The organism is Rossellomorea marisflavi, from assembly GCF_001274775.1.
In the GTDB taxonomy this organism is placed as follows: domain Bacteria; phylum Bacillota; class Bacilli; order Bacillales; family Bacillaceae_B; genus Rossellomorea; species Rossellomorea marisflavi.
The window spans coordinates 1,452,018-1,509,688 of record NZ_LGUE01000001.1 but is presented as its reverse complement, the minus strand read 5'-3'; the positions used below and the strand labels follow the sequence as shown (position 1 = coordinate 1,509,688).

Here is a 57,671-nt window from a genome sequence, read left to right as displayed (position 1 = left end):
CTCTTCATTTGGAATGAAGGTGAAGCCCAGCCTGCCGGCAAGTGCAAAAGACCCGAGAAGGGTGACAAGGGATAGGGCGATGATGACGGTTTTATGGTTCAACGACCACTCAATTGCCCGTGCATACCATCGTTGTAGTCTCCCTTCCTTTTCCTCTGGCGGAACTTTCTTGAATGAGAATTTGGACAGAATCGGAACGATGGTGATGGCAACAAGCAGGGATGTGAGCAGAGAGAATACAATGGTCAGTGCGAACGGAAGGAAGAACTCTCCCGTCACTCCGCCGACGAATCCAAGCGGAAGGAATACTACCACTGTCGTCAACGTAGAAGACGTGATGGCTTTCAGGATTTCTTTTGTCGAGTCCTCAATGATTTGATCATTGATCTCTTCACCTGACTTCCTGACGCGCCTGAATATATTCTCAATGACGACGATACTGTCATCCACTACGCGTCCCACTGCCACGGCCATGCCCCCGAGGGTCATGATATTGAGTGAGATATCGAGCTGAGCCAGGAAAATCGAAGACACGAGCAGCGACAAGGGAATCGAGATGATGGCGATGATCGTCGCACGGATATTCCGTAAGAACAGAAGAACGGCCAGAGAGGCGAATACGGCGCCGAGAAGACCTTCTTTCACCAAGGTCTCAACGGATTTTTTGATTCCGTCTGCCGAATCGAATCCGATGGCATAACTGAAGTCATCCTTGTAATCTTTCATTACCTCAAGAACCTGATCAGCTACTTCCACGGTGTTGGCGTCCTGCTTTTTGGTGATGGCCATGGAGAATGAATCTTCCATATTATAACGGGTGATTTCAGGACGGTCGGTCACCTCTTCAATTTTGGCAATATCACCAAGGGATGTTGGAGTGGCCTGTGGATTGACCTTCGATGTTAGGACAATCTCTTTCAACTGGTTGATGGTATCGACTTTCTCTTGCACCCTTACAGGGACCTGAATATTATCCCCATCGAGATTCCCAGCGGGGAAAGAAAGGTCCTTTTCATTGATCTGGTCTTTGATATCCGTCAAGCTGAGTCCATTTTCAGCTGCTTTATCTTTATCGATGGTAATTTGAAGAAGTTCTTCCTTCAGTCCACCGACAGAAACGGAATTGACTCCCTCGATTTTCTTCAATTCAGGGATGACGTCATCTTCCAACAGGGACTGCAAATCAGCATTATCCTTTGCAAATAGCGAGATATTGAAGATCGGAAGCGCTCCGAATGAGGTCCGGCTGATATCGGTGGTCACTTCATCCGGAAGGTCGCTGTCAGAGATGAGGGAGTCCACCTTCCTTTCCACTTCATCCATGTCTGTATTGAAGGGGAATTCAAGGTTGATGACTGAAATCGTTTCGTAGGTGGAGCTTGATACTTGTTTGACTCCTTCGACACCTTTGAATTTCTCCTCGAGATCCGATGTCACTTTATCGTCGAGATCGCCGGGGGATGCCCCAGGGTAAACGATTTCAACTGAAAGCTGAGGAAACTCGATATTCGGGAGCAGATCCAGTTTGAGTTTCTGGAACGAATATAGCCCCCCGAGGATGAGAAGGAATGAAATGATAAAGACCGCTACTGCATTCCTCAGGCTAAAACGGGTAAAAAAATTCACGTGGATTCCTCTTTTCTGTATGGTTTCATTTATGTGATCCCTCATATGTTGGTAAGGGACACAAGACTTATTTTCATTATAATGACAAAGACATGAAAAAGCCCGTGGGAATATGTTCGTTTTACACTATTTCTAAATAGACATAACAAATGGGTGCAATCTGTACTTCTGATTCGGGGGGCCTGTACATACAGTTATAAGAGTAGAAGTACGAGGTGATGGAATGAAACGACTATCGGGCGCTTTTCAAATCGCCGCCGTATACGTGGGGACGGTCATCGGTGCCGGGTTTGCAACTGGAAGGGAAATTGTTGAATTTTTTACGAGATTCGGGATTTATGGATTGGTGGGTATCGTGGTAAGCGGGTGGCTGTTCATTATGCTAGGGACGAAGATCCTCGTGATCAGCCATGATATCAAAGCGAGATCTTATGAGCAGTTCAATGAATATGTGTTCGGCAAGTGGTTCTCAAAAGGGATGAATCTGTTGATGATGCTCATGCTGATCGGGGTTTCAGCGGTGATGGTGGCAGGGGCGGGAGCAGTCTTCGAAGAACAACTGGGCCAATCGAGGCAATTCGGTATCGTTCTTACGCTTGGTCTAGGGTTCCTGACGATGCTTGTGGGGACCAGGGGATTATTTGCAGTCAATACCATCGTGGTGCCCCTGATGATCTTTTTCAATCTGTATCTGCTTTATGTCTCCTTCACACACCAGCCTGATCTCGGCATGGTGCTCTCAAAGGGAGATGACAGTCTGGGGTGGAAGACGGTGCTTTCACCCTTTGCCTATGTGGCTTTCAATCTTGCCATGGCCCAAGCGGTCCTCGTTCCGATCGCCGGTGAATTGAAGGACCGGAAGATGATCAAATATGGGGGATACCTTGGAGGTGTCCTGTTGACGGTCATCCTCATCTCCAGTCATTTGACGCTTAGCCTGATCCCCGATGTCACCCACTATGAGATTCCCATGGCGGTCATGATGAAGACGTTTGCTTCAGGCATGTATCTTCTCTATATCATTATTATTTATGGAGAAATCTTCACGTCGGTCATCGGCGGGATCTTCGGTCTGGAAAAACAGCTTTCGGGCTATCTATCCATCCCGGGAGTTTTTGTATTCACTATGATCATTGTCGTGATTTACAGCCTGAGCTTTTTTGAATACAGCCGTTTGCTATCCTATTTATATCCGCTATTCGGGTATATGAGCATCCTGTTTATGCTCCTGGTTGCCTGGAAGAAGGGACATAAGGCAGTACCTTGATCATATGGATAAGAACAGGCCGTCAGTTCACTGACGGCCTGTTCTGTGCGACTCATGCTTCCACGACGGTATAATTTTTATGATTCACAACGGTTTTTTCCTCTAACTCAAGATCCCGGTAGTTCTTCATATACGTTAAATCTACGATCACTGAGTTTTCGTTCACCTTCTCGACGACTCCTTTTAACCCATTCCTGAATTCAATGACATTCCCAATCTCCGCTTTTTTCATTAGAGGCATCTCCTTTTTACCAGAAATCTACAAACGATTATTAATATTTTGACGTAAAGTGAGGAAAGAGTAAAGAGTTTTTGGAAAATTTCATCAAGAAAAAATTCTTGAGGTTTCAATATGACCCGATAAAATAGGAAAGAGAATCAAAAGGAGGATCTACCATGGATGTCAAAGAGATTGAAGGATTAGTGGAAGGATTGCGAACTGGGGAACTAAATGAAGTGTATGTAAGAAAAGAAGACTTTTTGTCCTTTCGATCGGTCCTTGTGAAACAAAAGGATTTCAAGCACTTCAGAGGTATAGCTGCACAAGGGGGACACGCCGTTTATCATTATCTGGAGACAGCCAGAAGTTAAAGACCACCTGTACGTCCGCAGGCGACGTTTCTTTCACAGAATAACGGGTAAGCTTGTAGAGAATGTACTGTCAGAAGGGAGCAAGGGATATGGAACGAATCATCTGCATCACAGGAGGGACAAATGGGATCGGCCGTGGTCTCGTGAAGGCATTCGCTGAAAAAGGCTGGATCGTGGAATTCATGGATATAGACGAAAGTGGTCTTGGGTTTGCCGAGGAACTGAACGGACAAGGTCATAAGACCCGCTTTCATAAAGTCGATGTAGGAGATCACGCTGCCGTTGCAGGTGCATTTTCAAAGATCGGTGCCGATCACGGAAAAGTGGACGTCATGATCAATAATGCGGGAGTCTCGAAATTCAAGTCGTTCTGGGAGCTCGAACCGGAGGAGTGGGACCGCATCCTCTCTGTTAATCTAGGAAGCGTCTTCCACTGCAGCAGGGAAGCGGCGAAACTGATGAAGGAGGGAGGCGGTAGCATCATCAACCTGTCCTCGACTCGCGCTTTCATGTCAGAGAGGGATACAGAAGCTTACTCAGCCACCAAAGGAGGGATTTACAGTCTCTCCCACTCCTTGGCCATCACGCTTAGTGAGTACGGAATCCGCGTCAACTCCATCAGTCCAGGATGGATTGCGACAGAGGACTATGAGTCCCTGAGGGACATCGACCATGCCCAGCACCCTGCCGGGAGGGTCGGGAAGCCGGAGGATATCGCCAGAGCCTGCCTATTCCTCTCAGACCCGGAAAATGACTTTATAACGGGTGAAAATCTCATCATCGACGGCGGGATGTCACGAAAGATGATCTACGAACATTGAACAAATGGAGTCTGAGACAAATATGTTTTAGTCATAGTAAAACCCGAATCATTTGCCTACGATAAAGCAAATGATTCGGGTTTTAAATTTGTTTAATGAACATTCAAATTTCATCGTTTCCAGCGGTTGATCGGAGTGCAAGACGAAGACTCCAGCGGGAAGAGTAGCTGATGTGAGACCCCGCAGGCGTGCCGAGGAGGCTCACGGGCTACCCGCGGAAAGCGAAGTCTTGCACGGAGATCATGAGCGGTATTAAGATCCTATACTGATCGTGTTCGGCATTAAAGGGGCTTTATTTAGTTTTGTCCCATCCTCATTTTATTTGTGTTTATGGATAGAATTATTTGATTATTGCTAATATTTGTATACTGTTTTACACTTAAGGGGGTATAATCAATAAGCTAAAGACATTCTCATAGAAGAGAAAAGGGGGAAGACGGATGTCTTCATTACAAGAATTGAAAAAAGAAATGGAAAAAGTACTGGTAGGAAGGGAAAAAGAAATCGATCTTTTGATGATCGCCCTTCTCCAGGATGGACATGTGCTCCTGGAAAGTGTTCCGGGGACCGGGAAGACCCTCATGGCCAAAACCTTTGCACAATCGATCAGTGGGTCTTTCAAACGAATTCAGTTCACGCCGGATGTACTGCCGAGTGATGTGACGGGAATCCAATTTTTCAACCCGAAAACTCAAGAATTTGAACTAAGGACCGGACCCGTCCTCACAAATGTCCTCCTTGCAGATGAGGTGAACCGTGCCACACCAAGGACACAGGCAAGCCTGCTTGAGGTGATGGAAGAAAAGCAGTTCACCATCGATGGCGAAACCATTGAACTTGAACCGCCCTTCATTGTCATCGCCACTCAAAATCCGATTGAATCTCAGCAGGGAACATTTCCGCTTCCTGCCGCTCAGCTCGATCGATTTTTGTTGAAGATTCCTTTCGGATATCCGGATTTCGAGGAAGAGCGGAGCATCCTCGGACGATTCAAGCGTCCGCTGGCGAAGGATCCCACAACGGCAGTAATGGACCTGGAGACGATCCGCCGTTTGTCCAAAGAAGTAAAGGAGACCCATGTGTCCGCTGATATCGAAACCTACATACTCAAAATCACAAGGGCGACACGTGAGCATGAGTCGATCGAAGTGGGAGCGAGTCCAAGGGCCAGTCTTGCCTTATTGAAAGCCTCTCAAGGATATGCCTTCATCAACGGCCGAGACTATGTGACCCCTCATGATGTCGAGGTGACGGCGCCTTATGTACTTGAACACAGGATTTCCCTCACTTTGGAAGCTTCCATGACAAAGACGACCGGGGAAGTGATGCGGCAGGTTCTTGAGCGTGTCATGGTACCGGTAGAAGCGAGGTAGGGGGTATGAGGTGGAAACGGGATATCGGGGAAGATCCGTATCTGAATATGAGCACGATGCTTCTTGTCATCATGCTGGCCGGAAGCTTATTTGTACAATCGTACATCGCTTCCGGGGTACTTCTCTTATGCATCGTCTACGTGCGTGTCCACCGCTGGTTCCTTTTAAGGGCGGGGGAGGGTGTGAAGCTTGACTCGACACCTAAAAAGGTACGGATGCATGAAGGAGAGGCAGGTGAGTGGACGCTCGGCTTCCGTAATGAAGGGCTCCCGGTTTGGGGTGCCTCATTGAAGCTGAAATTCAAGGATATCGTAGAACCCGCGTCCAAGCAGCTGCGATATGACATTTCGTCTGGGATGGTGGAAGTCGCGATTCCGTTCTCTGCAGATAAAGGGGAGCGGGTGGAGGTCACCATCCCTGTAATTGGGAAAAGGAGGGGACTTTGCCGGATCACCTCCATGGAGCTCCATATCCCCCATCTGTTCGGGAGTGGGAGGACTGTGCTCCAGCTGATGGATCCGATTCCTTCGACATTGATGGTGTTTCCACATGCTACTCCTGTCGTGGTGGAGAATCACCCCATGTCGATGCGTTTTGGAGATGTGTTCACCCCTCATTCCCTGTACAGCGATCCGTTTCAAATCGTTGGTACGAGGGGGTATGTGGCAGGAGACAGGTTTCAGGACATCCACTGGAAAGCTTCAGCGAGGACCGGGGATCTGCAGACAAAACAGTTTGCACCGTCCACGCAAAAAGAGTGGCTGATCGCCATCAACTTGTCCGACCGTTATGCGATCACGGGCCGACTGGAATCGATCGTCAGCCAAGCTGCCTACATGATGCAGCTGGCAGTAAAAGGGGACATCCCATTCTCCATGGTGATCAATACGAGGGGACCGGGTGCCACGCCGTACTTCCACCTGCCATCCGGATCTGGAAAACCCCATATGCAGAGGGGACTGGAACTGCTATCAGCCCTGTCGACGGATGACTTCACCATGCCATTCGAGCTCGTCCTTCAGCATATGCGGAGCAGGCAATGGATACCGCCCGTCATCCTTCTTGCCGGAGAGCTGGATCAGGAGATCGACCGCGTGCTGATGCAAATCGCTTCTGGGGGGACACAAATCCTCGAGCTTACTACATTGAATGAACAGGGGGTGGCATCGCGATGGAATATGAAATCCGTTCCGGGTCAACCGATTACCAGAAGCTCCTGACCATGAAGCTTTGCTTCCTTGCGGGAGTAGAAACGCTTTTTGCATTCGTCCTTTTGACATTCCTTGCACCGAGTGATCCTCTTCTCAAGGACTATCTGCCTCTGCTGCTGCTATCCTTCATTGCGTTATCTGTGTGGTCTGCCATGATTGTGCGCACTGGTAAAGTAAACCCGCTTCCGCTTTACGGTATGTTTGCACTGATCCTATTGGTGGGCGTATTCTTTTTCACGATCAATCCGATCTTCATGGCCGGTGCCTTCGTGTTCCTTTACTGGAGGATGAATGCCCACCTACAGGACATGGAATCCAACATCGAAATAAGCAGCGGTGCATGGGCAATCTTCCTAGCCATTGCCGCAGCGTCAATGATGACGAGTCCCATGAGGGGGATGGAGAACGGAACACCGGTCATTGTCTCGATCTTCCTGTACCTGTTGTTGACTGTCAGTGTGACGCCCATTCAGCGGATGATGACCCACGGGTCAGGGAAACGTCCTTATTATGTCCCCCTGACGCTCATGGGTGCCATAGCAGGAGTGGCAACAGTCCTTGGATTGGTGAGCTTCGTCCTCATGCAAGGGATATACTGGGTGTTTTCAAAAATCTTCTGGGTATTCTCCTTCGCCGTGGATCCCATCTATAATGCGATCGTGCATTTACGGGACCTGGTGTCTTCTCTATTCAATCAAGTATATGGAGAGGGTGAGGAAGGGTCGTTCGAAAAAGGGGAGGTCGAGACTGGAGAGCCCCTTCCGATTTCGCAGGGGATGTCACTTGATTGGCTCGTGCTGGTGTCTGGTATCATCGCCATCCTCCTCATCATTTTGTACTTCTACATGAAAAGGAGGGGAACGGCCGCCTCCCTTCGGGAAAGGAAGGGGTTCTCTGTCCAAGCCTATTCCGATAAACCAGTGGATGGCCCGCGGAGTTCCGATTACGACTATAGTCAAGCGGATGACCGGATCCGTGAATCGGTGACAGAATTCGAACGCTTTGCCCACTCAAAGAATGCAGGAAGAAAAACCGATGAGGACTTGCGTGGGTGGTTCAGGAGGCTTGGCCTGGAGGATGAAGAACGATTCTTCACTATTTATGAACAGGTCCGGTACGGACGGGGCGGAGTATCTTCTAAAGACGGAGATTTCTTTGTCCTCAGAATGGAGGTCCATACATCCGCCATGAGCCCCGTAAGCGAAAAAGAAGCGTAAGAACACGGGATCCCGTATGAAGATGCAGGATCCCGAATAAGCTGGATCAGGTTCAAAATTCTTAAAAGGGGATGTTGAGCATGAAAAGGGAAGCCGAACTTGCGTTGAGGGTGAAAAGCCTGGTGCTAGAGGGAATGGAAGAGCTTGTGAAGGATGGTGGCGCTACGGATAATAAAGATTGGAAGAAAGTCGCAGAAGTCTATTCAAGATGCATCTGTGATCTGGTGACAGTCATTGCGGATGAACAGAGCGACCGTGAACGGATCTTAAAAGGGACGGTTGCCAAAGCGAAGATTGGATACAATATGATAGGTAGGAAACAAACGGAATACACAAAGTAAAATTATTGAAGTTTCTAACATAATAAGGAACATATTGAGCCTGAATGTAAGAAATACTAAAAAAACAGGATTTTATAATTGTGTATCTCCCCATTGCGTGCTATTATTTTTTTTTGAACAGGTTTATAGGAAGAAAGGATTAATGAAGAAAATGCTAACCGTTTTCATCATCATTCCGGCTCTTTTTATAGATCAAACCTAAAACAGATATGATTAAGGAGTCGATTCACATGGCACAAAAAACATTCACAGTAACAGCTGAGACAGGAATTCACGCTCGCCCGGCAACTCTATTGGTTCAAACGGCAAGCAAATTCGATAGCGATGTACATCTTGAATACAAAGATAAGAAAGTAAACTTGAAATCAATCATGGGTGTTATGTCTCTAGGTGTCGGTAAAGATGCAGAAATCACAATCATCACTGAAGGTAGCGATGAAGCAGAAGCGTTGAACAGCCTTGAAGAAACACTTACTAAAGAAGGTCTTGCTGAGTAATGTCCAGCCTTCTTAACGGAATTGCAGCATCCAACGGGATTGCCATTGCAAAAGCATACCGCCTGGTCGAACCTGATCTCAGCTTCGAAAAGAAAGCGGTTGATAATGTTGAGGCAGAGGTATCCCGTTTTCAGGATGCTATTTCCACATCAAAAACCGAACTAGAAGCTATCCGTGATAAAGCACGGGAGGATCTTGGAGAAGACAAAGCCCAGATCTTTGAAGCGCACCTGCTTGTTCTTAGCGACCCAGAACTACTGACACCGATTGAAGACAAAGTGAAATCTGAAAATGTAAACGCTGAATTCGCCCTTAAGGAAACAGCGGATATGTTCGTGACCATGTTTGAGTCCATGGACAATGAATACATGAAAGAACGTGCGGCCGATATCCGTGACGTGACCAAACGTGTCCTGTCACATCTACTTGGCGTGCAAATTTCAAACCCAAGCATGGTGACAGAAGAGGTAATTGTCATCGCTGAAGATTTGACCCCTTCTGATACTGCCCAGCTGAACCGTCAATACGTCAAAGGGTTCACCACTGATATCGGTGGTCGTACTTCCCACTCGGCCATCATGGCTCGTTCCATGGAAATCCCTGCAGTGGTTGGTACGAAAACGGTTACCTCATCAGTGGAAAACGGTGATCTCATCATCGTGGATGGATTGAATGGAGAAGTACATATCAATCCGACTCCTGAAGTAGTGGCTCAGTACAAAGAAGAGCATGCCCGCTATGAGGAGCAAAAAGCCGAATGGGCTAAACTCGTCAATGAACCGACTGTTTCAAAAGACGGTGAACATGTCGAGCTGGCGGCAAATATCGGTACTCCGAATGACCTTGAAGGTGTGAAAAATAATGGCGGTGAAGGTGTGGGTCTGTACAGGACCGAATTCCTTTACATGGGCCGCGATGAGCTTCCAACAGAGGAAGAGCAATTCAAAGCTTATAAAGCCGTCCTTGAAGGCATGGAAGGAAAACCTGTTGTTGTGCGTACGTTGGACATCGGCGGAGATAAAGAGCTTCCATACTTGAATCTGCCTAAGGAAATGAATCCATTCCTCGGCTATCGGGCCATCCGCCTGTGCCTTGATGAACAGGACATCTTCCGTACACAATTGCGTGCACTGCTTAAAGCAAGCACCTTCGGTAATCTGAAAATCATGTTCCCTATGATTTCAAACCTTGATGAGTTCCGTGCTGCCAAAGCCGTTCTTGAAGAGGAGAAAAAGGCCCTTCTTGAAAACGGAGTAGAAGTATCGGATCATATCGAAGTAGGAATCATGGTTGAAATTCCTTCTACAGCGGTCATGGCTGATGTGTTCGCTAAAGAAGTGGACTTCTTCTCGATTGGAACAAATGATTTGATCCAATACACAATGGCGGCCGACCGCATGAATGAACGCGTTTCCTATCTGTACCAGCCGTATAATCCGGCGATCCTTCGCCTTGTGAAGATGGTCATCGATGCGGCTCACAAAGAAGGGAAATGGGCTGGAATGTGTGGAGAAATGGCCGGAGACGAAATCGCCGTGCCGATCCTTCTTGGACTTGGTCTGGATGAGTTCTCCATGAGTGCCACGTCAATCCTTCGTGCCCGCTCTCAGATCTCGAACCTGAGCAAAGCCGAAATGAAGGAAATGGCTGAACATGTATTGACACTCGATACGAATGATGCTGTTCAAGAGGTCGTTAAAAAAGCAACATCAATGGAATAAGGTTTCAAAACAGGGGGAAAGGGTAAAGAGAAGTATCGAACAGGTTCCCCAAGAGCCTTTTCATTCTCATTTCCCCCTTTTTATTGGATTGAAGGACGCGACTCCTTCAATCCTTTTTTATGTTTGAAAAGGGATTTTTCCACTCCATCAGAATGCCGTAATGGCAGGATTCTTCATCTTCGAGATAATCTTTTATGACTCGCACAGGCATCCGTCCACACTGGAGGAGAAAGGTGATGACCGGATCTTTGTGTTCTCCCCTGGTTAGTTTCTCCACATACTCTTCCACCGTGTAGCGGTCGCGATATGAATGAAAGGTCGGTATGCGTCCACCGCCGAGAAGGCGTTCAAGGCGCAGATGGACGACAATTTCATAGAGTGCATCCATCATCCATTTCCCGAGCTTCAAGCCTCTGTAGGCCGGGTCGATGCACAAATCAACCACATACAACGTATTGCCGTCATCTGAATGATTGGTGATATATCCTTCATCTGTGATGCCATCCCATGTATGATCCGGATCTTCAGGGGAGTAGGAGGTGATCAGGCTTGTCATGCTGCCTACCACGAGGCCATCCATCTCTACACAGATGGCTCCCAAAGGGAAACGGTTAACATGCTGGTGCAGCTGATCTTTATTCCACCATAATTCCTCAGGGAATGGAGGTGGGAACGCCCGCTGTTGGATCGAGATCAAAGAGTCAAAGTCTTCTTCTCTATAGTTTCGTATCGTCACAAGTACCGGATTGCCATCGCGGAAGACAAATTGCTTTTTTACATACATCCGACAGTCCCCCTCGCTTCGTTATCATTATAGTATTATACTTTATGAAAGCGCTTTTTCATAGGCCTTTTAAAGGTTTTTCCTACGAGGGTCAATTCAATCCGGGAGAATCAGAAAAAAATTAATTTTTCTTGGAATGCGGGTTTATATTGATGATATCTGGGTAGAATAAGAGTAAGCATGAAATTGGAGATTAATTTCTCACTAACACCCCCTTTTCCTTTTTTTGAACCAGTCGAGAACTGGTTCCTTTTTTTTGCATAAAAAAAAGAAAGGCCTTCGCTTCTGATAGCGTGGGCCTTTCTTTATTTCTTAAAAGGATGCAAGGAAGTTTTCCATGCGATCCAACCCTTCTTCGAGTTCTTCCATTGAACACGCGTATGACAGTCTGAAATAGCCTTCTCCCATGACCGAGAATGCCTCTCCGGGCACGACGGCGACTTTCTCCTTCTGTACAAGCTCCAAGCAGAATTCAAAGGAATCGCCGTTGAATCTTTCGGGGATCTCCACGAAATAATAGAAAGCTCCGTCAGGCTTGATTACATTCCGGAAGCCCATCCCCACGAGGCGCTTATATACATATTCACGCCTTTTGCGGTAGGCATCCTTCATGGGGATGGCGTCATCTTTCCCCTTGGTCAGGGCTGCGAGGGCCGCTTTCTGGGACACGGAGGTGGCGCAGGATACGTTATATTGATGCACCTTCAATAGATGCTGACTGACTGCTTTCGGGGCCATGACCATACCGATACGCCAGCCTGTCATGCTATGTGACTTCGAAAGACCGTTGATGACAATGGTCTGATCCCGGAGGAATTCGGCGATGGAACGATGGCTGCGATCAAAGGTAAGCTCACTGTAGATCTCGTCTGCTACCACGAAAATCCCTCGCCCTCGGATCAAATCGGCGATCTCTTTCAGCTCCTCTGCTGTCAGGCTGACGCCGGTGGGATTGGAAGGGTAGGGGAGGATGATGCATTTCGTTTTTGATGTGATGGCGGTCTTCAAAAGGGAAGCATCCAGTTTGAAGCCGTTTGACGTTGTATCGATATGGACCGGTTTGGCTCCGGACAGTTTAATGATGGGCTCATACCCGGGGTAAACGGGCCCAGGCAGGATGCATTCATCTCCTTCAACGAGGATTGATCTGAGCGTGACATCGATCCCCTGAGAAGCCCCTGAAGTAATGATGACCTCATCTTCATCGTAGTCCAGACGATATTTTTCTTTCATGAAGTCAGAAGCGGCCTTTCTCAGCTCGAGCATACCTGCATTATGGGTGTATGAAGTGAAGTTTTCGTCGATTGCCCGCTTCCCGGCTTCTTTCACGTGGAGCGGGGTGGGGAAATCGGGTTGTCCGATCGTCAGGGAAATCATGCCTTCGGTGCCCGCCACCATGTTGAAGAAACGGCGGATGCCTGATAGTTGCAATTCCAATACTCTAGGATTCATTTTCTCTTCCAAACTGCACACCTGCTTTGTTCATTTTTATTTACTAGTGTATCACTAAGGATCCCCCTATTTAAAGATGAGAATGGATTTGATACAGTATATCAGTATCGTCCGCAAGTTTCGGATGCACGTTCCGAGGGAAAGATGAATCTATAAAGAAGGCTCAGCATGGTTTCGGTTGGCGGCCCATGTGGAGGGTAAGGAGAACGAGATGATTCGAACCAGTGTGATATTGAAAAACGGGGAAATCGTAAAAGATGCCTCCCTGTCCATGATAAAAGATCCGTATGTAAAATGGTATTGGGTGGACTTTTCGGCTCCCACTGAAAAGGAAATCCGTATACTCAAGCTTTATTTCCGGTTTCACCCGCTCGCCATCGAAGACTGCCTCGACGATTTCAGTCAGCGGCCGAAGCTGGATTTCTATGAACGGTACATATTCGTATTACTGCATACCATCGATCATGAAACCCATGCAGCAAGTGAAGTGAATATGTTTGTCAATTCAAGCTTTATCGTCACATTTCATAAAGGCCGGACAAAGGAACTGGACCGCATCTGGAGCCAGGTGGAAGAAGAAAGGGATGATTGGAGTCCGTTCAAGGTGATGCATGGAATTGCAGACCAGCTTGTGGATGACTATTTTCCACTTGTTTATGCCATCGAGGACCGTTTGAATATCATTGAAGACAATACCAATCAGGACTCGGACAGCGATCTGATGGACCAGCTTTTTGACATCCGCCATGAGATGTCGAAACTGAGAAGGACGTTAATTCCGATGAGGGATCTACTATACCGGATCATCAATTCCGGACGGCTGAACGCCCTGAAAGAGGAAAAGCTCTACTTCAATGATGTGTATGATCATTTGATGAAGCTTGTGGAAATGCTTGAATCGTATCGTGAATTTTCATCGGATATCCGTGATAATTATCTTTCCATCAATTCCGATAAGATGAATAACATCATGATGACCCTGACCGTGATCACCACAATCTTCATGCCGCTTACGTTCATTGCCGGTTTATATGGGATGAATTTCGTCAACATGCCGGAACTTCAAAGTCCGTATGGATACTTCATCGTTCTTGGGGTGATGGGTATGATTGCCATCATCATGTTCGGTCTATTCCTTAAAGTCGGTTGGCTTCGTGTCTCCTCAAAAAAACGCAATAGGAAACGGCGCTTTCTCCGATTGAAGTGAATTTCGGGGAAATCACTGGATTTTTTCCTCGAAAAGCGTTATATTGTTTTAGGATAAAAGAAGAAAAATTGGGACGTACCCGAGAGGTTCTAGCACAACCCTCTATAAAAAACTAAGGAAAACGGCATCCTTAGGTGTCGTTGTTTTTTTGTTTTGGCGAAGGAAGCCGGTATTATAGAGCATGAACAGGAATCTTTTTTCTTCTTTTCGTGGCATCTGCCGTTAGAAAAGAGAGGAGAATCTAGTATGAAAAATGATAAAGCAGTCGTCGTGTTCAGCGGCGGTCAAGATAGCACAACCTGCCTGTTCTGGGCGAAAAAGAATTTTAAAGAGGTGGAGGCCGTTACATTCAACTACGGCCAGCGCCATGTGGCTGAACTTGATTGTGCAAGGGAGATTGCGGAGGAGCTTAATATCCCTCACCATGTTCTCGACATGAGCCTCTTGAATCAATTGGCACCTAGTGCCCTGACGCGGGATGAGGACATCGTGCAGAAGGATGGCGAGCTGCCGTCCACATTTGTTCCGGGGCGTAATCTGATGTTTCTTTCATTTGCAGGGGTCCTTGCCAAGCAAATCGGTGCCAAGCATATCGTGACGGGCGTATGTGAAACAGACTTCAGTGGATACCCGGATTGCCGGGATGTTTTTGTGAAATCCCTTAACGTGACGTTGAACCTGTCCATGGATGACGAATTTGTCATCCACACGCCGCTCATGTGGATCGACAAGGCCGAAACGTGGGAGCTTGCCGATCAGCTTGGTGCCTTCGAGTATGTACAGGAAAAGACCCTTACTTGCTATAACGGCATCAAGGGAGCAGGCTGCGGGGAGTGCCCGGCATGCGAACTCCGACAAAGGGGTCTTGATCAATATCTTGAGAGAAGAGTAGGGGGGGATACCGAATGATCCAGCAAATCTACCCTGTCCCGAATCATCCGTATGAATACGAATTGAACAAAGATATGCACTTTGCTGCAGCTCACTATATTCCGGCAGAATCTGCAGGAAGCTGCAGTGAAATGCATGGTCACACGTATTTCGCCAATATTACGATTGCTGGTGACGCCCTTGATGAAACAGGTTTCCTTGTCAATTTCCAGCAGATCAAAAAGCTGATCCATAAGCGCTTCGATCACACGGTCATCAATGATGATGAGAAGTTCCAAGGAGATCTGAAATTCCCGACGACGGAAGTCATGGCCAAAGTAATGTATGACATCATCCAGGAGCACTTGGATACACTTCCCCACTCACCGAAATGCCTTCAAGTATTTCTACGTGAAACCCCGACGAGCTATTGCATCTATCGTCCTAAGGGGGCACGGTCATGAGGAAGATTCCAGTCCTTGAAGTATTCGGTCCCACTATCCAGGGGGAAGGAATGGTGATCGGGCAGAAGACGATGTTCGTCCGTACCGCCGGCTGTGATTACAGCTGTGCATGGTGTGACTCCGCCTTCACGTGGGACGGGTCAGCAAAGGATGATATCAGATTGATGGCGGCAACAGAAGTGTGGGACAAGCTGAAGGAAATCGGTGGGGATCGCTTCTCCCATGTCACCATTTCCGGCGGAAATCCAGCCCTATTGCCTCAAATCGGTGATCTTCTGGAGATACTGAAAGCCAATGGGATCGGCTCTGCCCTCGAAACCCAGGGCAGCCGCTGGCAGGATTGGTTCTATGATATCAATGATCTGACGATCTCACCCAAACCGCCGAGCTCCACAATGGAAACCGATTATGATCGATTGGATCTCATCGTATCCCGCCTAAAAGAGAATGGATCCAACTTCAGCCTGAAAGTCGTGGTATTCGATGAGAAAGACCTTGAATATGCAAAGGGGATCCATATGAGGTATGAGGGTGTGCCGTTTTATATCCAGACCGGAAATCCCGAGGTTTCGATGGAAGATACCCCTAGGCTTGTTTCCAATCTTCTCCTTGACTATGAACGATTGATTGATGTTGTATGTGAGCAAAAGGAATTGAATGATGTACGGGTACTTCCTCAGCTGCACACGCTTGTGTGGGGTAATAAAAGGGGAGTTTAATGCTAAAGGCTGTCTGCTTCCATGCAGACAGCCTTTTTATTTGGACGCATCCCTGTCTTCGGTTTTCCCGGTTTCAACAAAGGAGAAGTGATCAGGATCATCGATGCCTTCTGCGTTTTTTCCTAAGGACACAAGTGGAGCGGGACCTTGAAACGGCTGGATATGTGCACTGATATCATCATGCTTATCATCACGATTCATTCGATCACCTCCTTGATACATAGTGTGCACAGAGAACTTTAATGTATGAGGTGTGAGATGGAACTAAAGTTTTTCCTGATCTGTTCGATATAAGGAAGGAGATTATCTTATTCTGAAAACAGATTGGACTGACGAACATGATCAACGATCAACATTCGATTCTTCTCGAAAGCGGAACGAATGAACTTGAAATCATAGAATTCGAAATTGAAAAAAGAAAATTTGGTATCAATGTCATCAAGGTGAAGGAGATCATCCTCCCGACGGCCGTCATCCCGGTCCCGCATTCCCATCCCCATGTGGAGGGTCTCATCCAGCTTAGGGGAGAGGTACTGCCCCTTATCAACCTTGGAAAGGTGTTGGGGAGAACCGGGAATCCACCGCCCGAGGCAAAATATATTGTGGCTGAATTCAATCAGCAGAAGGTGGTCTTTCATGTGCATAACGTGACACAGATTCACCGGATCTCCTGGAATGATATCGAAAAGCCGACGTCCATGTACCAAGGCGGGGACCAGTCGACAATCATAGGTGTCATCAAAAGGACGGAGGATATGATCCTTCTTCTCGACTTTGAGAGCATCCTTCTTGAAATCAATCCTCAGACGGGAATCAGGGTGGAGGAAGTGAAGAAGCTCGGTCACCGTGAACGCAGCGACAAACAGATTGTTGCTGCAGAAGACTCTCCGCTATTGAGGAAGCTCCTTCATGATACATTGAGTGAAGGCGGATACGGCCAGGTGGAGTTTTTCGAAAATGGAGCGGATGCACTAGCCTATCTCGAATCCCTTGCCGACCAGGGCGGGAATGTCACGGATCAGGTTCAATTGATCATAACGGATATCGAAATGCCCCAGATGGACGGACATCACCTTACGAGGAGGATCAAAAGCGATCAAAGGCTGAAAGATTTGCCGGTCATCATCTTCTCTTCCCTGATCACGAACGACCTTAAGCATAAGGGGCATATGGTGGGGGCGGAGGATCAAATCAGCAAGCCCGAAATTTCAGAACTTATCAAAACCATTGATAAATATATTTTGTAGAAGGATACATAAAGGGGATCAGCTGCTGCTGATCCCCTTTACAAAGTATTTGCGTCAGTGCACTAAAATCTACAGGGATTAAAAGAAGCTGTCCCCCAGCTTTTTGAATACGGGCTTCTGATAACAGGTACGCCGATCTCCACCTGAAGACTGATCTGTCATGCCCGTGTAGTGTTCAAGAGTGCTCTTGGCCTGTTGAAGTCCCATCTTGCATCGCGGGTTCCTGAGAGTGGAATCCAGGGAACCGAGATGGGGAAGTTCCTTGAAGTCTTCCTTGGTTGGCGGGATGTGGAAGGTATACTCCCCGCAGGTGACCAGGACATCGGACTGCTGCTGACTGAATCGGGGATTGTTGGAAAAATGCAACCCGACCTTTTTGGCTTTTCCTTCTTTGATCATTTTCAGCAGTGCTCGTTTTTTCAGAGAGTAAAGGTACTTTGGATTGCCGGCTGTCTTTGCATGACGATTCACGGTAAAGATGGCCTGGGAGAGGGTTAATGTTGATGTGGGAGAAGGGGCTTGTCTACTTGAATGGTTCAAATGATGATCTCCTTTCAGAATTGATTTCTCACCTATTATAGCTCATTTTCCTTAGATTGGAAAGGGGGTGGTGCATATAGCCCGTCCCCTTCCAAAAAGCTCCCCGGGGTCATAAACTCCCAGGGCAAGCATTATCTTTGAGGGTAAATATTGATGTTTTCCGTGAAATTATAAGGGGAGGACTGGATATTGTTCCCATAAGGAACGGGTCCCTGCGGATAAGGGTAAGGTCCGTAACCTGGTCCAGGATATGGTGGGGGATAGCAAGGACCTGGACCATAACATGGCCGATTGAATAACAATGGACTGATGGCGAGTCCTGCGAGCCCACCTGCTAAAAATGGAAGGCCGAAAAAAGGAAAGAAGCGCTGATCTCCTTGATATTCTCGATAATAAGGATAGCTTCTGTAAGGGGCATAGGTTTGATACATAGGGAAAACCTCCTCTCTACTCCTTTCAGTGTATGTACCCGGGATGCCTCGGGAGCATGTCTGATATAGAATGGGCTCCGGATCAATGCGTTTGACAGAAGTCTTCTGATGTCTTATGTTAGTGGAAGGGAACATTCCCCAATCAGATAAAGGCTGCTTGTTGAAAAGGAGAGGGACGATGAAAAAGACAAAAGAAATGGAAGTTCTCTTTCTCCCTACCGAAAAAGGAACGATAAAGCTATACGTGTTCGGCTTTAAAGCTCCTCGATCTCTAGGCCGGGTGATTGCAACTTATCATGACGTCACGTTCGAAGTGAAGGGTTACAAGAGGAATAAAACCATAATCAAGGCATTGGCACAGGTTCATGAAGCCATCGTCAATAATCAGGATATATGATCAAGGCTGACGCGTCAGCCTTTTTTATTTTGCCTTATAGTGATTGAAAAATCTGAAAGTAAATGCAAAGGGTGACGAGAGTATGGTACTATAATGAGTGAGTATTCATTCATATATGGAGGGGGAGATCATGTTGGAGGAGAAACAGGTCGTAATCGTGACAGGTGGATCTAACGGTATGGGGAAATACATGGCGAAGAAGTTTCTTGAAGAGGGAGCAGATGTCCTGGTGACCGGGAGGAACAAAGAGCGCTTGGAAGCTGTCCAAGAAGAATTCTCACAACTGAAAGGGAACGTAGAGATCTTCCAGATGGACGTGAGGGAAGAAGAACATGTAAAAGCCATGCTTGCTCATTGTCTGGGCTCTTTTGGTCAGGTGGATGTCTTGATCAATAATGCTGCAGGGAATTTCATCTGTCCGGTTGAAAAACTGTCAGCCAATGGGTGGAAGTCAGTAATCGATATCGTTCTGAATGGTACCTTCCTATGCTCCCATGCGATCGGGAACCATTGGATTGGAGAGGGGAAGAAAGGATCCATCATCAATATCGTCGCTACCTACGCATGGGGAGCGGGGGCAGGGGTTGCCCATTCTGCTGCTGCAAAAGCTGGAGTCCTGTCATTAACGAGAACCCTGGCCGTCGAGTGGGGACATAAGTATGGCATCAGAACAAATGCCATCGCACCGGGTCCAATCGAACGAACAGGCGGAGCAGACAAGCTCTGGGAATCGGAAGAAGCAGCCAAACGGACGCTGAACAGCGTTCCCCTCAAAAGGCTGGGAACTCCTGAAGAAATTGCGGGGCTTGCCTATTTCCTTTCTTCGGAGCAGGCAGCCTATATTAATGGAGAATGCGTGACAATGGATGGGGGTCAATGGCTTAATCCCTTCCCGTTTTAAAAAATAGTAAAAAAATGCAGTATGTACCCGGGGTATGGAAGCCCCGGGATATTTGGCGTTGTGACTGTTAAGGTCCCGCTCATGCCTGATGGACCGTTCCATGAAGGATGATGTCACAGTTGACGAGGGGAATGAATACAAATCATAATGAATACTGTGTTATAATTATGCATACATACACTGATTGTTTTGGGGGAGATAGAGATGGACTCAATGGACGTATTATCCAACAAAGAACAAATCATCCCATACTTTAAGCCGGTCTTCAACGCTGACGGCCATCGTATCGCGGGGTATGAAGTCTGGGGGAGGCTCGTTGAGGCAGACGGGACTGCAGTATGTCTCAAAGGTTTCTTTGAGGATCATGAAATCCCGGATGAATATAAAGTGGAGGTCGCCGATCATATTGCTTCCTCTGCACTTGAACGGTACCTGGATGAAAAAGAGGAGGGACTCGTGTTCCTTCACCGCGATGCCCGCCTCCTGATGCTTGATCACGGCGAAACATTCCTGCAGCTCCTTCAGCAATTTGAAGAGCGGGGCTTCTCCCTGGACAGGATTGTCCTTGGACTATCCGAGTATGCCTATACGGGTGATTTTGAACAATTGGTTCATTTGCTCGTCTACTACAAAACCTATGGGATCAAAATTTCCATGAACAATATTGCTGAAAACGGCGGACAGCTCGAAAAACTTTCCTTCTTCTCACCTGATATCCTCAGGGTCAACCTTTATCAGCTAAGAAATGATGCAGGGAATAAAGTGTACAAGGACATTTTATACAGCCTATCAGTCCTTGCAAGGAAAATTGGGGCATCCTTGCTATATGAAGGAATCGAGATCAATTACCAGCTTCAATTCGCCTGGCTCAGCGGTGGGCGATTCTATCAAGGGGACTACCTTCATAAGGAGTCGAGCACCTTCCTTGATCCGGATATCCTGAAGCTGAAACTGAAACAAAAATACGGGGATTTTATCAGATACGAAACCAAGCACCTCAATGCAGGGTACGACCTCGCCGATCTTCTACATAAAGACACGGGCAGTGAGCTCCTAAAGATGAAGAAAGAAAACGGTGATTTCGACGGCATCCTCATGGAACTGGCTAACCATTTTTCCGACAAAGCCTTCCGTCTTTATATTTGCAACGAAGTAGGATTCCAGGTGAGCAGCAACGTTTTGAAGGTGTCAGGCACCTGGGCGAAGGACCCTTCTTATATCGGGAAAAACTGGAGCTGGCGTCCTTACTTTCTCGAGAATATCATACGGATGAGAATGGATAAAAAAGGACTTCTGTCCGATATGTATTCTGATATCGATTCCGGCGAATCCATCAGGACGTTTTCCTTTCCTCTCGGTAATGAACATTATTTATTCATGGACTTATCCTACGAGTTCCTTTTTGAAGAAGACAGCCTTCTATATTGATCCATAGCGCGAATCATCCGCTCCCGGTCGTTGACCGGGAGCTTTTTCCTTTTTGAGCCTCTTGCGCTTTTCTTCATGTCCAGCTCCAGGGGCTTAAGGCTCGAGGTCATAAGCCGTGCTGATCAAAAAGGCGAAGAACGCCTTTCTGCTCATCCCGTCTTATGCTTGTCGCCTCAGGGCGAGCCCCTTGCACTTTTCTTCATGTCCAGCTCCAGGGGCTTGAGGCTCGAGGTCATAAGCCAAGAAACCCAAAAAGGCACAGGACGCCTTTCCGGTTTTCTTGTCTTATGCTTGTCGCCTCAGGGCGAGCCCCTTGCGCTTTTCTTGTATACCCGTTCTTTTTTCTGGGGAAGTTATGGGGAGATGATGAAAGGGGGGCTTTCGGTGAGTGTTTATGTTTGGGTTTTGTCTTTTTTATGTGTGGGGCTTGCTGGTTACGCTCTTTATTATACGTTCAGGGTGACGGGGCAGACGAAATCCGGGAAGGACAACGGATTTGATTCCGATGTCCAAGAATCAGTGAAGGCACATCCAATCCTGCTGAACCCGGTATTTGTGACGATTGCGATCGCCACGGTTCTGATCACGGCTTTTATTGTGTACCAGATCATTCTGTATTACGGTTGATCATGGTTTTGATGATCCTGAGTTAAAACCCATCAAGGAGGCCTGGGACGCCTTTAGGTGGGTTTTATTTTTGGTGGAGTGTGAAAGGTTGGAACTCTTGTATTTAAAGATAAAAGCTTTGTTGGTGGGTTGGGGATCGAGGTCATAAGCCGTGCTGATCAAAAAGGCCAGAAACGCCTTTCCACTCAGCCCGTCTTATGCTTGTCGCCTCAGAACGACCCGGCTCCGCTTTTCTATGTTTAAATGGTGAGTGAGCGGGAAAACAAGAAATAAGCAATTGTCAGACAATAGAGAAAAGGTTTGTACCATACATACAAGGAGGAATGGCATATGGTGAAAAAATACTGGTTGATCCTGACGCTTGTCCTTGGGTTGAGTTTGACCGTCGGCACACAGGCCACGGCAATTGGAACGACTGTAAATCAATTGGACGGAAAACAGGCAGTCACCCTGGTGGAAGATGCGTTTGAGGTTCAACGTTCTTTAAGTGAAAAGCCGAGGGAAAAGGCTGACATAGAAGCGATGCTTTCAGATTATTTCACGGATGAACAGGTGAAGGGGTTCATGGAAGAAAACCTCTATCAAGAAGGCGATGGGTATAGTGCATTCGGATCGGATTTTGCCTCTTACTACATCCCTTTCTTTACATTTGATAAAGAAACAAAGGCTGCATTTGATGATGGGCACTGGTACATATGGGAAGTACGATCAGGAGATGAGGAAGGACCTGTTTCCACCGTTAAAGGGGAAGAGGTCGTCAAGCTATCCTTTACTGATGGAAAGTGGAAGGTCTCTGCTATCTCATATGAACTTCCGTCAGGAATCAAAGGAAGTTAAAGAAAAGGACCTATGATATCATAGGTCCTTTTCAGTGTTTTAAGGAAAGGGCGGGGGGAGCAAAGGGATGGTCGTGTTGACATCGAATACTGTTTAGGAGAGATCCAGGGCTTGAGCCAACTCCTCCATCTGAAATCCTTTGATCACCTGATAGTCCACAGTAACGGTTGGTGTAGAATAGCTTTTCAACACGTTCAGCATATAGGATCGGGCGTTTGGTTCTTCTTTGATGTTTACCTCTATGTAGGGGATTTGCTGTTCTTTTAAGTATAATTTCACGATTTCGCAAGGGGGGCACTCGGGTTGAGTATATAAAGTGACAGTCTTCACTCTGATCATCCTCTCTCTCGGGTAGTGTGAACCCATTTTACAAGAAGCCCGGTACCCGTGTAAATCGTGAGGTCTTATATGGTGGATAAAATTATTTATTGAATATGGACCGGATTAGTGGTTAACTTAGAGAGACCTTTTGGACATGCGTGATAAAAACCCATTGTCGAACAGGGCATATCATTAGATTTTGCAGGATAGAATCTGTTACAATGCAAAAGCTATGACAAAGAATTAGAACAGGAAAGGAGAGACCTGATATGTCTCAGCTTCTTGGAATTATACAAAGACTAAAGTCTCTGCAAGAACAAGGGGAACAAGGAGAAACACAACAACGATACTTTGAATACAATGGAAAAAAAATCTGTGAGGTACGATACCTTCCAAAGCAGGATACCTTTGAAATCGAAGTAATGAAAGAGAATGGGAGTACATACCCTTTCGATAATATAGACATTACGGCTATCGAGATTTTTGAGCTACTGCAAGAAGCAGTTCAAGAATAAATATGTTGGAAAGGTAACCTGACGGGTTATCTTTTTTCATATCCACACTCCTCTCTTCTTCCTTCAGCTATGATGAACGGTTTCCTTTTCCTCCGATTCCCACAATCACCGGTGTTCTTCCAATTTGCATGGTTCGTTCATAAAAATAATATGTAGAAAAGGCTTACAATTTGATTCATACATTTTTCTTCCAGTATGTTAAAATGGTAAGGAATGCATTTTTAAAAAATTGAGGGGTTGTACATGATTTCTTTAAGCAGTAAAGAGTTACTTGAAACAAGTATAAAAGAGTACATCATTCCGTCAGAGAAAGTGGCACACGTCCAAGTAGGTAATTCACTTGAGCACGCACTTTTATTGTTGACTAGGAGCGGCTATTCATCTATTCCTGTCCTGGATCCCTCCTTCCGCCTCCACGGCCTCATCAGCTCCAGGTTGATTACCGATAATATCCTTGGATTGGAGCGCTTCGAATTTGAGAACCTTGAAGAAAGGAAAGTCGAGAATGTCATGTCGACGGATTTTTCCACTATCTCCATCGATTCAACGTTCAAGGAAGCCTTCAATCTGCTGATCGATCAGCCGTTTTTATGTGTTGTATCCAGTGAAGGGCACTTTGAGGGCATCATGACCCGCCGTGTCGTGCTGAAGGAGCTAAAAAAACATATATATCAAATGATTCATTCAGGGTGATGATTCGAAGATCGGGGTTCCCCCGGTCTTTTCTTTTACCCAAATCCATGAGTGTATTATGTAAATGAATCAAAAATGCGTTATAATATAAGAAAAACTTATGAATGTGGTGAAGAAATGGCTTTTTCTGAATTTCAGCTGCTACAGGTTTTGGCACATGAGATGAATATGCGGAAAGCGGCAGAAAGGCTCTTTGTATCTCAGCCTGCTCTTTCTCAGAGGCTTCAGAATATGGAGAAGGATTGGGGCACCAAAATCTTTCTTCGCTCACAGAAGGGCCTCTCCCTGACACCAGCAGGCGAGTTGATTGTGAAGCTTGCAGAAGAGGTTCTCCAAAAAGAAGAATCCGTCAGGGAAAAGATTCATGCCCTCGAATCGGAGGTTCATGGGACCCTTAAAATCGCATGCGCTTCGATTGTGGGACAAAACTGGCTTCCGAAAGTGCTTAAACGATTTGTGGAAACCTATCCTCATGCGAAGATTTCACTGATCACCGGATGGAGCAGTGAAATCCTGAAGGCCATCTATGACAATGAGGTCCATATCGGTATCATCAGGGGGACGCCTGATTGGAAAGGGAAAAAGCACCATCTTTTTGAAGATCCGCTTTTCCTTGTCGACCGGGAAATACAATCCATCGAAGATGTCATGAAGACGGATCGCCCCTTCATTCAGTTCAAAAGCGATTCCAATTACTTTCAAGAGATCCAGGAATGGTGGCTGAAGCATTTTCAGACCACGCCGAAACGGACCATCGTCGTCGACCAGATCGAAACATGCAAACAGATGACACTGAACGGGATCGGCTATGCCATTCTCCCGGCCATAACCTTGACGGGAATGGAACAGGACATCTTCAAAATTCCTTTAAAGGATGAGATGGGTGGTTTTATTCATCGCGACACGTGGCTGCTGGGCTATGAGTCGGCCTTCCAGCTCCGTCAGGTTGGGGCGTTTCTGAAAGTAGTGGACGATTTTCTCATTGAAAACCGATAGGTACGGGTTGTGTTACGTTCTTTATCATGATAAAGTAATTCAAGAACTCTGAATTTACTGCTTATAATGGAGGGATTAAGATGAAAATGATGGATGCCAATGAGATTATTTCGTTCATTCAAAATAGTACAAAGTCAACACCTGTAAAGGTATATGTGAAAGGGAAACTCGAAGGGATCAACTTCGGGGAATCGTCACAAACATTCCTGAATGGTGACAGCGGGGTTGTATTCGGCGAATGGAGTGAGCTTGCCGGGGTACTTGAAGAGCACAAAGAATACATAGAGGATTATGTAGTGGAAAATGACCGCCGGAATTCAGCGATCCCACTTCTTGATATGAAAGGGATCAAAGCCCGTATCGAACCGGGAGCGTTCATCCGTGATCAAGTAGAGATCGGAGACAATGCCGTCATCATGATGGGAGCCGTGATCAATATCGGATCTGTCATCGGTGAGGGTACGATGATCGACATGAATGTTGTCCTCGGAGGACGTGCAACGGTAGGAAAGAACTGTCATATAGGGGCAGGGGCCGTTCTTGCAGGAGTGATCGAGCCGCCATCCGCGAAGCCTGTTGTCATTGAAGATGATGTCGTGATTGGGGCGAATGCCGTTGTACTTGAAGGAGTGACCGTAGGAAAAGGTGCCGTCGTTGCTGCTGGAGCAATCGTGGTGAAAGATGTTGAACCATATACGGTGGTGGCAGGTTCACCTGCGAAGAAGCTGAAAGATATCGACGCCAAAACAAAATCAAAAACAGAAATTAAACAAGAGCTCAGACAGCTCTGATTCAAAAGAACGGACGATTTTTCGTCTGTTCTTTCTTGTAAGGAGGGAATATAATGTCAACTGTCGATTTCAAAATGATCAGGCGTGATCTTCATCAGATCCCGGAGCTTGGATTCCAGGAATTCAAGACTCAGAAATACCTTATGGACTATATTTCGTCCCTTCCGGGGGATCGGTATGAACGTAAGCAATGGAAGACAGGATTGTTTGTCAAAGTCCGCGGGACCGAGCCGTCTAAGACGATCGGGTTCCGTGCGGATATCGATGGATTGCCCATCACGGAACAAACGGGACTGTCGTTCCCGTCCCGTCATGAAGGTCGTATGCACGCATGCGGACATGATTTCCACATGGCCATCGGACTCGGCATCCTGACTCATTTTGTTCATCATCCCATAAAGGACGATCTTCTCTTCATCTTCCAACCGGCTGAAGAAGGTCCGGGTGGAGCGGAACCGATGCTTCGCAGTGATGAGATGAAGGAGTGGAAACCCGATGTGATTTTTGCCCTTCATATCGCACCGGAGTATGAGGTGGGGGCCATTGCACTCAAGCCCGGTCTTCTTTTCGCCAATACCTCCGAGCTGTTCCTGACCTTCAAAGGGAAGGGTGGGCATGCCGCCTACCCCCACCAAACGAAAGACATGATCGTGGCAGCTTCGGCTTTTGTGACGCAGATGCAAGGGATCGTCTCTCGGAATGTCGATCCGCTGGACAGTGCCGTCATCACGATCGGCAAGATGGAGGCGGGGACTGTTCAGAACATCATTGCAGAGAAAGCCCGACTTGAAGGAACGATCAGGACACTCTCTGAAGCCTCCATGGTGAAGGTCAAGGCGAAGCTTGAGGCACTCATCAAGGGAATTGAGACGACCTACGATTGTTCCATTGATGTCGATTATGGAAGCATGTATCACCAGGTGTATAATGACCCGGCATGCACACAGGATTTCCTGGATTATATTGAGGAGAGCGGTAAAACCGAAGCCATCATTTGCAAAGAGGCCATGACAGGCGAAGATTTCGGTTACATGCTGAAAGAAATCCCTGGGTTCATGTTCTGGCTTGGTGTTGGATCTCCATATGGACTTCACCATGCAAAGCTTGATCCCGATGAAAAAGCAATTGATCATGCCATTAATCTCATGACGGGCTATATAGGACAGCTATGAAAACAGGTCTACATGATGAAATCCTTGCGATGAAAAGTCTGGATGGCCCCGCGCTCGTTCCAGAACTTTCTGTCAGGGATGCATCCGTATCTACAACTTTCTATACGGAGCTGCTCGGCTTTCACATCGTTTATGAACGACAGGATGAAGGCTTTGTTTACTTGTCGATGGGAAAGGCATCCCTCATGCTCGAGGAAGTGAACGGTCATTGGGAGACAGGTGAGTTGGTCCCGCCATTCGGAAGGGGGATGAACCTTCAAATCATGGTGGATTCAATTGAACCGATCTTCAGAAGATTGAAAAAGGAAGGAGTTCCGTTATTCAGGGAACCGTTCGTCTCCGAATATGCTGCCGGGGCTGAATGTTTCCGGCAGCGGGAGTTCCTCGTGCAAGATCCCGATGGGTATCTCCTGCGATTTGCACAATCCCTCTGATAGGAACGTAAAAAAGCTAAAATAAACGTGTTCTAATCATAGTGAAACCCGACTTCATTTGCCGACAATGAAGTCGGGTTTTTTTTGTTTCATGACCATTTATCGTTACTTGTTTCGATCGGTTGATTCAAGTGCAAGACGAAGGCTCTTGCGAGAAGAGTAGCAACCTGCAGGCTTGCCGATGTGGTTCACGGGCTACCCGAGGAATGCGAAGTCTTGTACGGACATCATCAACGGGATTAACCCAACCTCTTTGTGTTTGACCAGATCCTTCACGTAGGAATCGGCGCGATGGAAAATATTTCAGATGATAATAGAAAGAAGAGAAACTTTTTATCGAGCGTTACGTCTAAACCATATAGAGAGAAAGAGAGGGGGAATGGGTCATGAAGAATGTGACCAAATCGATTGCACTGATTCTATTATGTTTTTGTTTACTTCCGTTATTTCCAACCGCATCATCCGCAGCTGAAGGCATTAAGATCACCGTGGACGAAGGAATTGATGGAAAGGTCAAAGAAGAGCGGGGATTCCCGATCACCGTTACCGTGCAGAATGGAGCCGATCACTTCAAGGGGGATATCGTCTTTGATTACGCTCAATCCTATGAAACCGGAGGGGGGAGAGTGTTGTCCATCGACCTCCCACCCGGTGAAACCCGCACGTTTTCCTTAACCATTCCGGGGTTTGGAGATCCTTTGAGGGGTAACACGTCAAAGGAGACCATTCACTTATTCCAAGGAGATTGGAGTTCCGGGAAGGAAGTGAAGTTCACCGGTGATAAGCGGTTGAATCCAAGTTTTATTTATATGGACTATGCTTCGATCGGTGTATTGAGCAAAGACGCCGATCGCTTGAAATCATTGAAAGCAAGTCAGGTAAACGGCAACAAAGTGGAAGTGTTGAATCTTTCAGAGAAAAATTTCCCGGGAGATGCCACGGGTCTTCAGATGTTCGACTTCATCGTGATCGATGGGTTTGATCTATCGGTATTTTCTAAGAAACAGCTGGACGCCTTCCATCGCTGGGTGGATAAAGGAGGCACACTGCTTATTGGAAGTGACGTGAATGTGCAGAAGACCCTGGGTCCACTGGCTGATATCGCTCCCCTCAAGGTGGGAGGAGAACAGACTCTTTCAGACCTGTCTTTCCTGGAAACCCAGGAGAATCTCAAAGTGAATTTCAAAACGCTACCCGCCGCCGAAGGTGAACTGACCCAAGAGGCTGAGACAGTGATCGGAGAGAAGGAAACACCTCTCCTTGCAAAGAAATCCGTGGGACGAGGTGAAGTCTGGCAGACATCCTTCTCAGTGAGTGATTCCCGGTTGAATGACTGGGCGGGCTTCACTCCTTGGATCAATGAGTTTTATTCGAAAACCAAATATAGCATGAACTTCTATAACATGGGGGGAAGAGCGCAAGGCTTCTATTATGAAATGGGCATGGTCAATGAACTGTTCCCTTCTAATCAATTCAAGGTCAGCACCCTCATCCTGGTGGTTGCTGTCTATCTGATCCTGGTGATCCCTGTCCTATACTTCCTGCTCCGGAAGTTCGATAAACGGGAGCAGTCGTGGTGGATCATCCCTACAGTGTCTATCCTTCTGTCTCTCGGTATTTTCTTTACGGGTGCTAAAGACCGCGTGACGAAGCCGCACATGAATCAGATGAGTATCCTTGAAGCGGATGGTAAAGGTGCCGTTCAAGGGATATCAGCGTTCACATTCTTCTCCAACTCGAGTGGGGACTATACCCTCAGTGCAGGGCATAATCTCGAGCTGTACGCCAATAACAGCATGAACGCACCTGAATTCGATCAATACAAGTACGCCCTGGACGAAGTGACAAGGAATACGACGGATACGACGCTGAGAGATGTAGAGTACTGGTCCACGAGGACGGTTATGGGAGATGCCTACAAGGGTGATGCAGGTTCATTCGCCCCAGGACTCACACTGGAAGATAAGACCCTGAAAGGAAGCATAGGCAATGACTTCCCGTATGACTTCGAAGAAGTGTATCTGTGGTCCGGAACACGCACATACTCCCTTGGAAGCGTGAAAGCGGGGCAGTCCCTCGAAGTGGATCAAAAGGTCTCTGTTGACTATCTCTCGAGCCCGGTCAGCAATAATGCCATTCCACCTTCATTTACAGGTCAGCAAGGTCTGGATGATCAGAGAAAACAATCCCTTGAACAAGTTGCCTCCTTGCTGATGGAAGATGGAACGTCGGGAAATCGGCCTGTCATCCTTGGCTACACAAAAGACGGGGTCGTGGATGTAACCATGAAGGATCGAAAGCCCAAGAAAGATAATCTTTCCCTTGTCTATCAATCCATTCCTTCCTTGGGGGATTTCAACGGACCGTTTTCACTTAAGAATGAGCAGCTTGATATAGAGGTCAAACCGATTGACGGAAAGGTCATCGATAACTACTCATGGGGTGGATCAGGAGAAATGGAACTTGAGGATGGCACGTATGAAATGATCCTGAAATTGCCTGAACAAATGAAGGACTCCGACATTTCACTGAATTCATTGAGCATCAGGCAATATCCAGAAACGCCGCTTGAGTTCGCCATGATTGCACCCTCTAACGGGAAGGAAAAGAAACTGGAAGAACAATCAGCCAATACGTTCGAAGTGAAGGATGGTCTGACGGATTATTTGAATGAAGATGGGGAGATTGTCATTAAATTGGTGAAAACCACCCAAGGTGACACCTTTACCCAACTTCCGAAAATCGCACTGAAAGGAGAAGCAAAACAATGATTGAACTTATGAACCTATCAAAATCATATGGCTCCTTTCAAGCGCTGGACGGACTTACCCTGAGTATTGGAAAAGGGACGGTATTTGGTTTTGTCGGTCAGAACGGGGCAGGGAAGTCTACGACATTTTCCATTCTGGCAACCCTTCTTGCACCGACGTCGGGAAGGGCGACAGTGAATGGCTTTGATGTATGTGAAGAACCGAAGTTGGTCAGGCGTCAAATCGGATATATGCCGGATTTCTTCGGGGTTTATGATCAGTTGAAGGCAGAAGAATACCTCGACTTTTACGGTGCGAGCTACAAGATTCCGGCCGAGGAGAGGGAGGCCCTCATTCCTCAGCTTCTGGAACTTGTGAATCTTACTCATAAGAAGGATTCCTATGTGGATGAACTCTCCAGGGGGATGAAGCAGAGGCTGTGCCTTGCCAGGTGCCTCATCCATGATCCTGAAGTGCTGATTCTCGATGAACCGGCTTCCGGGCTGGACCCGAGGGCAAGGGTCGAGATGCGTGAGATTTTAAGAGAGTTGAAGAAAATGGGCAAAACCATCCTTATCTCTTCACATATCCTTCCTGAACTTGCCGAGATGTGTGATGAAATCGGCGTCATCGATAATGGGAAGCTAGTGGCGCATGGCTCCGTCGCAGACATCCAGCAGCAATTGGAGGCGGAAAAAATCATCGAGGTGAAGGTAAGGGGGATGCTTGAATCAGCTGCCTCTTTTTTTGAAGATGATCCGAATCTATCGAGCCTTGAAATGGATGAAGAGAAGAAGACGATCAAATTCCTCTATAAAGGTTCCGAAGTGCAGCAGGCCGAGCTGCTCCGATTGGCGATATTGAATGGGGTTGCGGTCGTCAGCTTCAAGGAGACGGAAACGGATCTTGAAGATGTCTTCATGGAAATCACGAAAGGGGTGAAGCCGTCATGAAGCAACTGTTCATCAATCCGATGCTGAATAAGGAGTTCAAGCTTCGGTTCCGGTCATTCAAATCATTCATAGGGATCTTTTGCTACCTCATGGCCATCAGTATTGTTGTGATCGGTTTCATCTACTTCCAAAGCCGGATGTCAATGAACGGATACTTCCGTCCGAACGAAAGCAGGACGATGTTCATGATTCTATCGTTCCTGCAGATCATTCTGGTCCTATTCATCACGCCCGGCCTTACCGGGGGATTAATATCGGGAGAAAGGGAGAAACAGACGCTGAGCATGCTGCTCACCACTGAACAAAGTTCCACAAGCATCATCCTGAGTAAGTTGGTGTCATCGGTTTCCTATCTGCTACTGCTCATCTTGTCGAGCCTTCCGATATACAGTTTCGTGTTCTTATTCGGAGGGGTTGCACCGACGGATGTACTCATGATCTTCGGCTACAGCCTTTTCCTTGTATTCGTTTTCGGGTCATTCGGGATCTTTTTCTCCACGATCATCCGGAAAACGATTGTCTCCATGGTAACGGCGTACGGAAGCGTCTTGTTCCTCGTAGGGGGATCACTTTTCCTGTTTGCCCTCACTATGGCGCTTACAGGCGTTTCGAGTAACGGTACACCAGCGACAAACCCGATCGCTTACTTCATGGCCATGTTCAACCCGGGCATTGTTCTCTATAGTCATTTCGAACCGAATATGATGGATGAAATCCTTTCCATGACGGGCATCTCATTCCCATTGTGGATATCCTTTATCATCACATACAGCATCCTGGCCATACTTGCTTTGTTCGGAAGCATCAGGAAATTACGTCCTCGGATGAAGACCCGGGCAAGGGGGTAAGCCGATGGAAGGGAAAGTGCAATTCCTTCGAAACCTGAGCCGATTAAGAAAGAAACTGCGGTATGCACAGTTCATCGAACAGTTGCAATGGATCGTGTTCGGTTCAAGTATCCCTGCACTGCTTATAACAGCGGCTGTATGGGTCCGTCCCTTCCCATTCTGGAAGAGTTACTTGGCGGGTTTGTGGATCCTGCTGGTTTTCTGTATGGTGATTCACCTCTACAGAAGGTGGGCAACCATTGATCAAAGCGTAAAGATATATGATGAGGCAGAAGGTGAGAACACCATCAGCACGGCCTATGCGGAGCTCGAAGGCAATCATCCGTTGCTTCCTCTTGTCCTGCGGGATGCCCTTGATGCCATGAACAGACATGCAGAGAAGGTACAAGGCCGCCGATACTGGTCGTTCCATATCCGATTGGCGATTGCTGCCCTCCTCCTCTATGGGGGATCTGCCCTGATCCTGACCCAGGGACACGCATCATTCGAAACGGCAGCCGAATTGAAAAAAAAGAGTGAAATCACAAAAGAATCGGATAAGCGCCTGGAACAAGAAGCAATAAAAGATTCTGTTAAGAAAAAAGAGTTGGCGAAGGAGCTTCAGGAAATCAAGAAAGAAAAGGACCCGGTGGAGCGGCAAAAAGCCATTATGAAAAAGGTAAAAGAAAATAACCTTAAAAAACAAAAGGCTGAGCTTTCCTTGCGTGAGGTGGAACGGTTCAAGAAGATCGCCGAACAATCGAAGGCGGACGGAGTGGCGAAAGCTCTGAAAACCTTCGATCAAAAAGCACTGAGTAAAGAATTGAAAGCATTGAGCGATGAGCAGCTAGAACAGCTCAAGAAACAACTTGGAAGTGATCCGGAAAAGACACTTTCAGATGCATTGAAGACGGCTGAGGGGGCTGACAAGAATTCACAAGCACTCGCAAAATGGAGTGAAAATCTATCAAAGGAAGCAGCGGAACTGGCCGCGGCCCTTGAAGACAAAGATCTTGAAAGCATGAAGCTTGCAGATTCAGGTGATTCCCAGCCACCGCAGGAACAGAGTGGTACCCAATCCGATCCGGGATCGGATCAGGAGCCCAAAGATCCGTCATCCGGAAGCGGCTCTAATGCTACTGGTAAGGGCAGTGGGGCAGGAAACGGGAGCGGCAAAGGCAGTGGAGGAGCGAATGGAAGTGGAAGTGGAAATGGTAACGGAACCGGTAATGGCACAGGGAGCGGCAGTGGCTCCGGCTCTGGAAAGGGCGCAGGGTTGGGTCAGGGATCAAGAGATCTCTTGACGATACCAGAACGAGTGGAAGGGAATACCAACACAGAGACTGATTCAGGCATACTTAACAAGGGAAAGAAGGGGGAACAATTCTCTTCTGACGGACCTGTCAAAAGGGGTTCTGTACGGTCATATGAGGAAGTGTACCAGGACTACTATTCCTCCTACCGCAAAGGTGAGGACCGGCAGACGATCCCTAAAGACTTGGAATCTGTGGTGGAATCCTATTTTAGTGAAATTGATCCGGGAGAGTGAAAAGGGTGGACGCAGCAGATAAAGAACTGGCCTATAAAGAAGCCATTGAAAAGATTGAACAGGTAAAAAGAGAGGTCGGACGTTATATCGTCGGCCAGAAGGATATTATCGACACACTTGTATTGTCGATCCTGGCCGGGGGCCATGCCCTACTGGAAGGGCTCCCGGGTCTCGGGAAGACCATGCTTGTGCGCTCCTTATCCGACGTCATGGAACTCAGTTTTTCAAGGGTCCAGTTCACACCGGATTTGATGCCGACTGATATTACAGGAACCATGGTGATGAGCCATGACAAGGATGAACCATTCACCTTTCATAAGGGTCCGCTCTTTCATCATTTGGTCCTTGCGGATGAAATCAACCGCTCCACACCGAAGACACAAAGTGCCCTCCTTGAAGCGATGGCCGAACAAACGGTGACGGTAGTGGGGGAGACGATGAAGCTTGAGAAGCCATTCTTCGTTCTCGCTACGCAAAATCCCATTGATCTCGAAGGTACATACCCACTACCTGAGGCTCAAATGGACCGCTTTATGTGCAAATTACTTGTTCCCCATCCTCAAAAAGAGGAGTTGAAGGAAATCGTCCGACGAACCACTGGGACAGAAGAAATCCACTTGCAATCCGTCATGGACCGTGCCGAGTTGCTGGTTATACAAAAAATGGTAAAAGAAATCATGGTAGGCGATGAAGTGTTGGACTTTGCCATTTTCCTTGTGGAGTCGACACACCCCGATCGGGAATCTTCATCAGAGCTCGTCAAGCAGTATATCGAATATGGAAGCGGGCCGCGTGGGCTTCAAAACCTCATCCTGATGGCGAAGGCACGAGCATTGGTCAGCGGCAGGTATCACGTTTCCATCGGGGACATCAAGCAGACGGCCCTCCCGGTGCTCAGGCATCGGATTTCATTGAACTTCGAGGCGGAGGCAATGAATGTGAAGGAAGATGAGATCCTGATGGACCTCATCAAAAGGGGAGCAGGCTCTTGAAGCCCATGTTAAGCCCGCAATTCCTATCACAACTCAAAAGGCATCGGTTAAACCCTTCACGGATCAGCACCGGTCAGCATAAAGGCGCCAGGACATCGACCCGGCACGGGAGTTCACTTGAATTCTCGGACTATCAGATGTATGAACTCGGTGACGATGTGAGACAGATTGATTGGAACGTCTATGCAAGGACAGAAAAAGTATATGTGAAGCGATATCTGGATGAGCGGGAAGTATCGATCAGCTTATACCTGGATTGTACTGAATCAATGAGAACCGAGTCCGTAAAGTGGGAGCGGGCGACGGAGCTCACGGCTTCCCTTGCTTATATGATCCTCTCCTCCGATGACCGTCTGAGCCTCCATTTGGTGGGACAACAGGCAGCTCCGTTGAAGAAGAAGGGCATGAGGGATGCGAAGGGTATCCTGCACTCCATGGGAAATGTGAAGAACGATCCAGGTGAAAGGGATAGTCGAAACCCGTTCATGCGTTCCCTGAAAGGAAGGCAGCGGTCAAAGAGCTCTGTCACCGTATTGATCACGGATGCGCTTGAACCTCTGTCAGACATAATCGAAGCATTGAAGTGGCTATCTTCCAAGAAGGAAAGGGTATATTTCATCCAACTCCTCCATGAAGACGAGATTTCCCCACCTTATACAGGTGACTGGAAGCTGAAGGACAGTGAGCGGGGTGAAGAGATTGATGTATCCTTTCAGCATTCTGTCATCGATCGCTACCTTGAAACCCTTCATACGCACAACGAGGCAATCCAACGGGAGTGCAAGCGCTATGGCTTTACATATAGGACCCTCATTTCTTCGCAGCCGGTCAATGAAATGGTGCTGAAGGATCTGAAGATGTCCGGAATGGTGAGGTGAGGGCATGGGCATTCAATATCCGTTCTATGCCCTGATGGGGCTGTTTCTGATCGCTGTTGTCCTCATGTACTTCTTCAGGAAGCGTTACGACATGAAAGTCGTATCATCGAATCTATTGTGGAATCAAGCGATGAACGAGTGGCAATCATCACCCTGGTTCCATAAACTTCAGCGGAATCTCTTGCTGTTCCTGCAGCTTCTTATTCTAACCTTGCTTATCTTTTCACTGATGAAACCCTATCTGACCAGCTTTTCAGGGACCACGGGTCCCACAGTCATCCTCATGGATACATCCACTTCCATGAAAGCGATGGAGGGTGGAGTCACCCAGTTTGATCTTGCCAAGAAGGGAGCAGAGGGTGTAATTAAGGAAGCTGGAGGCCCCGTGACGATCCTTGGCGTTGGGAAGAACATTACGACAGTCATATCCGAAGAGGAGAATAAACGGACGTCCTTGAAAGCATTGAACGAGCTGGACATGAGCAATGATCACGAGAACATGCAAAAGGCCATTCAGATGGCACTTGCCCTTGCAGGAGCCGGGGACGTCCATCTCTTCAGTGATGCTGTTACAAAAAGCATGTTTAAAGACCTTCGAACGGATGCCACGATCACGGCACATAAGATGATCGAGAATCCCGTCAATATTAGTATCAGAAGCTTTGGTATCAAGGAGAACGGGGGAAAGATGGATGGTGTTGTAACCATTTCAAATCAAGGTGGGGAAGACCGGAAGGGGACGCTGATCATCCATGGGGGATCGAACGTCGTCCATCAGGAGCCCGTGACCATTCCCTCTGGGGAAGACGTCACTATCCCGCTTTCAGGTTTTCCTCTGGAAGAAACGTATTCCGCTGAAATCCGTGTTGACGATGATTTTCATGATGATAATATCATGACGGCACTTAATATGAGTTCGTCTCCTGTAATTTATGCGATGGGAGACATCAATCCGTTCATCATCAAAGGATTCCAGGCATTGGGAATGGATGTGAATACAGTGGAAGAAGCATCCATCCTTGATGATAATGGAATCTTAATCGCCTCATCACAGGATGCAGAACAAACTGGGTTGCCGGTCCTGGTCGTCCCGGATGAAGCAGAAAAGGGAAGGAAGATAGGGGGGACGGTCTCTTCGAAGTCGGATCATCCCTTGCTTCGCTATGCCGATGTTGAAAAAATCTTTGTGGAAAAAGCGATGGACCACGACATCTCCGGACTTTCGACGATTGCGGAGCAAGATGGTGTTCCCCTCCTGCAAGCCGGTGAAATAAAAGGCAAAAAGATGGTCCTGATGAATTTTCAGGTGAAGGATTCAGACTTTCCGCTATACCCAGGCTTTCCGATTTTTTTATACAATGTCTATCATTACTTGGGTGATAATCAGCAGGTGATCGGAAACTTCCTGCCGGGTGAAAGACGGACCCTCCAGACAGAGGGTACATGGGATCTCTACAGCATGAACCAGGATTACATCGGTGAGTGGGAAATGGGCACCACCTTCACTGCACCAATCGAACCTGGAATCTACCAGGCTGTTCGTGGCCAGGATGTGAAATATTTTTCTGTAAGCATTGATGATAGAGAAAAAATAATTGGAAAAGGGGAATCGTTCACCATGAGTGGAAAGGGAGTGGAAGAAAAAAGTGCTCCTTCTTCCATCACTTCCTGGTTTCTGGCGCTGGCCGTCCTTTTCTTATTCATAGAGTGGGAGGTGTATAGACGTGGGAATCTCCATTCATGAGCCATTATGGTTTTTACTGGTTCTCCCTGTTATCGCTGTCCTGTATCTGTTTGTTAAGCAAGGAAGGTTCAACAAAGAGAAGCGGCTGATCATGATCATCAGGTGCCTGACGTTTCTGCTGTTGATCACAGCCTTGACGGATCCCTATCTGACGCTGCCCCAAAAAGGGAAGAATGTAATATTCCTTGCTGATCGTTCTGCATCAATTAACGATAGCGCTGATGACATGATGGCTGCCATCGAAGATCAGGTTACGAAGAAAAATGAAACTGATGCTTATGGTATCGTCTCATTTGCCAAGGGGGCAGCACTTGAACAAAGTCTTTCTTCCAAGGAAAGTGAAGTACCCGGGTTCTCGGGGGAAGTCGGAGAAGACGAAACGAATATTCAGAACGGCCTCGAGTATGCCTCGAATCTATTGGGCTCATCCAATGGGGGAAGGATCGTCCTCTACAGCGATGGAATCGAAACCCTTGGAGCCGGCGAGGATATCATCCCTAAACTGAAGGACAATGGAATCGAGGTGGATTGGGTAAAGCGTTCTTCCAATAAGCAAGAGGACGTAGCCGTGACATCCGTCAACTCCCCTTCCTTACAATATAAAGGGGAGGAGGCGACTGTGAGTGTCACGCTCCACAGTACCACCCAGACAAGCGTAGACCTGCAGCTAGACCTTAACGGGAATAAGATTGCTAGAAAGCAGGTCAAAGTACAAGAGGGCAACAATGAATTCGAGTTCCAACATACGGTTGACCAGACAGGAATGCTCGTCTATCGAGCAGAAATCTACTCGGATACCGATGTAAGACCGGAGAATAACCTGCTGAGTTCCATAGCGAGGGCCGAAGGGGATCCCCTCGTTCTCCTCGTCCATGAAGACGGGAAGAAGAGTAAGTTGGAGGAACAGTTGAAGTCTGCGGGATTCAGGGTCGAGGCACTTCAATCCTCACAGCTTCCCGACAAACTCAGCTCCTATCTTGATTATCAAACGATTTTATTTGACAATGTCGCTGCCACGGATATACCCGAAGAGAAAATGAACCTGATGGAGCAAGCCGTGAAAGAATTCGGCCGGGGATTCATCATGTTTGGAGGGGACAAAAGCTTTGCGCTGGGTGGTTACTTCAAGACACCGATTGAAAAGCTCTTGCCCGTTGACATGGAGGTCAAGGGAAAAAAAGAACTTCCTTCACTGGGGCTGGTCCTCGTCATCGACCGCTCAGGAAGCATGGATGGACAGAAGCTCTCCCTTGCGAAGGAAGCTGCCGCAAGGACTGTTTCCCTCTTGAGGGAAAAAGACACCCTGGGTGTCCTCGCATTCGATGATAGGCCGTGGGAGATCGTCCCGACCGAACCGATCAAGGACCGGAAGAAAGCGGAAGAGAAAATACGTACCATTTCACCAGGTGGGGGGACGAATATCTATCCATCCCTTGAAGAGGCGTATGTGAGCCTGCAAGACAAGCCGCTGAAGAGGAAGCATATCATCCTCCTGACAGATGGGCAGTCGGCGGCAGGGGGCGATTATGATTCCCTGATCGAAGGTGGGTTTTCTAAGGGTGTCACCCTTTCCAGTGTGGCCATCGGTTCAGATGCAGACAGGTATCTGTTGGAGGATCTCTCACAGATGGGGAACGGCCGGTTCTACGATGTGGTCGATGCATCGGTCATTCCAAGCATCCTCACCAGGGAGACGGTGATCACGACTAGGACTTATATTGAGGATCAGCCATTTTTCCCTTCCATCCAGTCAAGCAAATGGCAAAAGCTTTTCGAGGGTGGTATGCCCCGGATGAATGCCTACATCGCCACCAGCCCCAAGGATTCTGCGCAGGTGGAATTGGCGAGCGACAAGAAAGACCCTATCCTCGCCACGTGGAGGTACGGGCTGGGAAACACCTTTGCCTTCACCTCTGACACAAAGGGGCAGTGGGCGGGCGATTTTGCATCGTGGAAAGGATGGCCGGAGTTCATCAACCAATTGGTTACACGTTCGTTCCCGAGTATCCAATCTAGTCCCTATTCTATCGAGTTGGACGGGAGTGGTGAGAAGACAAATCTCCTTCTCACTTCGCCTGATAGCGGGACCATGCCTTTGACCGTCTCTGTGTTGACTGAGGATGGGAAGCAGGTAGAAGCCACCTCAAGGATCCTTTCACCGGGCGTTCACGAAGTGGAATTCGATGATAGGCTATCGCCAGGGGTATACAGCATGAGCATCGGAGATCAAGCCCGGAATCAGGCGTATGAAACCGGCTTTGCCGTCCCTTATTCAGAGGAGTATTCCTATCAGGGGGGATCGGTCAGGTCAGTGGAAGCCATAGTAAAGGAGACCGGAGGAAAGACGTACGATTCGGGAATAGACGCGTTCAGATCTATGAACGATCGACCATACAATGAACAGTCCATTCGGACGTTCCTCATTCTCGTAGCATTCCTGTTCTTCTTTGCGGAGGTAGCACTTCGACGATTTGGTTTGCCTGTTGCCTTAGCCGCACTCGGAGAAAGACGCGGGAGGAAGGTTCCGAAGAATGATAAACCGGAAACACCGGGAGGAAGGTCCGCCAAAGTCCTGAATGAGACGCATTCAAGAAGAGAGGCACGCGTGCCTGTCATGCAGAATGAACCGGAGCCTCCAACCAAATCCAAACCGAAACCGCAAGTCCATCATGATCCTGACAGGATGAAAAGGCTGCTCGAGGCCAAAAACCGCAGGAATAAATGAAGATCAAAAAAGCGAAGGGAACTAATCCCTTCGCTTTTTGCTTACTGTTCTTTTTTCTCGATGAAGACCTGATGGGGGAATGGGATGTCGATGCCGTGGCGATCAAAGGCTTCTTTGATCCCTTTGCGTATTTTCCTTTCGACTCCCCATTGCTCCATATTCTTCGTTTTGCAGAGGACCCTCAGGACGACATCCGAGTCACCAAGGTTCTGGACGCCGACTACATTCGGGCCTTCCACGATATTTTCGTCTTCTGCCGCCAGTCTGTCGCACACTTCCTGCATGATCACGATGGCTTCATCAATGTTGTCATCGTAGGAGATGCCAATGTCTACAAGGGCTCGCATATTTCCTCGGGAGTGATTGCTGACGCTTGAGATCTCCCGGTTTGGCACGTAATGAAGCGTACCATCGAAACCGCGGATATGGGTTGTCCTCAACCCGACTTCTTCCACGATCCCATCGAATCCGCCAGTTGTCACATAGTCACCGACATCGACCTGTTTCTCCAATAGAATGAAGAATCCCGTCACGATATCGCTCACGAGGCCCTGTGCACCGAATCCGACGGCTAAACCGACGATTCCAGCCCCGGCAAGGATCGCGGTCACTTGAATGCCGAAGATCTGAAGGATGGTAACAAAGAAGATAAAGATAAGAACATAACCGATGATATTCTTCGTGAGGCTCTGGAGGGTCTGGGCCCGTCCGGTGGACACATCATTCCGTTTACTATAGCGATCAAAGGCGCGAGTGATGATTTTATTGGCAGCCCCTTTGATTACAAGGAAAGCGATCCAGATGGCGATGATCTGGATGGCTCCTATGCCGATCTTCACAAGAAGTGCATTCCAATCGAAGTCCATGAGTTTTCCTACTGCACTATTTCCTAGTATGTAATTCAAGCAAAAACATCCTTTCTGTGTAAATGGTGAACTTTTATAGTATACACAATGGGGTCCGGGTTATGTCAAAGGGTGATTTGCCCTAAACCCCTCTCTATATTCCCTTTTCCGTTTCTGGGTAAACGGTTCGAGGGTAGGAATTCCTTTTGTGAAGACAAAAGGGAATAGGAACAGACCAAAACGCAAGGTCGTGAGAAGGGGAGGACCGCATATCATTCCCTCGGTCATCCGACCGATTCCTTTCCAGACAGAAAAGATTATAATGAGGTTGCTCCATTAAAGAAGGACAATTTCAAAAAAACAAAAAAATGTGAAAAAAGGGTAGATAAATATTTCGAAACTCGATATATTTAGTAATGCACTGTTTTTACTGAAGGGAGAGAATACATGGATACGTTTAAGAAATTAAAAGATTTTTACTGGCCGTACAAGTCGCAATTCCTCATCTCGATGATTTTCCTCATCTTTGTCACGGGTATCACGGTCGTGTACCCGATCATCCTCCAAATCACCATCGATGATGTTATTCTAAAAGGCGACTATCAGTGGATTCCTTACCTTGCCTTCGGTTTTATCGGAATCATGGCACTGAAGGGGATCGGCACGTTCATTCAGCAGTACTTCGGAGATCTGTTCGGGATTACGTCGGTATATCGCCTTCGCAATGAGCTGTACCAAAAGCTGCAATTCCTTCCTTTCAGCTACTATGATAATGCGAAGACCGGTGACCTCATGTCCAGGTTGACTGCCGATGTAGAAGCGTTCAGGTTTTTCCTTTCATTCGGCTTTTCGGAACTCCTCCGTTTTTTCCTATTGGTGTCCGTCAGTTTTTGTGTGATGTTCTACTATTCTCCTTCACTGACATTCATCACGTTGGCGACCCTCCCATTCTTGGCCATATCGGTGTTTAAATTCGATAAGGCTGTTCATCCCGCTTTCCGGGGGATCAGGAAATCATTCGGGAAATTAAACACAAATGTCCAGGAAAATATCAGCGGGATCAATACGGTCAAATCCCTTTCACGGGAAGAGTTCCAGAACGGTAAGTTCAATCGTTCAAATGGTGACTACAAGGACAAATATCTCTTCACCTCTGATATCTGGGCGAAATATTTCCCACTGATGGAGTTTCTGGGCAATGTGAGTGTCATCCTGCTTCTCGGTTATGGAGGATACCTCGTGATGAATGGGAACCTTGCTCCTGGTGAACTGGTTGCCTTCTACAGCCTGGTCTGGTATATCATCTGGCCGATCATGAATCTGGGATTCACCATCAATCAGTTTTCTCAATCGAAAGCTTCTGGAGAGAGGCTGCTTGAAATCCTTGAGGTCGATGAGAAAATCAAGGACGGTGTACATGCGGTTGAAGCAACACGCATGAAAGGGGAAGTAAGATTCGAAGATGTTTCCTTCCATTATAATGACCTCGATGAAGATGCCGCCCTGGAGTCCATTACATTCAACGCACCACCCGGTAGGATCGTAGGACTGATCGGCGGGACCGGTTCAGGTAAATCAAGCGTCATTCAACTTTTGACACGATTTTACGAGCCTCAGGAAGGGAGTATCACCATAGATGGGATGGATATCCGTGACTATTCCATCAAATCCCTTCGTCAGAACATCGGCGTCGTGCTCCAGGAATCGTTCCTGTTTTCTTCCACCATCAGGTCGAATATCGCGTATGGGCGTCCTGAAGCGTCTCAGGAAGACGTAGAGAAGGCCGCAAAGCTTGCTCAGGCCCATGACTTCATCATGACCCTTCCCGATGGCTATGAGACAAAGCTTGGGGAGAGGGGGCTTGGTCTGTCTGGCGGTCAGAAACAGCGGATTGCCATTGCGAGGGCCATCTGCCTCGACCCTTCTATCCTTGTTCTTGATGATGCCACATCGGCGGTGGACATGGAAACGGAATTCCGCATCCAAAAAGCGCTGAAGAACGTCATGTCCGACCGGACGACATTCATCATTGCCCATAGGATTTCTTCATTGAAGCACGCTGATGAAATCCTGGTTCTTGAAAATGGGAGAGTGGCGGAGCGGGGTAGACATGAGGACCTCCTTGCCAACAACGGTCCTTATCAGCGCATCTATGATATTCAATACAAAGACCAAAAGAAAATTCTGCAGGCTGGGAGGTGATGAGTGAATGACAAAGATGAAAAATGACAAAAAAGTGATGGACCGATTCCACTACTCAACCGATCAAGTGATCGACAAACCATTCAACTGGGGACAGCTTTCGCGGCTACTGACGTATTTGAAACCGTATTCCAAGAAGCTGTTGCCTCTGTCCATCCTGACGGTACTGATCACAACGGCCGTCAGATTGATCATTCCGATTCTGATCGGGGTGTATACGCTGGATAAAGCCATCCGTCAGAAGGATGGAAGTCTGCTGATGACCTTGATTGGTGTGATTGCAGGACTCTATGTAATCAGTTACTGTGCCAACATCCTCAGGATACGTTGGATGAATCAGCTGGGCCAAGGCGTGATCTATGACCTGCGCAAGCATCTGTTCAGTCATGTGCAAAGCCTGTCCCACCGATTCTTCGACCAGCGCTCAGCCGGCTCGATACTTGTCAGGATCATGAACGACATCAATTCACTTCAAGAATTGTTTACAAACGGGGTCATCAACCTATTGATGGATATCATCCTGCTCGCAGGGATCATCGTCCTCCTGTTCACTCTAAGTCCCGAGCTCACCCTCGCCGTCATGGTCATCCTTCCGATCATGTTCTTCATCTCCACCACGTTGAGGAAGAACATCCGGAAATCATGGCAGCTTGTGCGGCTCAAACAAGCAAAGCTCAATTCCCACTTGAATGAGAGCATCCAAGGGGTCAGGGTGACACAGGCCTTCACCCAGGAGCGTGAAAACATGGCGTTCTTCGATGGAATCAATACGGAAAACTTCGAGAGCTGGAGAACGGCCACCAAGAAGAATGCCATCTTCAGACCACTGGTCGAAATGACCAATGCCGTTGGTACGGCCGTTTTGATCTGGTATGGTGCCCATCTGATACAGAACGGTTCTTTGCAGCTGGGAGAATTCGTTTCCTTCGCCTTTTACCTAGGCATGTTCTGGGAGCCGATTTCGCGTCTCGGGCAGGTGTATAATCAACTGTTGATCGGGATGGCTTCATCAGAGAGGATCTTTGAATTCCTTGATGAAAAGCCGATCGTTCATGAGAAGGACGAGGCCATTTCCATGAAAGAAATCGCCGGTCATATCCAGTTCAACGAAGTGGAGTTTTCTTATGATGATAAGCGAAAGGCCCTACAAGGCATCAATCTCGAGATGAAGGCCGGTCAGACCGTAGCCCTTGTGGGACATACGGGATCAGGAAAAACGACCATCGCCAATTTGATCAGTCGTTTCTATGATCCGACGGCAGGAGCGGTCACAATCGATGGGAATGACTTAAGGGATGTATCGGTGGCGAGCCTGCGTAACCAGATTTCCATCGTCCTACAAGATACGTTCATTTTCTCTGGAACGATCATGGATAATATCCGGTTCGGACGTCCCGATGCGACAGATGAAGAAGTTCGACTCGCTGCGGAAGCGATCGGAGCGGACAATTTCATCGGGAAACTCGCAAATGGCTATGAGACCGAAGTAGAAGAACGCGGGAACGTTCTATCTGTAGGGGAAAGGCAGCTTCTTTCTTTCGCGAGGGCCCTGCTTGCCAATCCCCGCATCATCATTTTGGATGAGGCAACGGCGTCCATCGATACGGAGACTGAGGTGAAGATCCAATCGGCCTTGAAAAAATTATTGAAAGGCCGTACAGCCATCATCATCGCCCACAGGCTTTCTACCATCAGGGACTCTGATACTATCTTCGTCCTTGAAAACGGAAGAATAAAGGAAAGTGGAAACCATGATCAGCTGATGGAACAGAGAGGGGATTATTACGACCTAGTAGAATCACAGTTCCGAATGATCGAAGCAATATAAAAGAAACATCCCTGGCCGGTCTGGCAGGGATGTTTTTTTTACCCGTGAGAGGGAAATGGTACCATAACATCGAATGAGGTTAGTTTGTGAAGTTTGTCACAAAATAGTCATGTTCACTAATTCACATACTCTTGGTTTGTTTTATAATAAGGGTATAACGTACGAGGGGGAATCAGTTTTGGATAGCGTCATGATCAGTAGATTGCTTACATCGAGTACATTGATCTTCCACATCATTTTTGCAACGATCGGGGTAGGGATGCCCATAATGATCGCCATCGCAGAGTTTATAGGGATAAAGAAGAATGATAACCACTATCTCCTTCTGGCCAGAAGATGGGCAAGGGGGTTCACCATTACTGTTGCTGTAGGGGTCGTTACAGGAACAGCGATCGGTCTGCAGCTTTCATTGCTGTGGCCATCATTTATGAAAGTGGCAGGTCAAATCATCGCCCTACCGCTTTTCATGGAAACGTTCGCCTTCTTCTTTGAAGCTATATTTCTTGGGATTTTCCTTTATACGTGGGACCGGTTTAAAGGCAAGTGGACCCATTGGCTTCTCAATCTGCCCATTATGATCGGTTCTTCGGCTTCGGCATTATTCATTACGACCGTCAATGCATTCATGAATACACCTCAAGGGTTCGAGCTTAAGGACGGCAAAGCCATCGAAATCGACCCGATTGCAGCCATGCTGAATCCTGCCACCCCTACGAAGGTTTTTCATGTGCTTACCACTTCTTATATGACAATGGCCTTCATCCTTGCAGCCATCGCCGCCTTCTCCATCCTTTTGAAAAAAGGAGGGGACTATCATAAAAAGGCACTTCGGATGACTATGACAGCGGCATTGGTCTTTTCACTTGGAGCAGCTCTTGCAGGGGATCTTTCGGCAAAATTCCTTGCAGAGTATCAGCCGGAGAAGCTTGCAGCCGGTGAATGGCATTTTGAAACAGAGAAAAATGCAGATCTCATCGTCTTTGGCACAATCGATGAGAATAATGAAATCTCCAATGAAATCCGACTGCCAGGATTCTTGAGCTTTCTTGCAGGCAGTTCATTCGATACGGAAGTGATCGGCCTGAACGATTTTCCGGAAGATGAACGACCACCCCTTTGGATCCACTATATGTTCGATGGGATGGTGTCGATCGGGATGTTCAGTATTTTCATCAGCTTCTTATTCATCCTCCTGTGGAAATGGAAGAAGGGGAATGAATTCAATAAACCGCTCCTATGGGGCATCGTTGCAAGTGGGCCACTCGCCATGCTTGCCATTGAATTCGGATGGATCTACGCAGAAGTCGGAAGACAGCCTTGGATCCTCAGGGGATATATGAAGATTGCCGAGGCAGCCACCCATGCAGATGGCGTCGCCTGGATTTTCGCCATGTTCCTGGCCCTTTACTTGATGCTCGGCATCTTGTGTGTGGTCGTCCTCATCAGGATGTTCAAAAACAAACCTGCAGAAGCGGAACTTGAGAAAAGGTTCCCAGCCAACCGGAAGGAGGAATAGGATATGAGTTTGGAAGTGATCGGGATCTCCGTCCTGTGGATCTTTTTGTATGGGTATCTCATTGTAGCATCGATCGATTTCGGTGCCGGTTTCTTTGCCTTCTATGCCCGGATGAAAGGGAAGGAACACACGATGAATGCGCTCATCAGCAGATATCTGTCACCGGTATGGGAGGTGACCAACGTATTTTTCGTATTTTTCTTCGTCGGTCTGGTAGGATTCTTTCCGGATACCGCCTATTATTACGGGACGGCCCTCCTCATCCCGGGAAGCGTGGCCATCATCCTCCTCGCAATACGGGGAAGCTTTTATGCATTCAGTAACTACGGATCGAAGGAAAACATAGGTTACTTGTTCATTTACGGGGCCACGGGGTTGTTGATACCGGCGTCTTTATCCACGGCGCTCACCATATCCGAAGGAGGCTTCCTAAAGGAAACCGATGACGGCGTGACATTCCTGGCCGGAAAGCTTCTGACCAGTCCCTACTCATGGAGTGTCGTATTTTTGTCAATCGTTTCAGTCCTATTCATTTCAGCGGCATTTTTGACTTACTATGCCAATAGGGCAGGGGATATGGCCTCCAGGGAGATTTTGAGGAAATTTGCCCTTTTCTGGAGCCCACCTACGATTATTGCGAGCCTATGGGTTTTCTGGTCCTTGAAGAATCACAACGAAGAGCATTTTATGAATGCGATGGATATTTGGTGGATGTTCGGCCTATCCCTATTATTCTTTGCTCTCGCCACATGGCTTATCTATCGCCGCAAACAATTCGGCCTAGCCTTCATTTCGGTCATGCTTCAATTCTTTTTCGCTTTCTTCGGGTACGGTGCCTCCCATTTGCCGTATATCCTGAAGCCTTTTATCACCATTGGTTCAAGTGTAACGAACGAAGTGATGGGGACGGCCCTTATCATCGTATTCATTGCCGGCTTGCTGCTGCTGATTCCATCCCTGTATCTGTTGATGCGCCTGTTTTTATTCGACGCAGATTATGTGAAAGGGAAAAAATAATCCCCTAGCAGCTGACCAATTATACTCACCGGGATTTTATGCTAAAATAAGGATAGCAAAATAGGGGGTATGGGAGATGAAAAAAGAGTTTGTTGTCATCGGTTTGGGTCGTTTCGGAGGGAGCATCGTACGCTCCCTCGCCGATCAGGGGATGGAGGTGATGGCCATCGATATGGATGAGGATAAAGTGAATGAATTTTCCTCCACCGCTTCACATGCTGTCGTGGCGGATTCGACCGACGAGTCGGTCCTCAAGAGCCTCGGGATCCGCAACTTCGATCACGTGATTGTTGCCATCGGGGATAATATACAGTCAAGCATCCTCACCACCATCATGCTGAAGGAGATCGGTGTGAAGAAGATCACCGTCAAGGCCCAGAATGACTACCATGAAAAGGTCCTGAGGAAGATCGGTGCCAATCAGGTGGTTCACCCTGAGAGGGATATGGGTAGAAGGATCGCCCATAATATCGTTTCGAATAATGTGCTGGATTACCTGGAGCTGTCGGACGAACATTCCATCGTCGAGCTTGTTGCCAATGAGAAGCTCAGCGGGAACAGCTTGATCGACCTTGATATCCGGGCAAAATACGGGATCAATATCGTGGCAATCAAAAGGGACCGGGATATCATCGTGTCTCCCCAGGCAGAAGAAGAGATACAGGAAGGGGATATCCTCATCGTGATCGGTGCGGACACCGATATCAACCGCTTTGAAAAAAAAATCCTGTGGACATAAAGCTTATAGTAAAAGGATGGCCGACTGCTTACGCGGGCCATCCTTTTTTTTGATAGGGGATTCTAGCATACAAAAAGTGACCATGTAATGACAAACACAATCAGTGTAGGTTCTTAATACCACTCATGATTTACGTGCAAGACTACGCTTTCCGCGGGCAGCCAGTGAGCCTCCTCGTCAGGCCTTCTCCCATCAGCTGCTCTTTCCTGCAGGGGTCTTTTCGTCTTGCACTTCAATCAAACGCAAGAATCTTAAAAGCTCATGAAACAAATGAAAAATCCGGACTACTTTGCCCTATCTGTGGGAAAGTAGTCCGGATTTTATTATGACTAAAGCACGTGTGTCTCAGCCCTTTTATAATGGATCAGACTTCCATGATGATCGGAAGGATCATTGGACGACGTTTGGTTTTTTCGTATAAGAAAGGAGCCAGTGTGTCGGTGATTTCATTCTTGATTTCAGACCATTGAGTAGTCCTTCTTTCTAGCACCTTGTTCAGGTGTTTGGAAATCAAGGTTTGCGCTTCGTTGATCAAGTCCCCAGATTCACGCATATAAACAAATCCGCGAGAAATCAGATCCGGACCGGAAGCAATCTTGAAGTCCTTCATATTGATGCTGACCACGACGATGACCAGCCCTTCTTCTGAAAGGATGCGGCGATCACGGAGGACGATGTTTCCGATGTCACCGATTCCACTTCCATCGATGTAAACATTCCCTGAAGGAATCTTCCCAGCCACCTGAGCAGAGTCGCTGCTGAGGGCAAGTACATCACCATTATCCATGATGAAGCAGTTATCAGGGTCTACTCCACAGTCGACGCCAAGCTGAGCGTGCATCTTCTGCATGCGATATTCACCGTGAATCGGCATGAAGAATGTAGGGTTCATCAGACGAAGCATGAGCTTCATTTCTTGTTGTCCACCGTGTCCGGATGTATGGATATTGCTGAGTGGTCCGTGGACCACTTCTGCTCCTGCACGGTATAGAAGGTTGATCGTACGGTTTACACTGATCGTGTTTCCAGGGATCGGTGAAGATGAGAAGACGACAGTGTCACCCGGTTGAATCTGGATCTGACGATGTGTACCGTTTGCGATACGGGATAGGGCAGCCATCGGTTCCCCTTGAGAACCCGTACAAAGGATGGCCACTTCATTCGCAGGCAACCGATTGATTTGATTATGTTCGATGAAGGTTTCCTTCGGCGCATTGATGTATCCAAGCTCCTGGCCGATGGTGATGGCCGCCTCCATGCTTCGGCCGAATACAGCGACTTTACGGTTGTGATAGACTGCCGCTTCGACAACCTGCTGCAGGCGGTGGATGTTGGATGCGAATGTAGCAAAAATAACGCGGCCGTCCACTTTCCTGAAGATATCGTCGATGCTTTCGCCTACTTTGCGTTCGCTCATTGTAAAGTTCGGGACCTCAGCATTCGTACTGTCGGAAAGTAGGCATAGCACGCCTTCTTTTCCGATTTCCGCCATTTTGGTCAGGTTGGCAGGTTCCCCTACAGGAGTGAAGTCAAATTTGAAGTCACCTGTGTGAACGACATTGCCCGGAGGCGTCTTGACCACGATCCCGTAAGAATCCGGGATGCTGTGTGTGGTGCGGAAGAACGTGACGGACGTTTTCCGGAACTTGATCACATCATCTTCCTGGATGATGTTGAGCTTGGCATTACGGAGAAGTCCGTGCTCTTCAAGTTTATTCTTGATCAATCCCATGGCGAGCTTTCCGCTATAGATCGGAATGTTCAGCTCGCGAAGGAGGTACGGAATCCCCCCGATGTGATCTTCGTGACCGTGAGTGATGAAAAGTCCCTTGATTTTATCTACGTTTTTAACGAGATACGTATAGTCAGGGATCACATAGTCGATGCCGAGGAGTTCGTCCTCAGGGAATTTGACCCCTGCATCGATTAGGATGATTTCATCCTGGAACTGTACAGCGTATGTGTTTTTACCGATTTCACCTAGACCACCGAGGGCAAATACTGCAGTCTGGTCATTCTTGACAAATTTCATCCGATTATTGCTCAAGCTCGAATGATTCTTGGTTTTTCTCGTGTTCTAGAAAAGCGCCCTCGAGCTTTTGCACGAATTCGATGTTGTACGGTTTGTCTTTCAGCTTGAGGCGTACCTCACGCTCTGAATCTGCTTCGATGTAAAGAGAGTCAGTGCATTCGCGAACAGGCACTTCTTCTTTACTCTTTTGATAAAATACTTTGTAAATCATGTGTTTTCTCTCTCCTTATCCGTTTTCAAAACTTTAACTTTCCTCTATGATAAAAAAGTTATCAACATAATGTGTGGGTTGTTACCATACGGTTTACCCATAAATAGATCATTTCATTCCAATGGGCGACAGCGGCCCGGGATCTCTATCATGAATATGTATAGTATGAATTATAAAGGATTCTTCCTATTAAATAAAGTTTTATCAAGATTCCATGCACATAAAGAGCAGGAACGGATCCATTCTTGGAGAAAAGACTCCCAAAACGGCATCAGTCCCTGCTTATGAAAAGTGACAGTATGACATGCATGTAGATGGACTCCTTCATTTAAGCGATCGTCTTTTTTTTAAGCAACTCTTTCCACTGTTTCATAAGCTTTTTACGCAGCTTCTTGAACATGGATGATCACTCCTTACCTATATTTTACCGAGAAAAAGGCTTGAAGTAAAGATGCCTTACCTTTATTGTACGGAATTTCTCTTATCTCTTACATGGTTAAATATAGTAAATGAAGCGGTTGCGGCATCCATTGACAATTTAGCAGTGAAAGCGTACCTTTATCAACGTCTTACCATTTTGTTATTCCATTACTAGAAAGAGGAGAGTCATAATGTCGAAGATCGTTTTTTTTGATATAGACGGAACACTGCTCGACCACGATAAAAAACTCCCATCCTCCACGAAGGAGGCCATCAGCCGCCTCAAGGAAAATGGGACGTTTGTAGCCATCGCCACGGGGCGTGCACCATTCATGTATGAACCCTTGAGGGAAGAACTCGGCATCGATTCTTATGTTTCCTTCAACGGACAATATGTTGTATTCGAGAACAACGTCATCTATACGAATCCACTTGATACCGGCCGTCTTGAAGCCCTGTTGGAAGACTCGGAAGCCAAGGGGCATCCCGTCGTCCATCTTGATCATGAAACGATGAAGGCCAATCATGAAGATGATGAATATATCAATAAGAGCATGGCAAGCCTCAAGTTCACCCATCCTGAATGCCAGCCCGAGTTCTATAAGGGAAGAGACATCTATCAATCACTTCTATTCTGTGATGAAGAGGAAGAGATGTTTTACCGCGAAAACTACCCGGAATTCTCCTTTATCAGATGGCATGAACATTCCATGGACATTCTGCCTGACGGGGGATCAAAAGCAGAAGGGATCAAACGGATGATCGACAAGCTCGGATTCCGGATGGAGGATGTATATGCCTTCGGAGACGGGTTGAACGATATTGAAATGATCAAGGGCGTCGGAACGGGTGTTGCCATGGGGAATGCCGTGGAAGAGCTGAAGCGGCATGCCGACCTCGTGACGGCGGATGTAGCAGATGAGGGCATCTCTAAAGCGCTTAGTAAACTGGGCCTGATATAACTAACAGAAAAGGACTCCCCTGAACAACGGGGAGTCCTTTTTCACGATTATCGTTCAATGGGGATGGCGTCCGGAATCGGTTCGAACGGATGTTCATGATCGATATGGTCATAGAACATCACGCCGTTCAGGTGATCGATTTCATGCTGGAATACGATGGCTGCCAGTCCTTTCAGGCGGATTTTGACTTCGTTGCCGTCCACGTCCCACCCTTTTACCGTCACGCGGGCATACCTTGGAACGAATCCCGGAACGTTCCGGTCAACAGACAAGCATCCTTCACCTGACGTAAGAAAAGCTTTTTCGATGGAATGACTGATGATCTTGGGATTGAAGAGCGCATAGCTGTAAAGGCGCTCACCGTCCCTCACGTTAACGGCGATCATCCGTTTAAGGACATTGATCTGGGGAGCAGCAAGGCCTATGCCCGGCCTTAATCCGTACTGTGCGGAAAGCTCCGGATCCTGACTGTTTTTAACATACTCAAGAAGGCTTGAGAGGATCTCTTTATCCTCCTTTGAAGGCGGCAATGTCACTTCCTGTGCCACTGATGTGAGGGAAGGATGGCCTTCACGGATGATATCTTTCATTGTAATCATAATGGTTTTATTCCTCCTCGAAATGCAACGGTCTTTCTGAAAAGTTTTCCGTTGATACATGAAAATCTGATGCGCGGAATGCGTGCAATAGAATTATTTTAACACTTCATACACAAAAAGTTAACGAATCTAGCAGGAGTCATGAATACCGGTGCAGCGCGGGGCATAGTAATAGAGTACCGGGTTTCCTGTGTATAGACATATTCCGACAGGGGTAACTCCCTATTGTCAAAATCTGCAGACATCGATATAGTAGAAGATGGAAAAAATGTTAGGGGGATCTGATCGTGTCGAAATTTCGTTTTGCAATCGTTACAGGTGCAGTCGCACTTTTATTGATGGGATGTTCAGCGACATCATCACCGGAAGAAAGCCTTCAGGATGTCATGGAAGAAACCGTTTCCAAGGAAAAGCCATACGCTGAAGCCCAAAAGCCGCTGCAGGAGCTGGAGAAGAAAGAGCAAAACCTTTATGAGACCATCATGGGACTTGGAATGAAGGAAATGGACAAAATCCAGGAGCTTTCAGACGAAGCTTTGAAGAATGTCGATAAGAGGAAAGAGTATATCCAAAAAGAGCAAACGTCCATGGACGAGGCTAAAGAGACGTTCGCAGATGCATCCAAATACATAGAAAAACTAGATAACGCAGATCTAAAGAAACAGGCTCAGTCACTGGAGAAAACGATGAAGGTACGCTATGAGCTCCACGGAAAGCTGACGAAATCCTATCTGAACGTCCTTGACGGGGATAAGGAACTGTATGAAATGCTCAAAAAAGAAGACCTCACGATGGAACAACTGGAAAAGCAGGTCACATCGATCAACAAGGAGTATGAAAAAGTCTCCAAATTGAATGATGAGTACAATGACAAGACGAATGAATACAATGAAGCAAAGAAGGATCTATATTCCAATGAGGCATTCGAAGAGAAAAAGGATTGATTGATGGAAGACGGCACCCGTTGCCGTCTTTTTTATTTGCTTCGGAGTTACTCTATAACAGAATCGTAAAAAAGAAACTATTATATATAACAGGTGGTCAGACCTCAGTAATACAGATGGCTTCAGACAATCATCTTGAAGTTGTCTGAATATAAAAGAGAACTTATAAAATATAGCACTTTGTCGTTGACGTACCGAAAATAGGTATTGTAAACTAATAGAGGTGATTTAATATTGTATTAGTCAGCATCCCGTGTTGAGTAGTACAGATCAACCCGATTTTAAAATTGGGTTTTCTTTCTGAGTATTTGTGGAAAACTAGTAACAGTGTGTCCACGGATATGTGGTAAGTCATACTTGATTTGGGTAATCTAAACTTTGTATGTAAAAAACCAAAATAAATGCATGTAGAAAGGATAGGTGACTTCGATGGCTTCTAAATCAAAGAAGGCACAATTCGACGCAGTGAAAACGCTCGAAGAAGTTGAAAGCAAGTTTGAAATGCTCCAAATTTTGAACGAAGAAGGCGAAGTTGTAAACGAAGACGCAATGCCGGAGATCTCCGATGAAGATCTTCAAGAGCTTATGCGCCGTATGGTTTACACTCGTATTCTTGACCAACGTTCCATCTCCTTGAATCGTCAAGGACGCTTAGGGTTCTACGCTCCGACAGCAGGTCAGGAAGCATCACAGATCGCTTCACACTTTGCACTTGAGAAAGAGGACTGGATCCTTCCTGGATATCGTGATGTTCCTCAAATCATCTGGCACGGCCTTCCGCTAACGAAAGCGTTCTTGTTCTCTCGCGGACATTTCGTAGGAAACCAAGCGCCAGAAGGTGTGAACGTCCTATCCCCACAAATCATTATCGGTGCTCAATACATCCAAACAGCTGGTGTGGCACTCGGACTTAAAAAACGCGGCAAAAAAGCTGTAGCAGTAACATATACAGGAGACGGCGGTTCATCACAAGGTGACTTCTACGAAGGTATCAACTTTGCCGGTGCTTATGCTGCCCCTGCAATCTTCGTGGTTCAAAACAACCAATTCGCGATCTCAACTCCTCGCGATAAGCAAACAGCTGGTAAAACCATCGCTCAAAAAGCGGTTGCAGCTGGTATCCCTGGTATCCTTGTAGACGGTATGGATCCACTTGCCGTATTCGCAGCAACTGCAGAAGCCCGCAAGCGTGCAGTTGATGGACAAGGACCTTCACTAATCGAGACACTTTGCTACCGTTATGGTCCACATACAATGGCAGGGGACGATCCGACTCGTTACCGTACTTCTGAAATGGATACTGACTGGGAAAAGAAAGATCCATTGGTGCGCTTCCGCAAATTCCTAGAAGCAAAAGGACTTTGGAGCGAAGAAAAAGAAAACGAAGTCATCGAATCTGCTAAGGAAGATATCAAGCAGGCGATCAAAGAAGCTGATGGAACTCCTAAACAAAAAGTGACAGATTTCATCAACAACATGTTCGAAGAGCTTCCTTACAACCTTAAAGAGCAATTAGAAATCTACAAAGAGAAGGAGTCGAAGTAAGCCATGGCGCAAATGACAATGATTCAAGCGATCACTGATGCACTGCGCACAGAACTACGCAACAACGAAGACGTACTAGTTTTTGGTGAAGACGTAGGTCTAAACGGTGGTGTATTCCGTGCAACGGAAGGACTTCAAAAAGAATTCGGTGAAGACCGTGTATTCGATACGCCGCTTGCAGAATCAGGTATCGGCGGACTATCAATCGGTCTAGCATTGGAAGGGTTCCGTCCCGTTCCAGAAATCCAATTCTTCGGTTTCGTATACGAAGTAATGGATTCAATTTCCGGCCAAATGGCTCGTATGCGCTATCGTTCTGGTGGAGCTTACTCTTCACCGATCACGATCCGTTCTCCATTCGGTGGTGGGGTTCATACTCCTGAACTTCACGCGGACAGCCTTGAAGGACTTGTTGCTCAGCAACCTGGTCTTAAAGTGGTTATCCCATCAACTCCATATGAGGCTAAAGGTCTTTTGATCTCAGCGATCCGTGATAACGATCCTGTCATCTTCCTTGAGCACATGAAACTATACCGTTCATTCCGTGAAGAAGTTCCGGAAGAAGAGTATACAATCGAACTTGGTAAAGCCGCTGTGAAACGCGAAGGTTCAGACCTTTCCATCATCACATACGGTGCAATGGTCCATGAGTCATTGAAAGCTGCCGATGAACTTGAAAAAGAAGGCTATTCTGTAGAGGTCATCGACCTTCGTACAGTGAGCCCGCTTGATATCGAGACCATCATGGCATCTGTCGAAAAGACAAACCGTGCGATCGTTGTCCAAGAAGCTCAAAAACAAGCAGGTATCGCTGCAAACGTCGTTGCTGAAATCAATGACCGTGCGATCCTTAGCCTTGAGGCGCCAGTACTACGTGTAGCGGCACCTGATACTGTATTCTCGTTCTCTCAAGCTGAGACAGTTTGGCTTCCGAATTACAAAGATGTAATCGAAACAGCTAAGAAAGTACTTGAATTCTAATCCTATTCGGATAGAAAAAGAAAATAGAAGGGAAGCAACACCCTTCTATTTTCTACTATATAGAGAAAAAAAGATCCATCACATTCATCTATTCAATCATGATAAAACCAGGAGGTAGGATCCATGGCATTTGAATTCAAATTACCTGATATCGGTGAAGGTATCCATGAAGGTGAAATCGTCAAGTGGTTTGTAAAAGCTGGCGATACAGTAGAAGAGGACGACGTACTATGTGAAGTCCAAAATGATAAAGCTGTTGTAGAAATCCCGTCACCAGTTGCTGGTACGGTTGAAGAAGTCCTTGTAGAAGAAGGAACTGTGGCAGTCGTTGGCGATACATTGATCCGTTTCGACGCACCAGGTTATGAAGACCTTCAATTCAAGGGCAGTGACAGCGATAGCGATAGCGATAGCGATAAAAAAGAAGAGCCTAAAGCTGATGCAAAAACAGAAGCTCAGGTTCAAGGTACTGCAGAAGAAGGTCAAGAAGTGAGCAAAGAAGAAGTTGACCCTAACAAACGCGTCATCGCAATGCCTTCTGTACGTAAATATGCCCGTGAAAACGGTGTTGAAATCCGCGAAGTATCTGGTTCAGGTAAAAACGGACGCGTACTAAAAGAAGATATCGATGCATTTGCTAATGGAGGATCTGCTCCACAAGCTACTGAAGCTAAATCTGAGGCACCTGCCAAAGAAGAAAAAGCTCCGGCTCCAGTTAAAGCTCCAGAAGGTGAATACCCAGAGACTCGCGAGAAAATGAGCGGTATGCGTAAAGCCATCGCAAAAGCAATGGTGAATTCTAAACACACAGCTCCTCACGTTACACTGATGGATGAGATCGATGTGACAAAACTTTGGGCTCACCGTAAGAAGTTCAAAGAAGTGGCAGCAGAAAAAGGCGTTAAGCTTACATTCTTGCCATACATCGTAAAAGCATTGACAAGTGCCCTTCGTGAATATCCGGCTCTTAATACATCAATCGATGACGCTACAAGCGAAATCGTTCAAAAACATTACTACAACATCGGAATTGCAGCTGACACAGACAAAGGTCTTCTTGTACCAGTCGTGAAAAATGCAGACCGTAAATCCATGTTCAATATTTCAAATGAAATCAATGAACTGGCTGGTAAAGCCCGTGACGGTAAACTTGCCGGTGACGAAATGAAAGGTGCATCTTGCACAATCACCAATATCGGTTCTGCAGGCGGACAATGGTTCACTCCGGTTATCAACCATCCAGAGGTTGCCATCCTTGGTGTTGGCCGTATCGCTGAAAAACCTGTAGTGAAAAATGGTGAAATTGTAGCGGCACCTGTGTTAGCATTATCATTGAGCTTTGACCACCGTATGATCGATGGTGCTACTGCTCAACATGCACTAAACCATATCAAACGTTTGTTGAACGATCCAGAACTATTATTAATGGAGGCGTAATTCAATGGTAGTAGGAGATTTCCCAATCGAAACAGATACTATAGTAGTCGGTGCAGGTCCTGGTGGATATGTAGCTGCCATCCGTGCGGCACAGCTTGGACAAAAAGTAACAATCGTAGAAAAAGAAAATCTTGGCGGGGTTTGCCTGAACGTTGGATGTATCCCTTCCAAAGCCCTTATCACAGCGGGTCACCGCTTCCACAGTGCTCAGCATTCAGATGACATGGGTATCGTTGCTGAAAACGTAAAAGTGAACTTCGATAAAGTTCAGGAGTGGAAAGCCGGCGTCGTGAAAAAACTTACCGGTGGTGTAGAAGGCCTTCTTAAAGGAAACAAAGCGGATATCGTCCGCGGCGAAGCATACCTTGTAGATGCCAACACACTTCGTGTAATGGATGAAAATTCAGCACAGACCTATACGTTCAAAAACTTGATCTTGGCTACTGGATCTCGTCCGATCGAAATCCCTAGCTTCAAGTTCTCT

56 protein-coding genes and 1 riboswitch (2 of these 57 cut by a window edge) are annotated in these 57,671 nt (G+C 47.1%); of the genes, 44 read left to right on the top strand and 12 right to left on the bottom strand.

Going from position 1 to position 57,671, the window contains the following annotated elements; genetic code table 11:
• On the bottom strand, positions 1-1,626 hold the 5' portion of the coding sequence (locus AF331_RS07555; protein ID WP_053427477.1) for an efflux RND transporter permease subunit. It extends 1,398 nt beyond the left edge of the window; 1,626 of the gene's 3,024 nt are visible here — the first part of the coding sequence; it begins with the start codon at positions 1,624-1,626; the stop codon falls past the left edge of the window.
• Between the two features lie 223 nt (positions 1,627-1,849).
• Between AF331_RS07555 and AF331_RS07550 the strand changes: the two genes are divergently transcribed.
• Positions 1,850-2,893, top strand: a complete 1,044-nt coding sequence (locus tag AF331_RS07550; RefSeq protein WP_053427476.1) for a YkvI family membrane protein — start codon at positions 1,850-1,852, stop codon at positions 2,891-2,893.
• 52 nt (positions 2,894-2,945) lie between these two features.
• Here AF331_RS07550 and AF331_RS07545 read toward each other — a convergent pair whose 3' ends face one another.
• On the bottom strand, positions 2,946-3,125 hold the full coding sequence (locus tag AF331_RS07545; RefSeq protein ID WP_048004243.1) for a YkvS family protein: 180 nt from the start codon (positions 3,123-3,125) through the stop codon (positions 2,946-2,948).
• 164 nt (positions 3,126-3,289) lie between these two features.
• Here AF331_RS07545 and AF331_RS07540 point away from each other — a divergent pair, with 164 nt between their 5' ends.
• The 8 genes from AF331_RS07540 to ptsP all read left to right on the top strand — a co-directional run bounded on the left by AF331_RS07540 (position 3,290) and on the right by ptsP (position 10,665).
• On the top strand, positions 3,290-3,484 hold the full coding sequence (locus AF331_RS07540) for a hypothetical protein (protein ID WP_053427475.1): 195 nt from the start codon (positions 3,290-3,292) through the stop codon (positions 3,482-3,484).
• An 89-nt stretch (positions 3,485-3,573) separates the two neighbouring features.
• A complete protein-coding gene (locus AF331_RS07535) occupies positions 3,574-4,305 on the top strand; it encodes an SDR family NAD(P)-dependent oxidoreductase (RefSeq protein ID WP_082346798.1) in 732 nt (243 codons plus the stop codon).
• Between the two features lie 440 nt (positions 4,306-4,745).
• Positions 4,746-5,678: an AAA family ATPase gene (locus AF331_RS07530; protein WP_053427473.1), complete on the top strand. Its 933-nt coding sequence runs from the start codon at positions 4,746-4,748 to the stop codon at positions 5,676-5,678.
• A gap of 5 nt (positions 5,679-5,683) precedes the next feature.
• Complete coding sequence (locus AF331_RS07525) at positions 5,684-6,898, top strand: DUF58 domain-containing protein (RefSeq protein WP_053427472.1); 1,215 nt, start codon at positions 5,684-5,686, stop codon at positions 6,896-6,898.
• Positions 6,850-8,106, top strand: coding sequence for a hypothetical protein (locus AF331_RS07520; RefSeq protein WP_053427471.1), 1,257 nt, complete (start codon positions 6,850-6,852; stop codon positions 8,104-8,106). Before AF331_RS07525 ends, AF331_RS07520 begins: the two co-directional genes overlap by 49 nt.
• 80 nt (positions 8,107-8,186) lie before the next feature.
• Positions 8,187-8,447: a hypothetical protein gene (locus tag AF331_RS07515; protein WP_053427470.1), complete on the top strand. Its 261-nt coding sequence runs from the start codon at positions 8,187-8,189 to the stop codon at positions 8,445-8,447.
• Between the two features lie 230 nt (positions 8,448-8,677).
• Positions 8,678-8,944 carry a phosphocarrier protein HPr gene (locus AF331_RS07510; protein ID WP_048004236.1) on the top strand — a complete coding sequence of 89 codons (267 nt, stop codon included), beginning with the start codon at positions 8,678-8,680 and terminating at the stop codon, positions 8,942-8,944.
• Positions 8,944-10,665: a phosphoenolpyruvate--protein phosphotransferase gene (gene ptsP / locus AF331_RS07505; protein WP_053427469.1), complete on the top strand. Its 1,722-nt coding sequence runs from the start codon at positions 8,944-8,946 to the stop codon at positions 10,663-10,665. Before AF331_RS07510 ends, ptsP begins: the two co-directional genes overlap by 1 nt.
• A gap of 106 nt (positions 10,666-10,771) precedes the next feature.
• On the opposite strand, the gene AF331_RS07500 is transcribed toward ptsP, so the two are convergent.
• Together AF331_RS07500 and AF331_RS07495 are read right to left on the bottom strand one after the other, a co-directional pair.
• Positions 10,772-11,449: a GNAT family N-acetyltransferase gene (locus tag AF331_RS07500; protein WP_053427468.1), complete on the bottom strand. Its 678-nt coding sequence runs from the start codon at positions 11,447-11,449 to the stop codon at positions 10,772-10,774.
• A gap of 312 nt (positions 11,450-11,761) precedes the next feature.
• On the bottom strand, positions 11,762-12,913 hold the full coding sequence (locus tag AF331_RS07495) for an aminotransferase A (protein ID WP_053427467.1): 1,152 nt from the start codon (positions 12,911-12,913) through the stop codon (positions 11,762-11,764).
• 199 nt (positions 12,914-13,112) lie between these two features.
• On the opposite strand from AF331_RS07495, the gene corA reads away from it, so the two are divergent.
• The 4 genes from corA to queE all read left to right on the top strand — a co-directional run bounded on the left by corA (position 13,113) and on the right by queE (position 16,161).
• Positions 13,113-14,108, top strand: coding sequence for a magnesium/cobalt transporter CorA (corA, locus tag AF331_RS07490; RefSeq protein WP_053427466.1), 996 nt, complete (start codon positions 13,113-13,115; stop codon positions 14,106-14,108).
• A 77-nt stretch (positions 14,109-14,185) separates the two neighbouring features.
• Positions 14,186-14,230: riboswitch (PreQ1 riboswitch) on the top strand.
• 124 nt (positions 14,231-14,354) lie between these two features.
• Positions 14,355-15,017: a 7-cyano-7-deazaguanine synthase QueC gene (gene queC, locus AF331_RS07485; protein WP_053427465.1), complete on the top strand. Its 663-nt coding sequence runs from the start codon at positions 14,355-14,357 to the stop codon at positions 15,015-15,017.
• On the top strand, positions 15,014-15,442 hold the full coding sequence (queD, locus tag AF331_RS07480; RefSeq protein ID WP_053427464.1) for a 6-carboxytetrahydropterin synthase QueD: 429 nt from the start codon (positions 15,014-15,016) through the stop codon (positions 15,440-15,442). Before queC ends, queD begins: the two co-directional genes overlap by 4 nt.
• On the top strand, positions 15,439-16,161 hold the full coding sequence (queE, locus tag AF331_RS07475) for a 7-carboxy-7-deazaguanine synthase QueE (protein WP_053427463.1): 723 nt from the start codon (positions 15,439-15,441) through the stop codon (positions 16,159-16,161). Before queD ends, queE begins: the two co-directional genes overlap by 4 nt.
• Before the next feature lie 36 nt (positions 16,162-16,197).
• Here the strand turns inward: queE and AF331_RS22340 are convergent, their stop codons facing one another.
• The gene (locus tag AF331_RS22340) at positions 16,198-16,362 is read right to left on the bottom strand and encodes a hypothetical protein (RefSeq protein ID WP_160316497.1); all 165 of its coding nucleotides are present in this window, start codon (positions 16,360-16,362) and stop codon (positions 16,198-16,200) included.
• A 140-nt stretch (positions 16,363-16,502) separates the two neighbouring features.
• Here AF331_RS22340 and AF331_RS07470 point away from each other — a divergent pair, with 140 nt between their 5' ends.
• Complete coding sequence (locus AF331_RS07470; protein ID WP_053427825.1) at positions 16,503-17,408, top strand: chemotaxis protein; 906 nt, start codon at positions 16,503-16,505, stop codon at positions 17,406-17,408.
• Positions 17,409-17,486: 78 nt separating this feature from the next.
• Here AF331_RS07470 and AF331_RS07465 read toward each other — a convergent pair whose 3' ends face one another.
• Together AF331_RS07465 and AF331_RS22715 are read right to left on the bottom strand one after the other, a co-directional pair.
• The gene (locus tag AF331_RS07465) at positions 17,487-17,948 is read right to left on the bottom strand and encodes a YkyB family protein (RefSeq protein WP_053427462.1); all 462 of its coding nucleotides are present in this window, start codon (positions 17,946-17,948) and stop codon (positions 17,487-17,489) included.
• A gap of 131 nt (positions 17,949-18,079) precedes the next feature.
• Complete coding sequence (locus tag AF331_RS22715; RefSeq protein WP_231578816.1) at positions 18,080-18,379, bottom strand: hypothetical protein; 300 nt, start codon at positions 18,377-18,379, stop codon at positions 18,080-18,082.
• Between the two features lie 178 nt (positions 18,380-18,557).
• On the opposite strand from AF331_RS22715, the gene AF331_RS07455 reads away from it, so the two are divergent.
• From AF331_RS07455 to AF331_RS07435, 5 genes are all read left to right on the top strand, one after another.
• On the top strand, positions 18,558-18,776 hold the full coding sequence (locus AF331_RS07455; protein ID WP_053427461.1) for a hypothetical protein: 219 nt from the start codon (positions 18,558-18,560) through the stop codon (positions 18,774-18,776).
• A 130-nt stretch (positions 18,777-18,906) separates the two neighbouring features.
• Entirely contained in the window at positions 18,907-19,677 is a 771-nt protein-coding gene (fadH, locus tag AF331_RS07450; protein WP_053427460.1) for a 2,4-dienoyl-CoA reductase, read from the top strand.
• 204 nt (positions 19,678-19,881) lie between these two features.
• Entirely contained in the window at positions 19,882-21,105 is a 1,224-nt protein-coding gene (locus tag AF331_RS07445; protein WP_053427459.1) for an EAL-associated domain-containing protein, read from the top strand.
• Between the two features lie 384 nt (positions 21,106-21,489).
• Positions 21,490-21,732, top strand: coding sequence for a hypothetical protein (locus tag AF331_RS22145; protein WP_148985411.1), 243 nt, complete (start codon positions 21,490-21,492; stop codon positions 21,730-21,732).
• 330 nt (positions 21,733-22,062) lie between these two features.
• A complete protein-coding gene (locus AF331_RS07435; RefSeq protein ID WP_053427457.1) occupies positions 22,063-22,569 on the top strand; it encodes a DUF3993 domain-containing protein in 507 nt (168 codons plus the stop codon).
• A gap of 93 nt (positions 22,570-22,662) precedes the next feature.
• Here AF331_RS07435 and AF331_RS07430 read toward each other — a convergent pair whose 3' ends face one another.
• Positions 22,663-22,908 carry a glutaredoxin domain-containing protein gene (locus AF331_RS07430; protein ID WP_268786379.1) on the bottom strand — a complete coding sequence of 82 codons (246 nt, stop codon included), beginning with the start codon at positions 22,906-22,908 and terminating at the stop codon, positions 22,663-22,665.
• Between the two features lie 251 nt (positions 22,909-23,159).
• On the opposite strand from AF331_RS07430, the gene AF331_RS07425 reads away from it, so the two are divergent.
• The 14 genes from AF331_RS07425 to AF331_RS07360 all read left to right on the top strand — a co-directional run bounded on the left by AF331_RS07425 (position 23,160) and on the right by AF331_RS07360 (position 39,909).
• Positions 23,160-23,405: a YkuJ family protein gene (locus AF331_RS07425; RefSeq protein ID WP_053427455.1), complete on the top strand. Its 246-nt coding sequence runs from the start codon at positions 23,160-23,162 to the stop codon at positions 23,403-23,405.
• Positions 23,406-23,648: 243 nt separating this feature from the next.
• On the top strand, positions 23,649-24,098 hold the full coding sequence (cbpB, locus tag AF331_RS07420; protein WP_053427454.1) for a cyclic-di-AMP-binding protein CbpB: 450 nt from the start codon (positions 23,649-23,651) through the stop codon (positions 24,096-24,098).
• Between the two features lie 117 nt (positions 24,099-24,215).
• Complete coding sequence (locus AF331_RS07415; protein ID WP_053427453.1) at positions 24,216-25,094, top strand: LysR family transcriptional regulator; 879 nt, start codon at positions 24,216-24,218, stop codon at positions 25,092-25,094.
• 80 nt (positions 25,095-25,174) lie between these two features.
• Positions 25,175-25,885, top strand: a complete 711-nt coding sequence (gene dapD / locus AF331_RS07410; RefSeq protein WP_053427452.1) for a 2,3,4,5-tetrahydropyridine-2,6-dicarboxylate N-acetyltransferase — start codon at positions 25,175-25,177, stop codon at positions 25,883-25,885.
• A 53-nt stretch (positions 25,886-25,938) separates the two neighbouring features.
• On the top strand, positions 25,939-27,057 hold the full coding sequence (locus AF331_RS07405) for an N-acetyldiaminopimelate deacetylase (RefSeq protein ID WP_053427451.1): 1,119 nt from the start codon (positions 25,939-25,941) through the stop codon (positions 27,055-27,057).
• Entirely contained in the window at positions 27,054-27,491 is a 438-nt protein-coding gene (locus AF331_RS07400; RefSeq protein ID WP_235576331.1) for a bleomycin resistance protein, read from the top strand. The genes AF331_RS07405 and AF331_RS07400 overlap by 4 nt, the downstream gene beginning before the upstream one ends.
• Before the next feature lie 386 nt (positions 27,492-27,877).
• Positions 27,878-30,262 carry a DUF7408 domain-containing protein gene (locus tag AF331_RS22335; protein ID WP_053427450.1) on the top strand — a complete coding sequence of 795 codons (2,385 nt, stop codon included), beginning with the start codon at positions 27,878-27,880 and terminating at the stop codon, positions 30,260-30,262.
• Complete coding sequence (locus AF331_RS07390; protein ID WP_053427449.1) at positions 30,259-31,194, top strand: ABC transporter ATP-binding protein; 936 nt, start codon at positions 30,259-30,261, stop codon at positions 31,192-31,194. The genes AF331_RS22335 and AF331_RS07390 overlap by 4 nt, the downstream gene beginning before the upstream one ends.
• Positions 31,191-32,042, top strand: coding sequence for an ABC transporter permease (locus AF331_RS07385; protein ID WP_053427448.1), 852 nt, complete (start codon positions 31,191-31,193; stop codon positions 32,040-32,042). The genes AF331_RS07390 and AF331_RS07385 overlap by 4 nt, the downstream gene beginning before the upstream one ends.
• Before the next feature lie 4 nt (positions 32,043-32,046).
• Positions 32,047-33,570, top strand: coding sequence for a hypothetical protein (locus AF331_RS07380; RefSeq protein ID WP_053427447.1), 1,524 nt, complete (start codon positions 32,047-32,049; stop codon positions 33,568-33,570).
• A gap of 5 nt (positions 33,571-33,575) precedes the next feature.
• Positions 33,576-34,562, top strand: coding sequence for an AAA family ATPase (locus AF331_RS07375; RefSeq protein WP_053427446.1), 987 nt, complete (start codon positions 33,576-33,578; stop codon positions 34,560-34,562).
• 5 nt (positions 34,563-34,567) lie between these two features.
• Complete coding sequence (locus AF331_RS07370; protein ID WP_235576358.1) at positions 34,568-35,440, top strand: DUF58 domain-containing protein; 873 nt, start codon at positions 34,568-34,570, stop codon at positions 35,438-35,440.
• A 4-nt stretch (positions 35,441-35,444) separates the two neighbouring features.
• The gene (locus AF331_RS07365; protein ID WP_053427444.1) at positions 35,445-37,184 is read left to right on the top strand and encodes a vWA domain-containing protein; all 1,740 of its coding nucleotides are present in this window, start codon (positions 35,445-35,447) and stop codon (positions 37,182-37,184) included.
• Entirely contained in the window at positions 37,165-39,909 is a 2,745-nt protein-coding gene (locus AF331_RS07360) for a VWA domain-containing protein (protein WP_053427443.1), read from the top strand. Before AF331_RS07365 ends, AF331_RS07360 begins: the two co-directional genes overlap by 20 nt.
• 41 nt (positions 39,910-39,950) lie before the next feature.
• Here the strand turns inward: AF331_RS07360 and AF331_RS07355 are convergent, their stop codons facing one another.
• Positions 39,951-40,775: a mechanosensitive ion channel family protein gene (locus AF331_RS07355; protein ID WP_053427442.1), complete on the bottom strand. Its 825-nt coding sequence runs from the start codon at positions 40,773-40,775 to the stop codon at positions 39,951-39,953.
• 426 nt (positions 40,776-41,201) lie between these two features.
• Between AF331_RS07355 and AF331_RS07350 the strand changes: the two genes are divergently transcribed.
• From AF331_RS07350 to AF331_RS07330, 5 genes are all read left to right on the top strand, one after another.
• Complete coding sequence (locus tag AF331_RS07350; protein ID WP_053427441.1) at positions 41,202-42,956, top strand: ABC transporter ATP-binding protein; 1,755 nt, start codon at positions 41,202-41,204, stop codon at positions 42,954-42,956.
• A gap of 16 nt (positions 42,957-42,972) precedes the next feature.
• On the top strand, positions 42,973-44,784 hold the full coding sequence (locus AF331_RS07345) for an ABC transporter ATP-binding protein (protein ID WP_412177711.1): 1,812 nt from the start codon (positions 42,973-42,975) through the stop codon (positions 44,782-44,784).
• A gap of 190 nt (positions 44,785-44,974) precedes the next feature.
• Entirely contained in the window at positions 44,975-46,300 is a 1,326-nt protein-coding gene (locus AF331_RS07340) for a cytochrome ubiquinol oxidase subunit I (protein WP_053427823.1), read from the top strand.
• Positions 46,301-46,303: 3 nt separating this feature from the next.
• Positions 46,304-47,317 carry a cytochrome d ubiquinol oxidase subunit II gene (locus tag AF331_RS07335; protein ID WP_053427439.1) on the top strand — a complete coding sequence of 338 codons (1,014 nt, stop codon included), beginning with the start codon at positions 46,304-46,306 and terminating at the stop codon, positions 47,315-47,317.
• Between the two features lie 76 nt (positions 47,318-47,393).
• Complete coding sequence (locus tag AF331_RS07330) at positions 47,394-48,056, top strand: potassium channel family protein (RefSeq protein WP_053427438.1); 663 nt, start codon at positions 47,394-47,396, stop codon at positions 48,054-48,056.
• A 364-nt stretch (positions 48,057-48,420) separates the two neighbouring features.
• Here AF331_RS07330 and rnjA read toward each other — a convergent pair whose 3' ends face one another.
• Both rnjA and AF331_RS07320 read right to left on the bottom strand, forming a co-directional pair.
• Entirely contained in the window at positions 48,421-50,088 is a 1,668-nt protein-coding gene (gene rnjA / locus AF331_RS07325) for a ribonuclease J1 (protein ID WP_053427822.1), read from the bottom strand.
• Between the two features lie 4 nt (positions 50,089-50,092).
• A complete protein-coding gene (locus tag AF331_RS07320; RefSeq protein ID WP_053427437.1) occupies positions 50,093-50,299 on the bottom strand; it encodes a DNA-dependent RNA polymerase subunit epsilon in 207 nt (68 codons plus the stop codon).
• 611 nt (positions 50,300-50,910) lie between these two features.
• On the opposite strand from AF331_RS07320, the gene AF331_RS07315 reads away from it, so the two are divergent.
• Complete coding sequence (locus AF331_RS07315) at positions 50,911-51,681, top strand: Cof-type HAD-IIB family hydrolase (RefSeq protein ID WP_053427436.1); 771 nt, start codon at positions 50,911-50,913, stop codon at positions 51,679-51,681.
• Positions 51,682-51,728: 47 nt separating this feature from the next.
• On the opposite strand, the gene def is transcribed toward AF331_RS07315, so the two are convergent.
• Positions 51,729-52,280 (bottom strand): peptide deformylase, encoded by a 552-nt coding sequence (gene def / locus AF331_RS07310; protein WP_053427435.1) that lies wholly within the window; start codon positions 52,278-52,280, stop codon positions 51,729-51,731.
• Between the two features lie 287 nt (positions 52,281-52,567).
• Here def and AF331_RS07305 point away from each other — a divergent pair, with 287 nt between their 5' ends.
• From AF331_RS07305 to lpdA, 5 genes are all read left to right on the top strand, one after another.
• Positions 52,568-53,224: a YkyA family protein gene (locus AF331_RS07305; protein WP_053427434.1), complete on the top strand. Its 657-nt coding sequence runs from the start codon at positions 52,568-52,570 to the stop codon at positions 53,222-53,224.
• 429 nt (positions 53,225-53,653) lie between these two features.
• The gene (pdhA, locus tag AF331_RS07300; RefSeq protein ID WP_053427433.1) at positions 53,654-54,769 is read left to right on the top strand and encodes a pyruvate dehydrogenase (acetyl-transferring) E1 component subunit alpha; all 1,116 of its coding nucleotides are present in this window, start codon (positions 53,654-53,656) and stop codon (positions 54,767-54,769) included.
• Between the two features lie 3 nt (positions 54,770-54,772).
• The gene (locus AF331_RS07295) at positions 54,773-55,750 is read left to right on the top strand and encodes an alpha-ketoacid dehydrogenase subunit beta (RefSeq protein ID WP_053427432.1); all 978 of its coding nucleotides are present in this window, start codon (positions 54,773-54,775) and stop codon (positions 55,748-55,750) included.
• 123 nt (positions 55,751-55,873) lie between these two features.
• A complete protein-coding gene (locus tag AF331_RS07290; protein ID WP_053427431.1) occupies positions 55,874-57,187 on the top strand; it encodes a dihydrolipoamide acetyltransferase family protein in 1,314 nt (437 codons plus the stop codon).
• 4 nt (positions 57,188-57,191) lie between these two features.
• Positions 57,192-57,671 carry the 5' end (the start) of a dihydrolipoyl dehydrogenase gene (gene lpdA / locus AF331_RS07285; RefSeq protein WP_048004197.1) on the top strand. Its footprint extends 927 nt past the window's final position, so only the first 480 of its 1,407 coding nucleotides appear in the window; its start codon is at positions 57,192-57,194; its stop codon lies beyond the right edge, outside the window.

Coding starts and splice junctions, on each gene's coding strand:
- AF331_RS07550 (WP_053427476.1), top strand. CDS start 1,850: ATGAAACGACTATCGGGCGCTTTTCAAATCGCCGCCGTATACGTGGGG.
- AF331_RS07545 (WP_048004243.1), bottom strand. CDS start 3,125: ATGAAAAAAGCGGAGATTGGGAATGTCATTGAATTCAGGAATGGGTTA.
- AF331_RS07540 (WP_053427475.1), top strand. CDS start 3,290: ATGGATGTCAAAGAGATTGAAGGATTAGTGGAAGGATTGCGAACTGGG.
- AF331_RS07535 (WP_082346798.1), top strand. CDS start 3,574: ATGGAACGAATCATCTGCATCACAGGAGGGACAAATGGGATCGGCCGT.
- AF331_RS07530 (WP_053427473.1), top strand. CDS start 4,746: ATGTCTTCATTACAAGAATTGAAAAAAGAAATGGAAAAAGTACTGGTA.
- AF331_RS07525 (WP_053427472.1), top strand. CDS start 5,684: ATGAGGTGGAAACGGGATATCGGGGAAGATCCGTATCTGAATATGAGC.
- AF331_RS07520 (WP_053427471.1), top strand. CDS start 6,850: ATGGAATATGAAATCCGTTCCGGGTCAACCGATTACCAGAAGCTCCTG.
- AF331_RS07515 (WP_053427470.1), top strand. CDS start 8,187: ATGAAAAGGGAAGCCGAACTTGCGTTGAGGGTGAAAAGCCTGGTGCTA.
- AF331_RS07510 (WP_048004236.1), top strand. CDS start 8,678: ATGGCACAAAAAACATTCACAGTAACAGCTGAGACAGGAATTCACGCT.
- ptsP (WP_053427469.1), top strand. CDS start 8,944: ATGTCCAGCCTTCTTAACGGAATTGCAGCATCCAACGGGATTGCCATT.
- AF331_RS07500 (WP_053427468.1), bottom strand. CDS start 11,449: ATGTATGTAAAAAAGCAATTTGTCTTCCGCGATGGCAATCCGGTACTT.
- corA (WP_053427466.1), top strand. CDS start 13,113: ATGATTCGAACCAGTGTGATATTGAAAAACGGGGAAATCGTAAAAGAT.
- queC (WP_053427465.1), top strand. CDS start 14,355: ATGAAAAATGATAAAGCAGTCGTCGTGTTCAGCGGCGGTCAAGATAGC.
- queD (WP_053427464.1), top strand. CDS start 15,014: ATGATCCAGCAAATCTACCCTGTCCCGAATCATCCGTATGAATACGAA.
- queE (WP_053427463.1), top strand. CDS start 15,439: ATGAGGAAGATTCCAGTCCTTGAAGTATTCGGTCCCACTATCCAGGGG.
- AF331_RS22340 (WP_160316497.1), bottom strand. CDS start 16,362: ATGAATCGTGATGATAAGCATGATGATATCAGTGCACATATCCAGCCG.
- AF331_RS22715 (WP_231578816.1), bottom strand. CDS start 18,379: ATGTATCAAACCTATGCCCCTTACAGAAGCTATCCTTATTATCGAGAA.
- AF331_RS07455 (WP_053427461.1), top strand. CDS start 18,558: ATGAAAAAGACAAAAGAAATGGAAGTTCTCTTTCTCCCTACCGAAAAA.
- fadH (WP_053427460.1), top strand. CDS start 18,907: ATGTTGGAGGAGAAACAGGTCGTAATCGTGACAGGTGGATCTAACGGT.
- AF331_RS07445 (WP_053427459.1), top strand. CDS start 19,882: ATGGACTCAATGGACGTATTATCCAACAAAGAACAAATCATCCCATAC.
- AF331_RS07435 (WP_053427457.1), top strand. CDS start 22,063: ATGGTGAAAAAATACTGGTTGATCCTGACGCTTGTCCTTGGGTTGAGT.
- AF331_RS07430 (WP_268786379.1), bottom strand. CDS start 22,908: ATGATCAGAGTGAAGACTGTCACTTTATATACTCAACCCGAGTGCCCC.
- AF331_RS07425 (WP_053427455.1), top strand. CDS start 23,160: ATGTCTCAGCTTCTTGGAATTATACAAAGACTAAAGTCTCTGCAAGAA.
- cbpB (WP_053427454.1), top strand. CDS start 23,649: ATGATTTCTTTAAGCAGTAAAGAGTTACTTGAAACAAGTATAAAAGAG.
- AF331_RS07415 (WP_053427453.1), top strand. CDS start 24,216: ATGGCTTTTTCTGAATTTCAGCTGCTACAGGTTTTGGCACATGAGATG.
- dapD (WP_053427452.1), top strand. CDS start 25,175: ATGAAAATGATGGATGCCAATGAGATTATTTCGTTCATTCAAAATAGT.
- AF331_RS07405 (WP_053427451.1), top strand. CDS start 25,939: ATGTCAACTGTCGATTTCAAAATGATCAGGCGTGATCTTCATCAGATC.
- AF331_RS07400 (WP_235576331.1), top strand. CDS start 27,054: ATGAAAACAGGTCTACATGATGAAATCCTTGCGATGAAAAGTCTGGAT.
- AF331_RS22335 (WP_053427450.1), top strand. CDS start 27,878: ATGAAGAATGTGACCAAATCGATTGCACTGATTCTATTATGTTTTTGT.
- AF331_RS07390 (WP_053427449.1), top strand. CDS start 30,259: ATGATTGAACTTATGAACCTATCAAAATCATATGGCTCCTTTCAAGCG.
- AF331_RS07385 (WP_053427448.1), top strand. CDS start 31,191: ATGAAGCAACTGTTCATCAATCCGATGCTGAATAAGGAGTTCAAGCTT.
- AF331_RS07380 (WP_053427447.1), top strand. CDS start 32,047: ATGGAAGGGAAAGTGCAATTCCTTCGAAACCTGAGCCGATTAAGAAAG.
- AF331_RS07370 (WP_235576358.1), top strand. CDS start 34,568: ATGTTAAGCCCGCAATTCCTATCACAACTCAAAAGGCATCGGTTAAAC.
- AF331_RS07365 (WP_053427444.1), top strand. CDS start 35,445: ATGGGCATTCAATATCCGTTCTATGCCCTGATGGGGCTGTTTCTGATC.
- AF331_RS07355 (WP_053427442.1), bottom strand. CDS start 40,775: ATGGACTTCGATTGGAATGCACTTCTTGTGAAGATCGGCATAGGAGCC.
- AF331_RS07350 (WP_053427441.1), top strand. CDS start 41,202: ATGGATACGTTTAAGAAATTAAAAGATTTTTACTGGCCGTACAAGTCG.
- AF331_RS07345 (WP_412177711.1), top strand. CDS start 42,973: ATGAAAAATGACAAAAAAGTGATGGACCGATTCCACTACTCAACCGAT.
- AF331_RS07340 (WP_053427823.1), top strand. CDS start 44,975: ATGATCAGTAGATTGCTTACATCGAGTACATTGATCTTCCACATCATT.
- AF331_RS07335 (WP_053427439.1), top strand. CDS start 46,304: ATGAGTTTGGAAGTGATCGGGATCTCCGTCCTGTGGATCTTTTTGTAT.
- AF331_RS07330 (WP_053427438.1), top strand. CDS start 47,394: ATGAAAAAAGAGTTTGTTGTCATCGGTTTGGGTCGTTTCGGAGGGAGC.
- rnjA (WP_053427822.1), bottom strand. CDS start 50,088: ATGAAATTTGTCAAGAATGACCAGACTGCAGTATTTGCCCTCGGTGGT.
- AF331_RS07320 (WP_053427437.1), bottom strand. CDS start 50,299: ATGATTTACAAAGTATTTTATCAAAAGAGTAAAGAAGAAGTGCCTGTT.
- AF331_RS07315 (WP_053427436.1), top strand. CDS start 50,911: ATGTCGAAGATCGTTTTTTTTGATATAGACGGAACACTGCTCGACCAC.
- def (WP_053427435.1), bottom strand. CDS start 52,280: ATGATTACAATGAAAGATATCATCCGTGAAGGCCATCCTTCCCTCACA.
- pdhA (WP_053427433.1), top strand. CDS start 53,654: ATGGCTTCTAAATCAAAGAAGGCACAATTCGACGCAGTGAAAACGCTC.
- AF331_RS07295 (WP_053427432.1), top strand. CDS start 54,773: ATGGCGCAAATGACAATGATTCAAGCGATCACTGATGCACTGCGCACA.
- AF331_RS07290 (WP_053427431.1), top strand. CDS start 55,874: ATGGCATTTGAATTCAAATTACCTGATATCGGTGAAGGTATCCATGAA.